Raw genomic sequence first — 57,671 nt, 5'->3', positions numbered from 1 at the left:
TGCAGCAGATGCCGTGCGGCCGATAGAGTACCGCCAGATCCGCCCCGAAATCACGACCATTAAAGAACAACTGAATGCCGCCATTTACGCCGAGAAACCGGATCTGCAAGCGGGCTTCCTCGATAAATTATTGTGCAAATCCAGCATCGCCAGCAGCGAACAGGAATGGCGTTGCTTCTACCACGCCCTGACGGAGCCCAGCAGTAAAAGCAACAACGATATGGATTGGTTTGATGATCGATCCTTTTTGAGTAAAGCGGTCAGTGCGATCTATCTCGGGGCCTATATGTCGGTGGAAGACAAAAAAGTGCTGCTGGATATGCAGAGGGAATATTATCCCAATGCCAAAATTCTTCAGGCGCAACCTGTGCACGGCAAATATGATGTTGAGTTCGTCAAGGTTGCGCGTTAGGCACTATTCCGGATAGAGCGGCAACTGCGCAGTATCGGCGCGTGCCTGTCGCTCCGGCAGGGCCGCGTGCACGCGGTCGAGGGCCATCTGAGCGGTTGGCCGATAGGTTGTTAATTTCCCGCCCATCAGCGATAACACACGCGGGCATTCCGCATTATCCACATCCAGCAATACTTCGCGCGGCCGAAAAAATGCGCTCTTTTCACTGCGCGGCAATACCCGCAATCCGGCAAAGCCCGTAACCGGTACACCGGAAAGATCCAGTGCTGGGAAATAGTGTTTCAGGGTATGCAGTAGATAGGCTTTTTCACTGTCAAGACAACGCGCCGCTTCGGGTGCGCCATGATGAATGGTTTCTGTGGTGCCGATCAGCAATTGTTGTTTCCAGGGCAATACAAAAATAGCGCGCTTATCCTGTGGTGCCTCCAGATAAAAATATTGATCCAGCAAGGGTGGCAGCAACAGGTGGCTGCCCTGCACCAGTTCCACCGCCGGCAAGTGGTGGGCGGGCGTAACACGGGCTAACACATCCAGGGCCCAGGGACCGCTGCAATTCATCAGCACATTCGCGGTTACTGTTTGCTGCTGCCCCTGAAATTCATAATCAATCTCGCAGTGCTTATCCTGCACCCGGGCAGCCACAAACCGGGCAGGAATAAGTACCTCGGCACCGAGCGATTGGGCAGAGCGCAATACCGCCGCCGTCAAGGCCGCATCATCTGTTTGTGCTTCGTAATAGCGAAATACCTCGCGCAAGCCGTCCTGTTTCAAGCCGGTCAAACTATCCCATTCCTGTTGCGGCAGGCTGCGAAAGTGAGCGGTGTTACTCAGGCCGGCGAGTACGGAATACAAACTTAAACCAGCACGGATGGTCAGCGGGGAGCGCTTGGAATCCTGGTAGATCGGAATGTGGAGGGGTTGTAACTTGACCAGATCAGGCGCGAGTTTTAATAACAATGCCCGCTCGCGCAGACTCTCGCGCACCAGGCCGAATTGAGCACTTTCCAGGTAGCGTAAACCACCGTGAATGAGTTTGGATGATTTGCTGGACGTGCCAGCGGCAATCGCCTGTTGCTCAAGCACCAGCACCGAATAACCCGCCGCCGTTGCCGCTTGCGCAACACCCGCGCCCTGAATCCCTGCGCCGATGACTACTACATCGTAATGCATAAAAAAATCCTGTTCATTTAGTGTAAATTGCCCAACCAGACCTGCACGGCATCTTGCCAATGGATAAATCGCTCGTGCAGTAAAGGGTTGTGCCGGGGAACAAAGGTGTCGTCATCATATTGGGGCCGCCATTGTTCAGGCATGCCTGCGGTGGTAAAAGCAACGCCTTGCAAGGTTGCATCGGTGTTATCGCTACGGTGCACCGTCACGCCGGTTAAATCTGCCAATCGTTGACACACCTCATCCGCCCGGCTCAAACCGCCGCTAATGTAAATACGTTTTGCTGGCCCCAAGGATTGCATCAACCGAAAATTTACCAGCAACTGGAACAACACACTCTCCAGCCAGGTTTGAATTTTTTCCACAGGTGTCAATGCATCGCTGAAGCGAGAAGTCAGGTCCGTTCGCCAGTAAGGTGCGCTCAAACCGCCAACGGCATTTAAAAAACAGGCATCGCTTTTGGTTAACGGCGTTGCCAGGGCTGAGTCGATAGTCGCCGGCGTGATAGCCATACCGATATCCTTTTGCAGCCAGTCGATAGCCGCTGCCGCACCGTTAACTGTCGCTTCCCAGGCATAAAGCCGCGCGGCGGATGTATGACCGGGATCAGGGAGCCAGAGTGGACTGACCAATAACCCGGCCGGTGCTTCACATTGCCCCGCCACGCGCTGAATAAACGCACCGGTACCGATATTGATATAACACGCATCTGCCTCTGGCATACCGCGCGCAAATAAGGATGCGCCCTGGTCGCGCTGGCAGGTGTTTAGCGGAACATCCTGACCATCCAATCGCAGTCGACCCACCACGCTGTTGTGCCAGACACAAGTGGGGAGGGTCGCTTTATCAATGTGAAAGATATCCAACAGCTCCTGATCCCAATCATTCGTGGAGAGATTCCACAACAAGGTGCGTTGCGCGTGACCGGGATCAATCGCAGTACGGTCCTTGTTATCGCGCAACAGATTGCGAAACAGGTAACTGGCGATGGGGCCAATCATTAATTGGCGGGAGGCCGTAGCGGATTTGACAGCATCAATGTGATCAAGGCACCAGCGCATCTTGCTCGCACCGTAATGCGGTGAAATACGAATACCCGTGCGCTGCTGCACTGCGTGTTGCGATAACGGAAAATCCTGCAACAGGCTTTCTGCACGCCGGTCCTGCCAACTTAATACCGGCGATAACGCCGCGCCGGTTGCAGATTGCCAACACAGCAAAGACGATCCCTGTCCGGCGAAACCGGCGGCGATCACCGATGCAGGGTTTTTCCTCAACACCTGCTCAATCTGTTCGAGGCATTCACGGATGCCCGCAAGAATCTCCCCGCCGTCCTGCTCCACATGGACCTGCCGGTGCTCATCGGTATAAGTGCGGGTCGCGCAGGGTGCGGAGAACATACATACCCGCTCGCCGGTATGCCGATAGAGTGCCACCCGGCTGCTTTGGCCGCCCTGGTCAATCGCCAGAACCAGTGAATTGCAAGGAACAACCATGTAAAATTCCGCCGACCAATACGCCGTGAGCATACTCTTTATCGAGGCGCAAAAAAAAGCGGCCCGTTCTGAAAAGACCGGGCCGCCCGCTAGCCAGTATGACAAAGAAAGACTTATTCCCCTGAGCCGGGGTTCGGTATAAAACCGCCGTAGGGAAACTGGGCAACCTTGTCACTGCCCTTGAACTCACTGATCTTGGCTGAGCCCTCTTTTTCCACTTCATCAATGCGCACGATGGCATGCATGGGGATATAAGAGCGCTTTACGCCCGCGAACTCATTCTTCAAACGCTCTTCCGCCGGATCAACCAGCAATTGGCTGCGCTCGCCAAAGACAAATTCCTCAACCTCGATAAAACCATACATCTCGCTCTGGTAAATCGCCCGGGCAAAGACTTCGTAGACCTGCCCCTGATTGAGGAAAATGACCTTGTAAGTGGGTTTAACTGCCATATAACTCTCTGACTCTTTGTTGCAGATAGCTGAAAATCAGCCACTCATATGAAGGGCGCGAAGGATAGCATATTCTGTCAATGGCTCACGCAGATTCTTGTGGACAAACCGTCCAACGCGCTTCTACTACTATAGGCTTTACCCCCCAAGGCCGCTATAATGCGCGCCCGAGTTTTCTGCGTAATTTTTGATCAGGTTTACTGCCATGACCACCACTGAAACCACAACCAAGAAGCTGTATATCAAAACCCACGGTTGTCAGATGAACGAGTATGACTCTTCGCGCATGCGCGATCTGCTGGGGGAGTCGCACAACATGGTGGCGACGGAAAACCCGGAAGATGCGGATGTGATCCTGATCAATACCTGCTCCATCCGCGAAAAAGCCCAGGAAAAATTGTTCCATGAGCTGGGCCGGTGGAAGCAGCTAAAAAAGAAGAATCCCAACCTGGTGATTGGCGTCGGCGGCTGTGTCGCCAGCCAGGAAGGCGCCGCTATTGCCGAACGGGCACCTTATGTTGACCTGATCTTCGGCCCGCAAACCCTGCACCGCCTGCCGGAAATGATGGAAACCAAGCGCGAAAACGGCGCCGTCGTGGTGGATATCAGCTTCCCCGAAATTGAAAAGTTCGACCGCCTGCCCCAACCCGATGCGGACGGCGTCAGCGCCTTTGTATCGATCATGGAGGGCTGCTCCAAGTACTGCACCTTCTGCGTGGTGCCTTACACCCGTGGCGAAGAAGTCAGTCGTCCGGTGGCGGACGTCATGGCCGAGATCGTCCATCTGGCGGGCCAGGGTGTGCGCGAAGTCAATTTACTCGGCCAGAACGTCAATGCCTATCGCGGTGCCGGCAAAGACGGCACGGTGGTCGATCTTGCGGAATTGATTACCTATGTAGCGGCGGTTGAGGGTATTGATCGTATCCGCTTCACCACATCCCACCCGGTGGAATTCAGTGATGCGCTGATTGATGTCTACAACGAGGTGCCGGAGCTAGTCAGCCACTTGCATCTTCCGGTTCAAAGCGGCTCTGACCGTATCCTTATGGCGATGAAGCGCGGCCATACGGCGCTGGAATATAAATCCAAGCTGCGCCGCCTGAAGAAAATTCGCCCTAACATCAGTTTCTCGTCCGACTTTATTATCGGTTTCCCCGGCGAGACGGATGCAGACTTCGAAGCAACCATGAAGCTTATCCACGATATGGACTTCGATACCTCCTTCAGTTTTATCTATAGCCCGCGTCCCGGTACCCCGGCAGCAGACTTGCCGGATGACACGCCGGAAGAGGTGAAAAAACAACGCCTGCAAATCCTGCAAGACCGACTGATTCAACAGGCTATGGGTATCAGCAGACGGATGGTCGGCAATACAGAGCGCATACTGGTAACCGGGTATTCGCGCAAAGACCCCGGCCAATTGTGCGGCCGCACGGAAAACAACCGCGTGGTGAACTTCCGTTGCGATAATCCGGCCTTGATCGGTAAGTTTGCGGATATCCTGATCGAGGAAGCGCTGCCCAATTCATTGCGCGGTACCTTGATCAGTTCGGAGCTTGACGCTGATTGGTGCTGAAGCGCTCACTGTCTATTGCTAGCATCGCCGATATACCGCTTCACACCAGACTCAACTATGCGCTCCGGTAAAAGTCCCGGCAGCGTTTGATTAGGTAAGGAACTGCATGATGAGGTTGAACAAGGACTACGTGTGGCCGATTATTGGACTGGCTGCGGTAGGATTTTCGGCTTGGTTGTTGTTCCATCAGCTGCGCGACATCTCTTTTGACGATATCGTCGACAGCCTCAATGCAATCCCTTTCAGTGGCTGGCTGTTGTCAGCCCTCGCCACGCTCCTCGCCTATGCCGCCCTCGCTGGCTATGACCGGCTCGCGTTGATGCACCTGCGCAAAAAAATCTCCTGGGGTTATATCGCGGCGGCTTCCTTCACAGCTTATGCGATTGGCCATAACATCGGCGCCTCGGTGTTTTCCGGGGCGGTCGTGCGCTATCGGGCTTACACGGCCAAGGGGCTCAGCGGTGCAGACGTTGGCGTGCTGGTAGCCTTTTGTTCGTTTACCTTTACCCTGGGCTCCATCCTATTGGGCGGCATCGTATTGCTGATCGAACCCCGGCTGCTTAACCGATTTTTTGAAGACCTGGCGCTGTGGGTGCCGATTGCCAGCGGTGTGGCAATGCTGGCTGCCACCGGACTCTATGTGGTCGGCAGCAGTCTGCGCCTCAAGTCCCTGCGTATCCGCAACTTTCGCTTGCAGTACCCGCGCTTACCCATAGTGGTACGCCAACTGATCATTGGTCCGCTGGAGCTGATTGGTGCGGCAGCCATTATTTACTTTGCGCTGCCTGCCGCCAGCAACCCCGGTTTCCTGCTGGTATTGGGCATCTTCCTGGCCTCCTTCTCCGCCGCGCTGGTTTCCCACGCGCCGGGTGGGCTTGGGGTGCTGGAAGTGGTCTTCCTGCTGGCGCTGCCGGATGTGAACCCCGCCGATGTGATAGCCGCGCTGCTGGTCTTCCGGTTGTTTTACCTGTTGATTCCCTTCGCTTTATCGCTGGTGATCGTGTTGTTGTTCGAGCACGACCAATGGCTCCAGCGATGGCGCCTGGCTCGCAAACCACCGGCAGACTAGGCCAGGTCTCTATAACCGAAGGTTAGTAAAAAAGTGTTGGAAAGAATCAATTGGCCGATAAAGAGGCTTTTACCCGCTCCGGGAATGGTTTAGTCTTTAGCCGTGTACAGTCAAAAGAGCCTCGACTCCCCATTGATGAATAGCCATGTAGTTACCAGCCCCGACGCTATCACCCGTCAGTTGACCTTGGAACCGGATGATAGCCGACGCCTCGCCAATCTCTGCGGTCAGTTCGGCCAACACCTGCGCCAGATCGAACAACGCCTGAATGTGGAAATCCGCAACCGCGGCAATGAGTTTGCCCTGGTTGGTGAAACACATCCCACCCAGGCCGCCGCTGAGTTATTACGCCACCTTTACCGAGAAACCGATAATGTCGAGCTGACGCCGGACGAGATTCATCTCGCCCTGCAAACCTCCGGCATAGAGGCCCTTATGGAACAATTGAATACCCCTTACGACGCTGATACCACCGACACTGCCACGGAACAGGATAACGAGGACACCAGCGCCGGTATTACCTTGATCCGTACCAAGAAGTGCACGATCAAACCGCGCGGCCTGAACCAGCAGCGCTATGTGCGCGCTGTGCAAAATAACGATATTAACTTTGGTATCGGCCCGGCCGGTACCGGCAAAACCTACCTTGCCGTCGCCTGTGCGGTTGAGGCCCTGTTAAAGGACGAAGTGGAGCGAATCTTACTGGTTCGTCCCGCAGTAGAAGCCGGAGAAAAGCTGGGCTTTCTGCCGGGTGACCTCGCGCAAAAGGTCGACCCTTACTTGCGCCCCCTCTACGATGCGCTGTTCGAGATGCTGGGCTTTGAGACGGTTGGCAAGTTGATGGAGCGCGGCGTCATTGAGGTCGCACCACTGGCCTTTATGCGGGGCCGCACGCTCAACAACTCCTTTGTTATCCTTGACGAGAGCCAGAACACCACGCGGGAACAAATGAAGATGTTCCTTACCCGTATCGGGTTCGGCACCACAGCGGTCATCACCGGTGACCCCACCCAGATCGACTTGCCGCGGGGCCAGCAATCCGGGTTACGTCATGCGATCGAAGTGCTTGAAAATGTGGCGGGTATCAGCTTTACCCACTTCAACTCCAAAGACGTGGTGCGCCATCCCCTGGTACAACGTATTGTCGAGGCTTACGATCAATTCGAGCAGAAACCGGGCATAACCAGCTGATTATCATGGCCACTCACGTTGATATTGATGTTGCCAGCAGCAGCACCCGGATTCCCGTCACCGAACACATTGAACATTGGATCAGCACTGCCCTGGCGGCAGTGCCTGATCTGGACCGTTCCACGTCCGAAGTTAGTGTTTACATTGTGGATGAGGCAGAAAGCCAGGAACTGAACCTGCGCTATCGCCAACAAGACAAACCCACCAATGTGCTCTCTTTCCCTGCCGACATTCCCCCCGAATTAAATCTTCCGTTATTGGGGGATCTCGTAATCTGTGCCCCGGTCGTAGAACGTGAGGCGGTCGAGCAGCGTAAAACCCTGGAGGCCCACTGGGCTCATATGGTGGTTCACGGGACCTTGCATTTGTTGGGGTATGACCATATAACCGACCCCGAGGCAGAGGAAATGGAAGGCCTGGAAACACACATCCTGACGGGCATGGGTTTTCCGGCACCTTACGAACTACACGAATAACAACCCTCACAGAATCATTTTTCTATCACAGGAAAGCATTACCATGTCGGACGATCCCACGAGTAGCAGCGTTCAGCGCCAAGCAGACCGCATTGAAAAGCAAGACCGGTCCTGGCTGGACAAACTGCTCCACGCCTTTAGCGCTGAACCTAAATCCCGCGAAGAATTACTGGACATCATTAAGGATGCCGCCAATAACCAGTTGTTGGATCAGGAAGCCTTGAGCATCATTGAAGGCGCCATGGATGTGTCCTCCCTGCAGGCCCGTGAAATCATGGTGCCGCGCTCGCAAATCGTCGCTGTGCGCATTGACGATACGCCTCAGGAATTTTTACCCAAGATTATCGAATCCGGTCACTCGCGCTTCCCGGTAATCGGTGAATCTGCCGATGACATTCGCGGCATTCTGTTGGCCAAAGATTTGTTGCGCCTGCTGCTGGATAACCAGCAGGATTTCAACCTGGAAAATATTCTGCGCCCAGCCAATATCATTCCCGAAAGCAAACGCGTGAATGTGCTGCTGCGTGAATTCCGCGAGAAGCGTTATCACATGGCGTTGGTGATTGATGAGTACGGCGGTATTTCCGGTCTGCTCACCATTGAAGATATTCTGGAAGAAATTGTCGGGGATATCGAAGATGAAACCGATGAAGAAGTCAGCGATGATTTCATCAAGCGCGTCGGCGAAACCGACTATATCGTTAAAGCGCTCACCCCCATCGAGGAATTCAACGAGTTTTTTGGTTCGGGCTTGAGCGAAGATGACTTCGACACTATTGGCGGTATCCTGATGCAGGAGTTCGGCCATCTGCCCAAGCGCAACGAGGTGGCGACGATCGATAACTTCCAGTTCCGGGTGCTCTATGCAGACAACCGACAAATACATCTGCTAAGGTTGACCGTCAACAAATAGCAACAATCCCGCCTCTCCCGGCGGGATTTTTTTAGCAGCCCTTTTAATCTCTGCGACGACTTTTCCTACATGACTGTCTCACCCTTCGTATCGCGCCTGCAAACCCTGCCCGGCTGGCTCGCCGGCATCCTGGCTGTGGTTGCCGGCACCCTGATTCCGCTCAGCCTCGCCCCTTTTCAACTCTGGCCACTGGGTATCGGCGGCATGGCGCTCCTGGCCTTACTGCTTGAACAAGGTTCACTGGCCCAGGTTTTCAAGCGCGCCTGGTTTTTTGGTGTTGGCTTGTATGGTGTGGGGGTGTCGTGGATTTATGTAAGCATCCACGATTTTGGCGGCGCCTCGCCGTTGCTGGCGGGCTTTTTGACGCTGCTGTTTGTTTGTTTTATGGCCTTGATGTTCAGCCTGCCCTTCTATCTTTACGGGCGTTGGTTCAGCCGCTGGCGCTGGAGTTTATTGCTGGCCTTTCCCGCGACTTGGCTTTTGGGTGAATGCTTTCGCTACTGGTTCCTGACTGGCTTTCCCTGGTTGTACAGTGGCTATGCGCATTTGCACACCCCGTTATCCGGTTGGGCGCCGGTGATCGGCGTGATCGGCCTGGGTTTTCTCTGCGCGTTAACAGCGGGCGTCATCGCTCAATTACTTTGGCAATGGCGTCAGCGCGCGGTGGCGCTGCTCGGAAGTGTGGTGGTTGTCCTCTGGCTGGCCGGATTTGCGCTGAAAGATGTGGCCTGGACTCATTTGGACGATAAGCCGATTAACGTCGCCATGGTTCAGCCAAACATCTCACAGGACATCAAATGGAGTGCTGCTTTTGTCGAGCCTACGCTGGATTTGCTGCGCACCATGACGGAAGACCTTTGGCAGAATGATTGGGTTATCTGGCCGGAAGCAGCCATTCCCCTCACTTACCACCAGGCCCTGCCTTTTTTAAACGAAATGAATGACCGCGCCACTGAAGAAGGCACAGGCTTAATGACCGGCATCATCTACGATAACCCGCGGGATGATAATTACTACAACTCGATTGCCGGGTTCGGTGATGCCATGGGGATCTACCATAAACGCCGCCTGGTGCCGTTTGGTGAATACGTGCCGCTCGAAGACTGGCTGCGCGGTTTGATCCACTTCTTTGATTTGCCGACCTCCATCATCGCGTTTGGCCCGATGGAGCAACGGGGAATCCAGATCGGCCAGGTCGCCGTTTCACCGTCGGTTTGTTATGAATTGGTGTACCCGGATTTAGTCGCTTTCAGCGCGCGGGATGCGCAGGTGTTGCTGACCATCAGTAACCTGGGCTGGTTCGGCGATTCCATCGGGCCCTTGCAGTTTATGGAGATGGCGCAGATGCGCGCCCTGGAAACCGGCCGTTACCTGGTGTACAGCACCAATAACGGCAGCAGTGCGTTTATCGATGAGAAGGGTCGCATCATCAACTTCAGCAAGGCCTTCTCCACCGAAACCCTGAGCGGACAGGTTTACGCCGCTGAGGGTATGACGCCTTTTATGCGGTGGGGCAGCTTGCCTCTTGCCATTCTGAGCCTGGTACTGTTGGTTGGCATTCGCGTTTTACGCGGGAAAACGCCTGCCGATCAGGCAGGCATTCTGGATGGGATTGATAACACGAAAGTTTAGGGCCTGTGTGAACAGGCCCTAATAACCTGCCGCCGGAGAAATCTCCTGCGGCTCGGTCGGCCTGGCCAGATTGCGTGTCTGGCCATAGGTGATGGGAACGACCGTTGCCTTGGCAATCCAGTCCTGCAACCGCTTGCCTTCATCCAGATTGTTCAGCATGACAAATTTATAATTCACCAACGCCATGTCATTCCACACGATATCAAAGCGACCAAACAGGCTGCCTTGCTGGGGATGATAAACGTGGCGATAAAATTGTGTGCTGGTGGGATGCAAATCCAGTCGCCGCGTCAACTGCGCGAGATAGGTGGCAGCGTTGCGTGAGATAGAACTGCTTGCGTTGTTTTGTCTATCCGCCATAAAAACCGCAACAGTCCCGGCCAGTGCAAGGACTTTTACATCTACACCCACCTCCACATTGTCCCGGTCGAGCAACAACATGGCAGTCATCTTCGGTAAGCAATTGGTTTTCATAGCGCTCAATTTTTGTTGTTTAGGTGGCCGCAGCCTTCAGTTGATCGTGGGGATCGAGCAAACGCATCAATTGTTGTCGTTGCACAGGTGAGGTCACTAACTCACCTCTTCCTGACAAGGGTGTGGTGCCCACCCACTCAAAACGCCAGCGCCACAGGCTTTGCTCATCGGCGGCGCTGCGCAATTCCACCAATTCAAAATGCTTCGTGTCAAGTTGAAAACGATGCAATAACTGAAACGCGAAATGGTCGGCATTTTTTCCCACAAAACTCGACGCCTGCTGGCTCAACGCGGTAACAAAAACGTAATCGCGCAGCTCTGTGGGTATATGGGTAACGCCCAGGAAAACCTTTTGACCGAGGCGGTTGTCGAGTTCCAGCCGGGTAAAACAGGCGTGATGCTGCATGGGGGAATGACCTTATTGTAAGAATGATTGCCGTGGGTAAAACATCTATGCCGATTACCACTTTGCGGATGATGATCCGACTAAAACAGGGGGCGGCAGTTTACGCACAAACGGCTCAGGCGCAAGCGAATTCATCATAGACTTGTATCGAGAGTGATTTATCCGCCAAAATAAACTTTTTGTCTGACCTTTATGGTGAAAGCCCGTTGCCAGCGTTCGTTGGACTGTCAACAATGCATTACCACTGCTCGGGGGGAAATGTATCTCCCGCTGTGACAGCAGGCTTGGTTGGATTACCACTTGAAACCATCGTTTTATCGCGCTTTATCGTAAGGAAGCACCATGATGAATTCAGTTCGTTTTATGTTTCTGGTATCGCTGCTGACACTGATGGTGTCCGGTTGCACGTCACACTCTCACGGTGTAATTGATACGCCTCGCAAGGCGTTGTTGTTACCCGAAGATACGTTTGGTGATCGGGCATCGCGTGTGATTTATCCCAACCAGAACTGGGACCCCGATGACAGTTTATGGTTCTACAACACGCCCCAGGGTTCCCATCTCTTACCCTATAACATCTTCCTGCATCTGGAGCAGGCTGAGCGCCCGGCGCTGTTTCGTCACAGCGACAATATGAATCGCCTGCGTTACCTCACCCAAAAGCCCTCGCCTGCTAATCCGGACGGCTTGCCACTGGGTTGGGTCAAAGAGACTTATCAGGGTAAAGACTATGTCGGTTTAACCTGCGCGGCCTGCCACACGGGCCAGGTTAACTATCAGGGCGTCGCGATTCGGATTGACGGTGGGCCGACCCTGTCAGATATGGACAAGCTGTTAATTGAGCTGGCCGATGCACTCGCTGCCACGGTTAATGATTCAGAAAAATTTATCCGCTTTGCCAACAGGGTTCTTGCTAACACCGACGCGGAGCACCAACAGGCCTTGCGCGATGAGCTGAAGTCTCTGGCGCAAAACCTGCGCCGCTATAACACCGCCAATGCCTCTTATGCAGACCAGCAACCGGTGCCGTACGGCTATGGACGCCTTGATGCGTTTGGGCGGATTTACAACCGGGTTTTCGCTCATCTCACACCCGGTACAGACAATGGTAATCCGGCTAATGCACCGGTCAGCTACCCGCCTTTGTGGGACACACCCCACCATGATTTTGTGCAGTGGAACGGCGTGGGCGACAACGAAGCGGACGGCACCTTATCGCGCAACGTCGGGCAAGCTATCGGTGTATTTGCCAGCATGGATTTGCAGCGTTTACCCGAGGATGCCGGCTACACCTCTTCCGTCAATATTCACAACCTGCGCCACCTGGAAACGCACCTGGAAAAGCTCTGGTCGCCCCGCTGGCAAGAACTGGCGGATCAAAAAATCCTGCCGCCGATCAACCATGAACTGGCAGGGAAAGGCCTGGCGGTTTATGTTGAATACCAATGCCACACATGTCATCAACTCATTGACCGTAACGATCCAGAGCGACGAATTATTGCCCGCTTCAGCAGTGTGCAGCAGGTCAACACCGATCCCGTCATGGCTAACAATGCGCTCTATTACACCGACAAGAGCGGGTACCTGGAAGGCCTGGTTTCCCTCAAACCGCCCAGCAAAACATTTGGCCCCCGAGTATCAGCCCTGGCCGCGGTGCGTGATGTGACCGAAGGGGTTATTCGCGCGGCGGCACCGCAGGAAAGCGCGAAAGGTATTGACCATACCCGGCGGCCAACCGTGTCCATCTCATCGACTCACAAGCTGCTGGATTTTGAGTACGTCGATAAAGCGAATCTGCAAACGCTCAAGGCCTACAAAGCAAGACCGCTGAATGGTATTTGGGCCACGGCGCCCTATTTGCACAATGGTTCCGTAGCTAACCTCTATGAATTGTTTCTGCCCAGTTGCAGCGATGACGAGATAGCGGCGGGAAAATTTTGCCGGGCCAATCAATTCACCCTCGGTTCGCGCGAACTTGATCCGGTCAAGGTAGGACTCGTTCAACGCGACCCGCGCGATTACCCGGCGGTGTTTGTGTTGGACACTCGGCTGCCGGGCAATTCAAACAAAGGCCATGAATATGCAGCAGGTGTTACGCCGGTTGCCGTTGTGGATGAGCGCGGTCAATTGGTCAGGGATGAAGCTGGCAAGCTGGTGATGCGTACACTGCCGCCCATTAGTGAAGAGAAACGCCTGGCCTTGGTTGAATTTTTGAAAACCCTGTAGCCCGGGCCGGCGTAATTGTCGTTTATATTTTTTCGGCCCAGCGCTCCTTAACCTCCAGTATCGCCGGCAACTGTTCAAGAAATAATTCAACCAGTTGCGGATCAAAATGCTTGCCGCATTGTTCGCGAATATACGCAATGGCTTCATTCAGCGGCCAGGCTTTTTTGTAGGGCCGCTGAGTGGTAAGGGCATCAAAGACATCCGCCACAGCCACAATACGTCCCACCATTGGAATGTCCTCGCCTTGCAAACCGCGCGGATACCCACTGCCGTCCCAGCGCTCGTGATGCGTCAAGGCGATGTCGTGGGCCATATGTAATAAACCGGCGGGATGCACACCGATAATGCGTGCACCAATCACCGGATGTTCACGCATGACCGCCCACTCGTCCGGCGTTAATTTGCCGGGCTTTTGCAAGATACTATCGGGAATGCCAATCTTGCCGATGTCGTGCATGGGGGCCGCGTGCAACAAATCTTCTGCCGTGGCTTCATCAAAGCCGGCAGCGCGGGCAATAATGTGGGAATAGTGGCTCATGCGAATAACGTGGAGCCCGGTTTCGTTATCTTTATATTCAGCGGCCAAACCAAGTCGCTGCACAATTTCCAGACGCGTTTTCTTTAATTCATCCACACGCACCAGGGACAAATGCGTCGCTACCCGTGCACGCACAATGGCACCACTTACCGGCTTGGTAATGTAATCCACTCCGCCGACTGCAAAGCCCTGTGCTTCTTCGGCGGCATCGCTTAACGCGCTTACAAAAATCACCGGGATATGTTGCGTGCGCACATTGTGTTTTAATTTTTCACATACCTGATAACCGTTCATCTCCGGCATCATCACATCGAGCAGGATCAAATCGGGCAGCTCGGCATCGGCCAGCTCCAATGCATCTTCCGGCGATTTCGCGAACAGCAAACGGTAGTGTTGTTTGAGGATTTGGCGCAACACATTCAGGTTGGTTGCCTCATCGTCCACCACCAGAATGGTGATGCTGAAGTCTGTGGTCATACGGTGATTCCCACCCTATTCGTTATTGATTATTGTTGATGTCAGGTATCGGCTAGCTGTTGTTGTAATGTGTCCAGGTGGCGCAAGGCCGCTGAAAATTCGAAATCCATCATCGCCTGCTGGATTCGGCCAATAATGATTTGATGGGCATCTGCACGAAAAGCCTGTTTGATCAGGCGCAGGGATGCTTCATCCAGCTCACCTCGGCCTAACGCTGTTTTTAATTGGGTAATCGCCAACGCACTGTGCGCGGGATCAATCAACAATTGCGGTGCAATCATTTCGCGTAATTGCGGCAGAGCATTGACAGCGGCAACCAGCTGATCAAATACGCTTTGCAATTCGTCACGCTGCTTGAGCCAGGTGTCACCATGGAGTTGTTCTAGCGGTATTTGCGCAATGTGCTTAAGCACGTCTGCCAGAGCCGGCAGTGCAAGATTCACTGCCGCACCGCGCGCCCGATGCAAGAGCTGGGCAACCGCCGACACATTTTGCAGCTTTAGTGCCGCTTCAAGATTTTCCACCAGAGCGCGATTTTCGGCGATAAATTGACGCAGCGCGTTGTAATAAAACGTTTCGCTTTGCCACAGGGCCAGGCCCGCACTGAGCGAAATGGGCACCGGTGCCGACACCGGGTTCGACGATGAACAAACTTGCGTTTGCACCGTCAGACCGAGCAAGCGCGCCATCTCCGATTGCAACTCAAACAGGTTGATCGGTTTAGTGGCAAAACCGTCCATTCCCGCCTCGCGTGCGGCCAGTTTGTCGGCGTCCAGCACGCTGGCGGTCAACGCGATAATCGGTGTGGGCTTTAATTGATTCGCCTGTTCGTGTTGACGCATCAAACGGCTGGACTCCAGGCCGTCCATCACCGGCATTTGCACGTCCATCAATACCACATCAAAGGTACGCTGCTGGAATACGGCCAGCGCCTCTGCGCCGTCCATCACAGCAGTGACCTGATGCCCGCCTTTGCGCAACAGAATGTCCAGTAACTGCACATTCGGCACGACATCATCGACAACCAGAATGCGCAACGGGGGTAGCGCCAACAATTGACGATCCGGCAGGCGCGTATGGATTTCTCCCTGTAACAACGGAATGCGAAAACTGAAGACCGATCCTTTACCCAATTCACTGGTAACGCTGATGGTGCCGCCCATCAATTCAATTAACTGCTTGCTGATGGTGGTGCCCAACCCCGAACCGCCAAAGCGGCGGGTCATGGAAGCATCCGCTTGCGTGAAGGGTTCAAAGATGTGTTGCAGCCGATCAGCCGCAATGCCAATGCCGCTATCGCGGATGGCAAAACCAATAAAGCCTACGTCTGCGGATACATTCACCACCACTTCCCCGCGCTCAGTAAATTTCACCGCATTACCGATCAGATTGACCAACACCTGACGCAGGCGCTGTTCATCGCCGCGAAAAAACTCACCCATGCCAGACGCGTATTCCAGGCGCAACGCCAGACCTTTTTGCTCCGCATTGACCTTAAAGGTGGCCAGCACCTGATACAGCAATTCAGTTAACGAAAAATTAACCTCTTCCAGCTCTACCACACCACGCTCCAGTTTGGCGGTATCCAGCACATCGTTAAGCAAATGCAGTAACGAGCCGGAAGCGTGATTGATGGTATCGAGATATTGTTTTTGTTCTTCACTCAGCGGAGTCTGTAAAAGAATGTCGATAAAGCCAATGATCGCATTCATCGGGGTGCGAATTTCGTGGCTCATATTGGCCAAAAATTCTGTTTTCACTGCCACCGCCTGCTCGGCTTTTATTTTTTCATGGCGCAAGACCTGCTCCATCTCGTAGCGTTGGGAAATATCCAGGATCACCCCGTCGAGCCACACAATTTCACCCACGTCGTTGGTGATCAGGCTGCCGTTTTCCCATACCCAAAGAATCCGGCCATCTTTGTGGATGATGCGATATTCCACTTCAAAAACTTTGTCGCTGTTAAGGATGTGCAAGCCGATCCGTTCCCGATCATCCGGATGCACAATATCACTAAACGTAATGCCTCCCGGTCGCATAAAGGCTTTCGCCGGATAACCGGTAAATCGCTCTACCGCATCACTGATATACAACATGGTCCAGTCTTTGTCGGGCAAGCAGCGATAAGAAATGCCGGGTAAATTGCCGACCAATGAACGAAATTTTTCCTCGCTTTCACGCAATGCCGTTTCAAATTGTTTACGTTCAGCGATATCACCCACAACCGCTACATAAAACGTGTTTTCAGGCATCTGCGCCTTACCAATGGTAAGGTGCACCGGCATGGAGCGTCCGTTTTTATGCAACCCAATGACATCTTTACCGCGCGTGTAGTCTTGTTCATGCAAGCTGGGTAACAGGTAAGTGATCGCTTTCCCTCGAATTTCTTTTATTCGCCAACCGAACAACCGCTCCGCCGCCGGATTGATATCGCGAATCACGCCGTCCCCATCAAACAGAATCAAACTCTCAATGGCAGTTTCAAAGATGGTTTTGTGCTGTAGCTGCTGATATCGCAGGCGACGAAACAATTCGCGATAGCGCAGCAAGCCATTCACCACCAACACCAGCAGCGTCAGCGCAATAGTGAGCGCACTGATGGTGAGCGCAATAAAGGTGGCGTCATTGGTGGGATTGTTTTCCGCCAGCTCGGCCACGCCCACAAAACGCGCTGCTGCCATGCCGGTGTAATGCATGGCATTGATCGCCAGGCCCAGAACGCAACCACCGAGCAATACCGAGGCAAGTTCGCTTTGCCAGCGCACGCGAAAGCGTATCCAGAAGCCGAGGATCGCCAGCACCACCGCCACCCCTAATGACACGACAAACATCAGGGGGTCAATGCGCAGTAACGGTGCCATCTCCATTGCGGCCATCCCGGTGTAATGCATCGCGCCGATACCACATCCCACCAGGGTGCCGCCAATGACCAACTGGCGCAGCCTGACCTGCGCATGACTCAGGAGATGTAGGGCAATACCTGATGCAAAGAATCCCGGAAGAAACGACACCAGCGTCAGGACGCGGTCGTATCGCACGTTGGCACACAGCGCAAATGACAGCATGCCGACAAAATGCATGGCCCAGACACCACCACCCAGGGCCAGGCTACCTGTCAACAAAATCAGGAAACGGGTCGGACGATGATGGCTGTGGCGCGCCTGGCCGGCCATCTGCAATGCCATGCTTGCCGCGAACACAGACAGCAAGACGGACAGCACGACAAGGTAAGGATCGTAGGTGCCAAAGAGCAACAAAGCGGAATCGCGCGGATAATCAAACCAAGTCAGGAAACGTGTCGCCACACCAGGACCTCTTGACGGGTGTCGTTATGTCCTGTGCGAATTACATGGGAGTCAGCGCAGACAGGATTTTCTCTCACATGGTTCAAGCATAGACCGCCGCACCGCCCCTCGCTAACTTACGCTGGCATCAAAAGCAGATTTTTCAGCGCGATTCCAGGGTATCCACCGACACCCCGGAAGCCAGGTCAACCGAGCCGCAAATACGGTTGCGCCCTTCCGCCTTGGCGCGGTAGAGAGCCTTGTCTGCCTGGGCAATCAAGTCGTCGGCAAGGCTGGCGCGCGTGCTGGCAATACCACCACTCAAGGTCAGGATGTGATAGGGGCTGTGGTCGTGGGTCAGGGCGAGTTGTTGGACAGCCAGGCGCGCACGTTCAGCGGCATGACTCGCATCGCGAATATCCGAGCCCGGCAATAACATCAACAGTTCTTCACCACCATAGCGGTAGAGGGTATCGCCCTGACGCATGGTGTTTTTTATCGCGGATACAACCGCTTGCAGGGCGTGATCGCCCTCGACATGACCATAGTGATCATTGAAGGGCTTGAAATAATCGAGATCCAGCAGGGCGATGGCGTAGGCCTGGCGGGTGCGTTGCGCTGTGGCTGAGACTTTCGCCATATCCGTTTGCATCGCACGACGATTGCCGATGCGCAGCAGCGGGTCTTCCCGGGACTGGGCACGCAACTCGGTATTGGCGTCCATTAATACTGATTGTTGCTCAAGGATGTCGACATAGAGATTAATCATGTCAGTGTGGGTGACCATACCCACAAGATAACCTTGGTGATCTATGACCGGTAGATGGCGCACATGATGTGCGCGGGCAAGCCGCAGGGCATCGAAGAGGCTGGCGTCCTGCCGTACGCAGACCGGGTCGGGCGTCATGATGGCGGACACTGTCCAACAGTCGATTACCCCGGTTTGCAGGGCGCGTGAATAAGCCGCTACCAGATCGCGCTCTGTCAGAATTCCCTTAACCAAGCCATCCGCTGTGATGACCGCACAGGAATGATTGTTGGCGCGCATGGTGGCGACAACATCTACCAGGAGGTCGTCTTCCCTGGCAGAGGAACCCACTGAGGTCATCAAGTCGCTAACGGTCGTCATAAATTTTCCTGAGAACCACCCCCGTAAACCCTCTCCTGCATCCTTCTTATGTTATGAGTTGCAGTGACAGGGAAAATGTGCGGCGGATGATAGCATGAATGGCGTTAAAATCTTCACCTATTGAGCAACATTTATACGAAGCGTTTGAGAAGTAATCGACACCATCACCACCTCCGTGAGCATTTCCGTTTAAAAGGGCCGGGGATTTGTAAAAAATTGTGCGACAACGCAGAGGGACACGCTGCGATCCTGCACCGAGCGCCGCGGTGTACCGCTGTATCACCGACATCGCCGGATCCCGTATCCGACGGCTCCCGTCCGAATTCCTGAACCAATTGTATGCTGAGGGAGTCCTAATTCGCACGCCAGACCGCACCACACCACCAACCTAACCTCTCCTGCAGATATCTATGCGTTTGGATTGACACCGCGCCCCATGACACACAGAATCGCCGGCTAGGTTTTTTTATCAGGAACAGGCTGCATGAATACAGATAGAATCCAGCGCTTGCTTAACCGTAGCGCCCTTGTTTTTTCCATATTGACCAGCGCATTGGTCATGACCGCCTGCGGTGGCAGCGATAAAAAAGACGATGTATTTCCCGACCCCAGCAGCAGCTCTTCCAGCCTGTCCAGTTCCAGCAGTTCGTCCAGCTCCAGCGCCAATGCCGTCTGGCCCGGCATCAATGTCACGGCTGATTCACCCAAGACCCTTTCGTTCAGCTGGACACCGGTAGACGGCGCCCTGTCCTATCGCCTCTACAAGAATGCGGACGGGTCCAGCGGGTTCGTCCAGGTCGGTGCTGACCTGACCACCACCAGTGCTACCGACACCATCAGCGTCCACCTGCATGATTGGGATAATGCGACTTATTATGTGGAGGCTTGCCTTTCCGAGGACTGTACGGACAAAACCGATTCCAACACCCTGACCACACCCGGCGCCATGCTGGGGGCTATCGGTTACTTTAAAGCGTCTAATACCGATACCAGTGACTGGTTTGGCTGGAGCCTGGATATGTCTGCTGATGGGCAGACGTTGGTAGTCGGTGCTCCTACGGAAGATAGTAATGCAACAGGAATCAACGGTGATCAGGCCAGCAACACCAGTCCGTCCGCTGGGGCAGTTTATGTGTTTGCTTTGGCTGACGGTGTTTGGACACAACAGGCTTATATCAAGGCATCTAATACTGAGCAGCCTAACGATGACAAAGATTTGGTTATCACCAATGATCGTTTTGGCTATCGGGTGGCTTTGTCAGACGATGGCAACACGCTGGCGGTAACGGCATTGTTAGAAGATAGCGCTGGCACAGGCATTAATTGTGACCAAGGTAATTATCTTGTAAAAAATACGGATGGGAAAATTGTGCCGGCAAATATCAATGTCGGTGCGGTTTATGTTTTTACCCGCGACGGTACCACCTGGAGCCAGGAGGCCTATCTGAAGCCGTTTAACCTTCAGCAAGAGTTTGGTTATAGTTTGGCGCTCTCGGCAGATGGAAATACCTTGGCAGTGGGCTCGATCACCGAATCGTCCTTAATTTCCGGCATCCCTACTTTCAGCAGCTCCAGCAGCAATCCTGATCGCTGCGAAAATGCCAATGCCACTCCTGGCAGCGCATCCAGTTCCAGTTCATCCAATAGCTCGTCGTCCAGCAGTTCATCGAGCAGTACCAGCAGCTCATCCAGCTCCAGCTCTATTCCTGGTGGAACCAGTTCGGGAGCGGTATATGTGTTTTCTCGTGCAGAGGGTATCTGGACTCAAGAAAGTTATATCAAAGCCTCCAACGCTGGACCAGGAGACATTTTCGGAGCGAGTGTTGCCTTGTCAGCAGATGGCAACATCCTGGCCGTCGGTGCTCCTGGAGAAGACTCGGTGTCAACTGGCGTAAATGGGAATGAGAATAACGATTTCGGGCTTTATTTGGTAAATGCTCAAGGCCAGCCTGTGTGGACTACGATAAATTCTGGAGCGGTTTATATTTTCCACCGACTGGACAATACCTGGGAACAGGAAACCTACCTGAAGCCCAACTACGTTTCCTGGCAATTGCAATTCGGCTCAAGCTTAAGTCTTTCGGCAAATGGAAATACCTTGGCAGTAGGTGCGATAGGTGATTGGAGTAGGGCTACCGGAATCAATGGTGCGCCAGATGATTTGGATCTACCACAACTCAACTCTTATTACCCGTCTGCGGGGGCTCGCCTATCAGGCGCTGCTTATATTTTCACGTCAGATGGACAAGGCTGGCAACAAACCACCTATATCAAAGCATCCAATGCCGAGGCTCAGGACCAGTTCGGTCATCGGGTGAAATTATCCGGTGATGGCAGCCGCCTGGCGGTAAGCACCATTATTGAGGCAGGCACATCCAAAGGCATCAACGGCGACGAGTCTGACAACACCACCCTCAATACGGGTGCCGTTTACGTGTTTGGCGTAGATGCCGGCACCTGGACGCAAACCAGCTATGTGAAGCCATCCAATACCCGTGGCGGTGATCGCTTCGGCGCCAGCCTGGGGCTCAGCACGGATGGTGGCACCATGGCCGTGGGCGGCTATCGCGATCCAAGTAAAGCGACCGGGGTGAATGGGGATCAGAACGATGATTCAGCACCCTCGGCTGGCGCGGTGTACGTCTATTAGAACTTGATAGACCTTACCAATAGGAATTTAGAAAACCCTTCTACTCCAGCGCACAATCCAAAGTCGGCGTTAGGGCATGTGTTTCAAAACCCTCAAGTCATGGACGACTTGAGGGAGCTACAGGGATGTATTTATGCGTTTTTGAAACACATGCCCTAATGACGAACGCACTACAAAGTACCTTGTCATGCCTCATCGAGCTTATTAAGCGGCGTTCAACTCACACCGTCAGATTAATCTCCTGCACAGTTCCAACCTCCCCCGCCTCCGTCAGATAAATACCACTATTAACTACCTCTCCCAGTGATCGGTTTTGCTGATCCCTTAATTGAAACGCGCTGGTGACATGGCCGAGGTAAATGGCCCCTACGCCTTTCTCGCCCAGCCCGACCAATTGACTGGAGCCGTCTTCGTTCATTAACCAGATGCGCAAGCGGGAATAGATGCTGTCGGCTTCATCGATGAACTGATTATTGTCTTCATCGTACTTAGCCAACTCGTCAAAGCCGCGCCCGGAGGTGGGGCCGAAGAGTTCGCTGCCGTCGTTGATGATGCCATCACCGTTGCGATCCAGTGCCAGAAAACCGCTGCCTGGGCTGAGAATGGCGATCTGGTCTTTGGTGCCGTCACCGTCCAGGTCAAAGGCAAATCGGGTTTGCGATAAGGCAGCCCCCTTGCCATCAAAATTAAGTACCAACGGGTCGATGCTGGCCACCTGCCCTTGGCGAATAACCAGACTGGATGCTTCGTAATACTCGCGTGACATACCCAGGCTAGTGCCAAAATGGATGCGGCGGCCGTCGGCGGTTTCTATAACCCCGGTTGCCTGGAACATCAGCCGTTCGGACTCCCGATAGACCTCGTGTCGCTCATAAACAAGGCTTGCACTTGTACTGCTCGCGGGTGGTGGCATCGTCGTACCCAGCGACATAGATACTGCCCGCCCCTCCTGCGTCAGCTCATCGGGCGCCATCAGGTTCAAGGGGCGCCCCATCACTTTTTCAAACATCATCTTCAGGATCAGGAGGTTGACGCGCGATTGGGCATCCATGGCGGTATTCAGGTCGAGCCGTTGCCGGTTCACCTGGGAGGCCAGGAGGTTAAGAGAAAAGCCATGGGGCGAAATATTCACTGCTGGGGGTGGATTCGGTGGGGCTGTAGCGGTATCGGTTGCGGCAGGTTGGATAACCAGACGCTCTTCAACCTCATGGTTTTCCTGGTACTGATGGTGACTGGCCATAGCAATGGCGGCATGGGTGACAATCATTCGCGCAGCTCCTCTACGGGTATTACCCGGATAGCGGCAAAGATTGTGCAAAGTTTAGACGGGTTGGCGTTTAAATTTAAATAAAGAGTGGTGTTCGGGTATCAAAGATTACTTGCCTGGTGAGAGGCTTTGGCGACATCGACCTCTGCCAGGGCGTCCTGGTAGCGCTTGTGCAGGATGCGCACGCGTTTAACGTAAGCTTCGGTTTCGGCGTAAGGCGGTATCCCGTCGTGACGCTTCACCGCTCCAGGGCCGGCATTGTAGGCCGCCGAGGCGAGGGTTACATTGCCGCCATAGAGTTTTAGCAGGTAGGCCAGATATTTCACTCCGCCATGGATATTCTGAGTGGGCGATAGCGAGTCCTTCACCCCCATATCCCGCGCTGTTGCCGGCATTAACTGCATCAAACCCACCGCGCCTTTACGCGAGATAACGCTTTCACGAAACGCCGACTCTGCATGGATGACTGCCCTGACCAGAGCCGGGTCCACTGCGTGTTTACGGGCCGCCGCGTCGATCGGATAAGTGTAGGCGTGGGTGTTCAGTTTGATGGAGTACCAATCCACCTTTGAAGCGGGGTTACAGGCGAAGCAGCTATAGGTGACGACCTCGTAGCGGGTGCTCATTGGTGCCCGGTCGGAGAACGAGACCACGCCATCCTTGTTGTATTTGTAGACCCTGAGGTTCGGCTTCGCTTTCTCTGCCTTACCGTCGCTGAAGCTATTGGGTTTGGGTGGAGAAGCCGCGTTATCAACCTGACCCACTTCGTGATGCGTTTGCGCATAGACCGTCTGGGCATCACTGACGGATGCCAAAAACAGGGCGACTGATCCAGCGAGCCACCCGGCGAGGCGGGCGGACAAAAGTGAGGTATTCACGGTGCAAATGTATTCCAGAGAAACGTCGTCTGATAGCTGCAGGTGCGCTGTCAACGCGGGTAACTGTTAGTGTAGCGCATGGCACCCAAGTCTCCAGTCCGGCAACCGCAGCCGAATCCAGGAGTGAGATCTGGTTCTCATACGTCCCTACCTGCCAGAAGCTGGCGTGAGTTTTTGTTAAGTAATGTCTAGGCTCAACGCGAGTGGCAGCCATTCACTTATACTTCTTCCGGCTTTAATCCATATAAATAAGATAACCACACAATAACTAACTCTCTTGTGAAGATGTCCATGAAAAAAACCAATTCCCTGATTCGTTCATCATCCACCTTGCTGTTACCCCTATTATTGATCTCTGCCTGTTCACCCGAAGCGCCAGACGCACCACCAGCGGGGAAAACAACCAGCAGCGCCAGCTCGAAAGTGGCGCTGGAAATTCGCCAGGTAACCGACGATGAGGCACAAAAAACCGCTGCCAGTATCAATCAACAGGTCAATCTGGTACCGGCAGAGGGCCTCGAAGCACAGCTCTGGGCCTCTGAAAAGCTCCTGGGCGACCCGGTCGCGATCAGCGTGGATAACCGGAATCGCATCTGGGTAGCGGTTACCAACCGCAGCAACAATTCCGAATTTGATATTCGCGGCTACCCACAGTGGGAATTTCCCGCAGTAGCCTTCCGCACCCTGGAGGATCGCCGCCAGTTCCTGCGCACTGAGCTGGCGCCGGAAAAGAGCCAGCAAAACACCTGGCTGCCGGACCGCAACAAAGACGGCTCTCACGACTGGCGCGACCTGGCAGTAGAGAAAGAAGAAGTCCTGATGGTAGAAGACACCACCGGCGATGGCCGCGCAGACCGCTCCCAGGTATTCTTGCGTGACTTCAGCGAAGAGGTCACCGACGTGCTGGGGGGTATTGAGTATCACAACCACCGCGATGAAGTGTTTCTTGCCGTGGGCCCTGGCGCCTGGCAAGCGAAAGATACTGATGGCGACGGCGCAGCAGACACAACGACATCCCTGGCTGATGGCTTTTCCATCCATATCGGTTTCAGCGGCCATGGCATGTCGGGTATGACAGTCGGCCCGGATGGACGCATCTATTACGGCATCGGCGATATCGGTATGAGCTCCACCGATGCATCCGGTAAGCGCTGGCACTACCCCGACCAGGGCGTCATTGTCCGTAGCGAGCCGGATGGCTCCAATTTTGAAGTCTTCGCCCACGGCTTGCGCAACACCCACGAATTCACCTTTGATAAATACGGCAACCTGATCACCGTGGACAACGATGGCGACCACGAAGGCGAGTACGAGCGCCTGGCTTATTTGATTGACGGCTCGGACAGTGGCTGGCGGATCAACTGGCAGTTAGGCAAATACAAAGATCCCAAAAACAACACCTACAAAGTGTGGATGGACGAGAGTTACTACAAACCCCATTTCAAAGGCCAGGCCGCGCATCTCCTGCCGCCCGTGGCACCCTATCATGCCGGGCCTGCCGGAATGGTCTACAACCCCGGGACAGCCTTGGGTGAAGAATGGCAGGATCATTTCTTTGTGGTGGAGTTTGTGGGCTCGGCGCCCCGCTCCGGCATCAATGCCTTCACCCTCGAACAGGACGGTGCATCATTCAAGCTTGCCAGCGATAAAAAGGTATTCCGTGGCGTCCAGGGCACCGGCCTCGATTTCGGTCCGGACGGCGCACTCTACATGAGCGACTGGATTGAGGGCTGGGGCCGCAATGGCAAGGGTCGTATCTGGAAGCTGGATAAACCCGCCGAGACCGGCAGTGAACAACGCCGGGATACCCAGGCTAAATTGGCCGAGGATTTCAGCCCGCTCACGCCCGAGCAGTTGGTGACACTGCTGCAACATCCTGATATGCGGGTGCGTCAGAAAGCCCAGTTTGAGTTGGCCGAACGCCAGGCGGTACCTGCCCTGCTGGCTGCGATTGAACAACGGGAACATCAACTGGCACGCATCCACGGCATGTGGGGACTGGGTCAACTGGCGCGCCAGGATCAGGCTCACGCCGAACCGCTGGTCGCGCTGCTGAGCGATAACGACCCGGAAATCCGCGCCCAGGCGGCGCGCCTGCTCGGCGATGTGGCCTATGCCAAAGCCACTGATCTGCTGATCAAGGCACTGTCTGATGATAATCCCCGTACCGTATTTTTTGCCGCCCAGGCTCTGGGCCGTATCGGCGCTGATAATGCCGTAGCACCGCTGGTGGCCATGCTGGCCGCCAACGATGATCGCGATATTTACCTGCGTCAGGCCGGTGCTATTGCCTTGGGCCGTATTGGCGATGAGGCCGCCCTGGCGGCACTGGCCAGTCATCCCTCAGAAGCCGTGCGGATTGCAGCGGTGGTGGCTTTGCGCCGTTTACAAAGCCCGGCACTGGAACAATTCCTGAGTGACAAGAGTGAGTTTGTCGTCACCAACGCGGCGCGTGCCATCAATGATGACGAGTTTGTAAAGCCCGCCTTGCCAGCCCTGGCGCGCATGCTTGAGCAAACCCGCATTACCAACGAGCCCTTGGTGCGCCGCGCCATCAACGCCAACCTCTATGTCGGTACGCCCGACGCCGCCAAGCGCCTGGTGAACTTCGCCCAATCCAAAAGCGCGGGCGACCTGCGCGCCGAAGCAGTAAAAGCAGTGGGTGTGTGGGCTGAAACCTCCACCTTTGATCGCGTAACCGGCCAATATCGCGGTGCCATCAAAAACAACGCTGACGACGCACGCACCGCCCTGCGAGCGGCCTACCCCGCCCTGTTGGCGGATAACGCCCCGGCCGTACGGGAAGCCACTGTCTTTGCCCTGGGCGACCTGAGTTTTACCGAAGCCCTGATACAACTGAATCAGGTAATGCGTCAGGACACGAGCCCACGCGTGCGCATCGCAGCATTGAACAACCTGCAAAAACTCCAGTATGAAGCCATGGGCGATGCCGTCTTTGCCGCCATGAACGACAAAGACCAGGACGTGCGCATGGCCGCCCTAAGCCTATTGCCCACCCTGGACCTGCCGGTTAAAGACGTCGTCGAAATGCACCGCATCCTGCTGGACACGGGTAGCGTCGGAGAACAACAGGCAGCCTTCATCTCCCTCGCCAATGTCGACGCGCCGGAAGCACACCAGGTGCTGGCAGAAAAAGTACAAGCGCTGATTAACGGCAAGATTGAGCCAGCAGTGCAACTGGAAGTCATTACTGCCGCCGAAAAAGCCGGTACCGCCGAGCTGAAAACATTGCTGGCAGATTACGAAAGCCGCAAAGACCCCAATAATCCTCTGGAAAAATACCGTGAAGCCCTACTCGGCGGCAACGTGCAAGCCGGCCAGGATCTGTTCCGCTACAACAGCGCCGCCCAGTGTGTACGCTGCCATATGGTCGGACATCGCGGCACTATGGTCGGACCAGTGTTAACCAAGATCGGCAACACCTTGACCCGCGAGCAACTGTTAGAAGCCATGGTAGCGCCAGGCGCCCGCATCGCCCCCGGTTTTGGCCGTATCACTGCGGTTATGCCCAACGGCGACCGCATCGAAGGCTTCTTTGAAGCAGAAACCGCAACGAAGATCACCCTGGTCGCGGCAGACAAAACCCATCAACTGGCAAAAGCCGATATCAGCAAGATCGAACCGGGCGTATCAGGCATGCCACCCATGGGCTACTTACTGGACCGCGCGCAACTGCGTGACCTGGTAGCGTATCTGGTGACCTTGACGGGAGAAGAGGAAGAAGCGGAGAAGCATTAACCTGTTAATTAAACACCCTAAATCCACGATGAATTCAGGGTGTTAACTGCCTATATCTATTCGCCTGAATCAATGTGAGTTTTGGAAGGGGAGAGAGCGTTTCGAAACCCTCACGTCAGGGACGACGTGAGGGAGCTACAGGGACGTATTCACCGCGTTTTCGAAACGCTCTCTCCCCTTCCAAAACGTATTGTGGCACCAATAACCCGCCACCTTAATAACGACAAGCCTTAGGATCGTGTTTCACCAGATAAGACTTGTAGTTACTCGCCTTCTCATCCATACACCCCTCCAGATTCAACATACGCACCGACCGGATATCCGTGGGGTGAGTTTCCGCCTGAAACGCGATATAACCACTGTCGCGCGGCGTGCCGTCGTCCAGTTGCATACCGCTGTATTCCATGACCACTTCACCATCAATGATGTGCTGGGCCAGTTTATTGCCCTCCACATGCAGCTCCACCGTCACCCATTGGTCACCGTGGTAAGTCTTACTGGTCGAGACGATGCAATGATCGGTGCGCAGCTCACCGTCGATAACCACATGGGTTCCAGGCGTACAAAGGTTGGCCGTGGTGCGCGGCTTCTCGCCGTCGCCGCCGAGCAGCTGGTACTCAATACACGACGGAAAATCCTGGTTAACACCCATCTCCAGCGGCGATTGAGCGTGGTACATGATGCCGTTATTGCGCCAGGCCCAGGCCGGACCGCCTTTAACCTGTTCTCCGACAAAGCGATATTCCACTTGCAGGATGTAATGGGAGTAAGGGCCGCCGTTGTAGAAGATATGGCCAAAATGATTACCGAATTCACTGTATTCGTCGTAACGGGCCTGCATGATGCCGTCTTGCACGCGGAAGGTGTTAAAGGCATTTTCGCCCGCCGGATAACCGTTGATCTTGACGGTCCAGTCGTTGAGGTCGCGGCCATTAAACAGGTCAACCCAGACTTTTTCGTCCGGATTTTCACGCGGGGTTTGGGCGACGGGATCGGTGGCACTGCACGCGGTGGTAAAGGTGACGGCGGCCAGGACAGCCAGATGGTGTAAGCGCATGTTTTACTCTCTTATGGGTTGTTATCTTATGGTCAAACTTACCCGAAAAGAGCAGCTTCTGGCAGGGGATTAACAAAAATATACGATAAATATGAGCAATGCGATTGATGATCTGTGGCTTGGAGAACAGCACTCAACTCTCCAGCCACACATCGTGAATCCAATGCCACACCGACGGCCAGGTTTCATCCGTCAGGTCGCCGTCACGCCACAACACCACCTCACCTTCCGGCTCGACGCAATAGTAGCTGCCGTTGTCCTCGCACAAGGGCACCAGATAACGGGGCACACCCAGTGACCAGGCCACCGCAGCCACTTCCGGCAGATAGGTGTGGGAATACGGATCAGCCGCCGTGACCGGTTCGAGTGAGCCATAAATCACATCACTGGCTTCGAGTAGATAAGTCCGCATATCGCGAGGAATCGGCAACAGGATTTGCTCTTCTACTTCCACCAGCACATCCTCGTCCGGTAAATCCAGGGGCACGGGTACAGGCTGATTGCTGTCGCGCAGCATGTCGATAATCTCTTCCGCTTCCATATCCGTTCTCACAGTCAGTCAATAATGTGGGGTAAATAATGTCGGGATGCTAAACGCCTCGCCAGTGATACACAAGCGGCGGCGCGATCACTTGAATAACGTCAGTTGGCTGTCCACCAGCTCCGCCAGGGACTGCTCGACAAAATGCAAAATCGTATCCGCCACCGGCGTTAATTGCTTGTCGACGTAATGCTGGTAATCCAGAGGGCTTTGTTGCGCTGTCACCGGCTCGGCACCATTGGTGGTGATGACATATTCGATCCAGTCGCCGCGCCGCAGCCGCTCGCCGGTCCACTGCTGTAATTTACGCGCGGCTTGCACATGGGGCGGTACATTTTTTTGGTATTCGTGCAGCTGGCGACGCAGGCGCTTGCGATAAATTAATTCTGCATCCCGCTCACCCGCCAGCACGGCTTGCGTCGTTGCACGAACAAAATCCCGATAATCTTCTCCAGCAAAAATCCTGGCGTAGAGTGCCATCTGAAATTCGCGTGCTAATTGAGTCCAGTCAGTGCGAACATTTTCCAGCCCCTTGAACACCAGTTCCCGTTTACCGTTTTTGTCCACCACACCGGCGTAGCGTTTTTTGGTTCCGAGGTCAGAGCCGCGCATGGTGGGCATAAGAAAACGCAGGTAATGGGTTTCGAATTGGATCTCCAGGGCGCAGGGCAAATGAAATTCATCCGCGATGGTTCTTTGCCACCAGGTATTTAACTCCCGCGCCAGCCGTGCACCGATTTGTTGGCATTCACCGGATGATTTCGGTGTTGCGTCCGCGCTGTGATTTTCGAGCCACACAAACAACGAATCGGTATCGCCATAGATCACCGTGTAGCCCTGGTGTTCAATCCAGTCACGGCTGCGCTGAATAATATCGTGTCCGCGTAATGTGATGGAGCTGCTGATACGCGGATCAAAAAAACGGCAACCGGTTGAACCCAGCACACCGTAAAAAGAATTCATAATAATCTTGATGGCGTGGGACAGCGGCGCGTTTTTTTCGGCCTTGGCTTTATCGCGCGCCGTCGACAAATGCTCAATAACCTGGGGCAGAATATGCCCTTCCCGCGCAAAGCAGGCGCCATTAAAACCCGGTACGACCTGGTCGGCTGACAGCGATTGATGTTGCGCCAACCAGAAAGCACAAGGGTCAATTAAAAACGTGCGCATGATGCTGGGATACAGGCTTTTAAAATCCAGCACCAACACATTGTCGTAGATACCCGGCTGTGAATTCATCACGTAGCCGCCAGGGCTGACGATGTCCGATTCGAGCTCACCAAGATTGGGCGCGATGTAGCCGCGCCGATGCAAACGCGGCAAATAAGAGTACTCAAATGCGGCTACGGAACCACCGCTACGGTCCAGTAACAGCCCCGTCAGCTGGCTGCGCTCCACCGCAAAGTGCAACAGCTTTTGATCGGCAAAGATCAGCCAGACTAATTCACAATCGCGCAGGTTATAGGCGGCCAGCGCGGGCTTATCGGTCAGAAACAGCTCTGTAATTTCCTCGCCGCGCCCCGGCCCTTGCAATAACTTTCCTTCACCTAACAAAGTCTCACCGACGTTCTGTAGGGAATAACTGTCGAAGCGATAATTGGCCGCCTTTAATAATTCGATACCGTCGAGGGCAACACGCCCTGGCATGGTGATGTAGCGCCGACCGCCTTCGCCCTCTTCCTGTCGCCAATGGATAGACTGCCCACCGCGTCCCAGTGCTAACGCAATGCCCTCCCGTTGACACAAGGTCTCCAGTACCCAGAGATCGAACTGCACCAGATTCCAGCCAATCAAGATATCCGGATCATGGTCCGCAAGCCATTGGAAAAACGTTTGCAGACACTGTTTAGCGTCGCTGCAATAAATCAAATTCTCCATTGGCGGACCTTCGCCCACCATAAAAATGCGCTGCTCTGTCTCAGCCCAGACAGCGATGGAATAAAGTTGCCGGGCATCCATAGAGGTTTCGATATCCAAAGACACCATGCGCAACGCGGGGCGATAATCGGAGGGCATAATACGTGGATTGCGTTGCGGTTTGTCGGCAGGAACTGATGGCTCGGAAAAAGTCAGTTGCGCAGCAGCCGTGACAAAACGTTCCATCAGATAGCGTTCCGGCGGACGGATGTCGGCTTCCCAATAATGAATGCCCGCGCGATCCAATAATTGTTGGGCATCGCGCGCCGTACGATGGCTGCGAAAATACAAGGCGTTGACCGGTTGATCACGAAATGTTTTGAGGTCTACATCAGCACTGCGCCACTGGCGTAAATTGCGCAACACCTGTTCGGCCCGGGATGCATCGGCACGCGCGATAAAAAATACCACCTCCTGCCCCAGCGTTTGGGTCCAACACGGCCCTTGTTCCGTCGCCCACCAAAAATCGAGCAGCACCCCTTCGCGGGTGTCGCGCCATTGACGGGTTAGCAGGAAGGCTTCGGGCATAGGCAGGGACCTCAGAAAAGCTGGCTATTTATACAGCCATAACTGAAGTTTGGCAAATCAACGCTGGAAAAACGCCACCTGAAAATAAAAAAGGCCGGATGACAACGCCATCCGGCCTTTTTTTACTTACGTGTGTTTAGCGTCCGGGCACACACTCCAGATTGATGTTGGTCTGGAACATGAAGTTGGACTCAACGGTATGACGCTCGGCGAAGAACAGGTCAAACGAGTAGGTTTTACCTTTCTCAATGCCCAGTTCGGCAGCACGCTCGTCGAGATCGATACGACGCTCAATCACGCCGTGGACACCACCGATATCAATCGCCAACTTGCCGTTGATGAACACAAACAGGTCATCGTCACCGCGGAAGGTAAAGTGCTCGCCACCTTCATAATCAAACTCCAGGTGCGCTTCCAGGGTGAAGTGATAGTTATGGTCCGGTGCCGGCTTCGGCATGTTGCCATAACCCAGGCCATCAATCGGGAAGAAGGTATCGTCCGAATAACTCCAGACAGTGCTTCCTTCACGACGGGTCATCTGCAACTCGTAAGGGATGCGGATATTCACACCGCTTACATCGCGATACCACTGGTTAAAGTTGGCTGCGCCGGTCGTGGTGCGGGTACCGCCGGAACTGCGGGCATAAACCGGTTTGCCATCAGCGCCCAGCGTCTTCTTCACGATGCCGTAATCTTCACCAATCGTGTATTCAAAATCAGGATGTGACGGTTTGAAATCGCGAATGATCACCGGAATCGTGCGACGGGTTTCACTGGAGATATCACAAACCGGTTGCTGCGCCTTGATGGTGACAGTATCCGGCAGGCTGTCCAGTTGACCGTCGCTCACAATCAGTTGCGCTATATAGGTTCCATCAACATCCGCGATGAAATGCGGCGCTGCACTGTCCGCCGCTTGCAGGCTCACGGTGCTACCTTGTGGCTTACCGGTCAGGCTCCAGCGATAGCTGAGTGAGTCGCCATCCGGATCGTGGCTGGCGGAACCATCCAGTTCAATGCGGTCACCCACGGTGACGTTCTGGTTAGCGCCCGCTTCAGCAATCGGACGAACGTTGGTCGTCGTCAGGATCACCGTGTCCGGCTCGCTGTTTTCATAACCATCGTTAACAATCAGCTGCAATACATAGCTACCCGGTACATCGATGTCCAACTCGGTGATTTCTTCGGTCGGATTGATGAGTTGGGAACTGCTGCCCTGCGGCCGGCTCAACACGCTCCAGGAATAAGTCAAGGGATCACCATCCGCATCCGAGCTGGCTTCACCACTGGCTAACGCAAGCTTGCCGACAAACACGGATTGATCCGGGCCGGCATTGGCTACCGGGCGGGTGTTGCGGGTATCAATGGTCATGCTGTCCGGATCACTGGCCGAACGCCCGTCGTTCACCACCAGTTCAATGGTGTAAAGACCGTGCAGATCCGGTGTGATAGAGGGTGTGACACTGGTACTGTTCACCAGGCCGGCAATGCTGCCTGCCGGAGCATTGGCAACGCGCCATTGGTAAGTCAGTTCATCACCATCGGCGTCGGTACTGGCGGAACCATTCAATTGCAGCTCATTACCCAGGATGCCGGTGCGGTCCGGGCCAGCGTTGGCGACAGGTTTCATATTGCCAACCACCAGTTGAACAGTGTCCGGTGCGCTGTGGTCCTCGCCATCATTAACAATCAGCTGGATAACATAAACGCCGTGCTCTTCAATGGTGATCGTCGGCATGACTGCGGTCGGATTGAAGATAGTGGCCACACTGTTTTCCGGGCTGATGATAGTCCATTGGTAAATCAGGCTATCGCCATCGGCATCGCTACTGCCCGAACCATCCAGGGTCAGGGTGTTGCCGATATAAGCTTGCTGATCCGGGCCGGCATTCGCTACCGGTGGTGTGTTTTCAGGATCAACCGGGTCCACTGGATCGACTGGATCAACTGGATCAACCGGGTCTACTGGATCAACTGGGTCTACCGGATCAACCGGGTCTACTGGATCAACTGGGTCTACCGGATCAACCGGGTCTACTGGGTCAACTGGATCAACTGGATCAACTGGGTCTACCGGATCGACCGGATCAACCGGGTCTACTGGATCAACTGGATCAACTGGATCAACTGGATCGACCGGATCAACTGGATCAACTGGATCAACACCCGGGTCATTACAAATCAATCGGCTGGTATCCAGGTCATCAACAAAATTGGCATTGTACGCGTGGTAGGGCAAATCCAGGCCGCGATGGGGTTGAGCCACGGCGATATCGCTGTACACCATATCTTTGCGCGCGCGAACAATCGGCAAGCGGGTATCCTTTTTATTGTCGATAACCCAGATGCCGTATTGGCTGTTGACTTGTCCTTGCGTGCCTTCTTCCTTACAGAAAGAATTGACGCCGCCGTTCACCGCCGAACATTGCGACCAGCTCACCAACATCCGTTCGGTACCATCACGATACGGCCATACAGCGCTGTACCAACCATTCAGCGAGTACTGGTTGGGGTAAAGGTCGACACTGCCATTGACTAACGGGCGCGGTGCAATATTGCCAAAGACTTTGTTGGGCTCAGGGCTGTCCGGAGATTGCAATTCCAGAATATTGCCACCCATGAACGCGTTATATTTGTGATGAATCACTGCCACCAAATGGCCATTTTCCGCCTGCACAATTTGATCAAGCTCGATAAAACTTTCATCAGAACCTTTCAGGGTGACTGTCTTGTACAACTGCTGCAATTCTTCGCCGTCTGCGGTAATGCGCAGGATGGTGTAATGGTTGCTGGCGACGACTTTGCCCAGCGGAGTGGGTTGCGCCAAGGCACACAGTGCTTCGTGAGACCATTCCGGCGGCATATCCAGACCTTTGGGATATTGCGCATCAAAGATGTTTTCAAATTCTGTTGAAGCCGCACTGTTATCCAGCGGACACCCCTGAATTAAGTCGTAGCTGCGCGACCAACGGATAAACGCAATACGTCCATCTTTCAAGGTTGTTGGCTTGGTATCGTGGTTTCTACCATAGGTCAGCTGCAGGATATTTTCGCCCTGGCTAGTCATGGAATGCAGCAGGGAAGGTTTTTCGCTGGGGCCAACCTTGTAGCAATTCTCGACCTGGTCTTCATCGACAATATTATCGATCGGACTGTTCGGGTTGCCGGCAGACCGATCCGAAGAAAAGACGATGGTTCCATCCAACGCATACGTCGGATTGGTGTCCTGACCTGCGTTAGCCAGAGAGTGCGTTTTGATGATGCGGCGAACCGTTTTGCTTGCAAAACTGTATTCGTAAATGTTCCAGGTGTAATCGGTAGGATGGTTTGCCGGACCGTGGGCCGCGAACACCAGCCGCTTGCCATCTGCCGAAACGTTCAGGTCTTTAACATCATAGGCAGTTGAACCGAAATACTCGGCCAGCACTTCTGTGTCGATAGCGTCGACATCCAGGCTGGAACGACTCATCAATTTGGCACCGGGACGGAATTGGTAGGGGGATTCGAGATCCAGCGGTGCTCTCTCCTTCCCGCTCAGCGAGAGCTTGAAGCGCTCTTTGCTGGCCTGGCTATCTTTAGCGAGGTTGCGTTCAACGTAGACAAAAGGCGTGTCTTGCGACAGGCCGAGGCTTTCTGATGAGGCCCCACCGCCACTACCGCCACCACCTCCACAAGCTACCAAAATCAAAGGCGTGACAAAAAACACAAGTGATTTTCGACATGATTTGATTAGCCAAGACATTTTCAGCACCATGATAATTTGTTGTTGCATTGGATTACGGGAAAACCGCAAAGCAGGGATGGTAGTGCTGTCAGCAGTACCCCAAGTCAAGCAATGAATATCCTTTAAAAAGGATTTAGTATTTCCCGGGAACAGGTTATTGACCAACAGGTACAACAACTTTTGTCCGCGGGATTTTTTTGGACACTGACATGTTGCCAGTAGCGGATGAAGGAAAAAGGTACAGGATCACAATTGCCATAAAATCCATTTATCAGGTTATTCCGGTTTAATTTTTTGTGAACTTAAACACTGGTGGGTATCGGACTTCCTTACAGTTTTTCCGTGATGTGACGCAAGGGAAGAATCCGGCCATTTGTTTATTGCAGAATTTTTTTAACGGTTTGTCCTGCCTTGGCAAGGGTCTGCTCACCGATAAATGAATCATGCGTCGGCATCAAGAACTAATCGAAATGCTTGAATCGTGAACTTATAAAAATTTCGGCTTTTGCGTATATAGCCAACTGGATTTACTGGTAGCGCAAACGACAACGCCCTCATCAAGCGCATTGATTGAGGGCGTTGTTGTAGTGCGATTAAATCCGTCAGCTCGGCAAGAAAACGAACTTATACTCAATCACCGTCGGCGATACATCCTTCGCACCGAAATTCACTTGCTTGATGCGTGCAAGGATACTGTTCTCCAACTCCGTAATACCCAGCTCACTAACCACCAGTTTTAAATTGGAGATGGTGCCATTCGGTTCGATCACAATTGAAAATGTGAACTTGCCCGCAAGTTCCGGGTGATCCAGTAACGCTCGTTGGTACAACGTGTAAACACTGCTTTTTGTTTGCTCCAGTGTACGACGAATACTTTCCATATCGCGCTGGCCCGACTGACCGGACAGGTGGCTGTACTGGCTGCCGATATTGGAATCGCCGCCGACAACACCTTCCACTTCAGTGGATTGATGCTCCGCCAGGGCAACCAACTCGCCCTTCATGACTTCTTCGTTAACCACTATGCCTTCGCTTTTCCTGACAATGTTATCCGCACCCAGGACCGAGCGATCACTCGCGGCGACGGTACCACCAGTATTGGTAGACACGTTTTTATTTTGCATCTTCGCCACGTCAACAGAACCACGCAGAGATTTTAATTGGCTGGACAACTCCGCCAATCCTTGTGATTTTGCAATCGATGTTTTGGTGTCTACCGTCGGTGCTTTTGCAACCGCCTTGGGGCGATCATCTACCTTGGGTGTAGGCGCCGGTTTCGGTTCAGCTACTTTGGGCGGCTCCACGGGTACCGGCTTGGGTTTTTCCTGCACAACCGGCGGCGGCGGTGGCGGCGGCACGGGTTTGGGGGGATCAAGCAGGATGACCGTCTCCACCCGCGTCTCATCGGGTATGTATTCCTGCTCAATCTGACTCAGCCAGGGAACCAGTAAAAACAGGATCAATAAAGGAATAAGAACTTTCTTCAGAATATTCTTAAACGCCTTTTCACGCTCTTCGTCCGCATGCCAGGGCAGCTGAAGCTCAAGCGCGAACGGCTGAACAGCAAGAGACTGAGCAGTGAACGGCTGAATACTGGCAGACATGTTAACCTCCGACCTTAGAAGAAGTATTAACAGTGGCGCGGGTTGCAACGCCCGCGGCATCAGGCGTTGTCACAACCTGATTGACAGCCAGGGAAATTTCGCGGAAATCACTGCCCTGGCACGTCGCCATCACACTCTTCAACAGAGTGTAAGAAACGGTTTTATCCCCCAGGATCGTGACCGGTAAACCATTGTGCTTTTCATAGCCCGTCAACTCACCCAGGGATTCCTTGTGCGCCGCCAACACCCGGGTTAAACCCTCAATGGGTTTATCCGGTGCTTTCATTACCTCGGCAACATCTGCCACGGCCTGCTCACCGATCCAGATTTTATCTTCATCAATCATGATGAATAATTCGTTGTGCGGCGTGGTACCCGAAATGGAATCCGGCAGGTCGATAAACTTGGCGTTCTCAATCTTCTGGCTTTCGCCGGAATTGAGCAGCAGGAAGAACACCAGAATCGTGAAGATGTCCATCAGTGCCACAAGATTTAACTTGGGCACAATGGAGGCCTTGGGTTTGGTGTAAAAAATAGTTGATCCAATCATTTTGTCATCAACTCACATCATTTTTTTTTGGAATCCCCCAGAGAAATCTCCGGGAAGAGTTCAATCTCCACCACACTGGTTGCCACAACAGTCTTGTATGACTTGACAGCATCCATGGTGAACACCAGATTTTGGTAATCAATGTTCGGCTCAGACAATACCAACACATCGCGTTTTTCCGGCAGTTGACGCTTGACCTCCTGTATCACCTGCGAGAGCTGTACATAGTCGTATGCAACGCCCTCTTCAGTTTCTGCCAGCGGAATTTCCTTGACCAATACATTTTCAGGGTAAAACACCTTGAAACCGTCATCGGCAATGCGAATTTCCAATTGCGATTGTTCTGTCTGGCTCACCGCCGGGCCGCCAGTCAATTCCGGCAGTTTGACATCCAGCACGGTGATTTGGGTAAACGTCATACTGAGCAACAATACGGGCACCAACACGATCATCAAACTCATAAACGAGGTGATTTCGAGCTCGGCGTCGTCAGCGCTCTTGTACTGGAATTTATGGTTCATGGCATCAGGCCTGACTTAATACCGCACCGGCGGGCAACACATCAGCAGCGGGAGCCGGAGCTTGTTGTGCCGGAACAATCAGGGTTTCCTGTGGACGCGGAGTACCGGCTTCAATCAAGCGGTGCAGCGTCATAATATTGAGGAATTTCACCGCGGACATTTGAATACTGGTAACAATCGCGGCAATTTTGTTTTGCAACACCGCATGCAACACCAATAACGGAATTGCAGCAATCAAGCCGAAGGCGGTGGTGTTCATCGCTACCGAGATTGACATGGACAACAATTGTGATTTTTCAGCCGGGTTTGCATTGGCAACGGCGGTAAAAGCGCTGATCAAACCGATAATGGTGCCCAGAAGACCCAACAACGTGGCGATATTCGCCAATACAGCCAGGTAGCCTACACGTTTTTCCAGGCGCGGCATGGTTTCCAGCATGCCTTCGTTCATGGCATTTTCAATATCCGCGCGCTGCTTGGATACTTTCATCATGTCCAGGCCGCAGGCAATGATGCGGGTAACCGGCGCAGTGTTCTCGCGCGAGTACATCTGCATCTTTTCCATGTCCGTAGTACGCAGCAACGGCAGGAAACTGTCAAAGGCTTTGACATTGCGAATACGCTCGCGAGTCAGATAAACCCACCGCTCCAGACTAATTGCCAATCCAAGCGCTAATACCAGAGCGATTGGATACATAAAAAATCCACCGTCCTGAAGGAAGCTGGTTACCATATTGTATAAATCGTTCATGATAATTTCTCTCTGTTAACAATTAATCTGCTGAACCGGTTGTGCCTTCCAGATTCATTTCGTTGTAAATATTCATCGAATTAAGCAAAACATCCCGGTCGACAATCTGCAGCGTCTGGTCGTGCTTACTTTCCATATTCCACTGCAATTTATCCGGCGTGGTATTTCCTTTCCACGGAATAAAATAACTGATCGCCGGTTGTTCCTTGTCACCGATAAAGGTGGATTCCAACAGGATCGTTGGGTCAGCGCTTTTCGGAGCTTCTTCAGCCCAGACTTGGGGCGCAAGAAGCACGGCGATGATCAATAACTTTTTCATAAGTAAGTTTCTTTACAGCGTTTCAGGATAATGGTTTGGATTCAGCTTTTTGCTTTTCCACGACCAGACTGATAGGAACACCCGTGCGCTGCTGGATCTCCGCTAACCACCTGGCGACATCCTTGTTTTCACCATTGGTGAGAAACTGGTATGCCTCCATATGTTTTTGGGCGCGCAATGGATGGTTCAAATAGATGTCATAGAGCACAGCGAGGTTCAGGTGTGCTTCCGGGAAATCGGGCCACAGAGCGAGGGACTTGGCATAGGTGTTTTGCGCATGCAGAAAGTTACCCTGCAAGCGTTGCGCCTTGGCCAGACGCATATAGGCATTTACATTTTTGCTGTTGAGTTCTATAGCCTTTGCGTAATGTGTTACCGCTTGATCATATTGTTTTTGCTCAAGCGCGACATCGCCCAATCCGATCCATGGCCCGGATAAGTTTTTATCCTCTTCGGACAGGGTTTTGAACAGTTGCTCGGCGTGGCGATAATTTTTCTGCTTCAGTGCTCGCTTGGCATCGATATATTTAACAATCGATTCCTGTTTTATCTTGCCCCGTTGCGCAAGATAAGGATTCTCGCTCGGCTCATAGGGCAGATATGCGCCAGCGTCATCGGTCTTGGGTACCGGCAGGTATTCCAGAGTAGACACCAGAGTCGCTTCCTGGTTTTTATCCACCACGAGCCCAATTTTTGAGCCAGAGGTTGTCGCGCAACCAGCCCCGATCAGAATACTGCCTGCCAGCAGCGTGTATGCAATTACATTAACGTATTTCATCGCCGTAACTCACCATAATTTCCGTCTTGTTATATCTTGCCGGATTCAGCTTCATCATCTCGGCAAAACTCCGGTCGATCCACTCGTTAAATTTACCTTCCCAAGCGCGGTCAATATTGGCCTGGTGCAACTCAATGGCTAGACCATCGAAAGGCACTGCCTGCTCTTCAATAATTTCCGCGTAAATAGTTTGCTCGTCCGGCGATAACCCGGCCGGTTTGGGTGACGCCCGTAACTCCGTAGCAAACTGCTGGTACAGGTTCGCAATCTTGAAGCTGGACATGGTGACAAATTCCAGAATGCCGTAATCAGCTGATGACTGATATTGTTTGATGGCACTTTCCAGAGATTTGTTTTTAGCGGGTAAGCTTTTCACCAAAGGTAGATAAAGCTTGTGCGATGAAAATTCAGCCGCGTAGTAATCCCCGTATTTAATGTTTGCCCACGCCCCAAGCCATCGGCTGCGATCCGTGCGTTGAGGGCCCGCTTTCTGGTCGCCCTCGATTAAACGCTTTAGCCAAAATAATTGCTTTTCTGTATCGCCTAACTTCTCGTACTGGGTCGCCAGGTGGTAGCGCGCTTCCATCCGGGAAGTAAAGGGTTTTTCGTAGGTAGCATCGTAGCGCTTAAAGTGTTCGATTGATGTGGCGTAGTTCTTGTTTTTCTCAAACATTGTGGCAGCCAGGAACAAGGCCTCCCGACGAACTTCTGCATCGGGATCTTTTTCACTCAGCCCCAGATAACTTTCAGCGGCCAGGGCCCAGTTTTCATTTTTCTCGTAGGCAAACGACAGTTTGCGCGGGAATTCCACTGCCAACTCATGCTCCGGATACAGTGCGGCCAGCTCTTTCAATTCGGTAATCGCGCGGTCCCATTGCTCAAGCTCCAGCAACATGCTGGCCGCATCGAATTGCGCGGTAACCCGCACGGTAGAGTTTGGAGTCAGGGTCTTGATCTTCAGCAACTGTGTAATAGCCGCTTCTTTTTCTCCGCTGTCGACAATACCTTCCGATTTCTTGTAGATAGCAGCGGCCAGACGCTCGGAAATCTGGGTGTATTCTTCACTGGTCCGGTCTACCAGTTCGCGCTGGCTCAGGTAATTATTTTCCGCGCTCTGGTAATCACCCAACTTGAAATGCGAGTGGGCAATGATGCCGTATGCGGTTTTCTTCAGGGTTTTATCCAGTTGCGGATTGTTAGCAATCAGGTTCCCAGACACTTCCAGGGCGCGCTGATACTGATTCAGGCTAAACAGATACTCCGCCGCGTTGGTCAACACCATCGGTGACCGGCTATCGGTGTGGAAGGTTTTGGCAAACTGCAAACTGCTTTCCACCGCCTGGGCTTGCCACTTTTTCACGTCCTGGCTATCCACCCGCAGTGTATCAATGTGTTTTTGATAGGAAATGATCGCAGCATAACCGGCATTGGCCGCGTGTTTCTCGGCACTCTTGCCTTTGGGCCGGTAGGCTACGCGTTCATAATCAGCCACAGCCTCTGCATAACGCTTGGCCAGAAATAAGGCTTCCGCTTTCAGGAAGTAAATTTCGTCGATGCGCTCATCATTGGGAAAGGTTGCGACGTACTGTTGGTAAAAGTCGGCAGCGCGATCAAATGACGCAATAGAAAGGACGGACTTTTCAGCAATCTCTTTGTCATCGCGGTTTTTCTTGTCCGAAAGCTCCGCCACCAACTTCTGGTAATCCTGACCTTCGTTGTAATAATGACGCGCCAACTCATCAAGATAAACTTTAATCGACCGGCTCACATTCTCCGGCATACCACCACGGTTGCCCTGGTAATCCGAATGCAAACCGTAGGCATTAACGTAGGCCTCTTTTTCATCCAGCGCCTTACGTGGGAAACCACCCTTGATATAGGTGTTGATCAGCTTCTCATGCAGCATAGGCGCCTGCGCGGCGTGACGATGATTGCTGACAAATAATCTGAAGGCGTTGGCCGAGTCTTCATAAAGCTCTTTTTCCAGATAATGCTCACCAATGTCTTCATAGATCATCCAGACATAGCTTTTCGTTGCAATGGATTGCAAGGAGGCGATAGATTCTGCACCGCCAATCCGGTCGAGCGCCAAGGTCATGGAGTGCAATGTGTCCTTCACCAATGGCTTCTCAGCCTTGCCCAGGTTTTCAATCGACGACTGGTTAACCAGCAATTGATCGAGCACATAGGTAAACGCATCAACACTCTTGTTGTATTCGGTTTGCTTGTAATAAGCCCAACCCAGCATGTAGTGCGCATTAATCGCTAATTTGCTTTTATCCAGTTTGGTGACAGCAAGGTAGGATTGTTCTGCGTGCCGATAATCCTGATTATTGAAGTGGATATCACCTTTGCGGAAATAGGCTTCTGCAATGTTGGGATAGGTTGGATGGCGTGCGGTCAACTGGGTCAGCATCTTCAGGGCTTCGTCCTGGTCGCCTTCCATATCATAGGCTTTCGCCAATTGATAAAGCACTTCAGCGTTGTCAGGCGAATCCGGGTACTTATCCAGAATGTTGCGATAGGCTTTGATCGCATCAACGTAATAGCTCTGGCGCTGTGCCTGCTGATTCTGATCGTAGACCCCTTCCATCATATAGACGTCTGCAATGCGTCGCTCGATCTGCTCTTTCAGCTGTTTGTCTTCAAACAGATCCAACAGCTCCTTGTACTCTGCCCTCACCTCCTGGTGATTGAGCTTCTGGAATTTAATCTCTTCTTCTTTTTCCTGTGGGGTGTATTTCAGTGCGCCCAAGGTATTGCTCTTATTGGAAGCGCAACCGAGCGACAGCACCAGAATGCCGATCAAGGGTACCCAGGTTTTTACCGTTTTCATTATTCATCCCCCTGTGCGTCCGCACCTACATCGTCTTGTACTGTGGATTTTGCTTTTTCAAGCGATAGCAGTGTCATATCGTACAAACGGGCCTTGGCCAGTTTGGATTGCGCTGCGTAGTAGCGCATACGTTCTTCGTGTTTATCCAGCTCCACCTTGACCAGGCCGCGCATGATGGTTTCAAAGCTCTGGACAAACTTTTCAGTCTCTGCCAATTGCCGCTCAATCTCGCGGTGTTTTTCGGCAACCATCTTTTTGTAGTACGCAGGCTGTTCATAGGGCCGTTTGTAATCTTTCAACTTGGCGACCTTGCCATCCAATAATTTCAATTCCCGCTCAGTGGTTTCAATCAATGCCTTAAGGCGATCCTGATCTTGTTCATTGAGCGCCAGGGAATGTAAACGCAGCTCCGTATTCTGGTCGGCAAATTGCTCATTTAATTCGGCACTGGTCTTAACCAGCTCCAGAACAGATGCATCAAAATTTTTCTTTTTATTGGCGTTTTCAAGAATCAACAGATGCTCATTGGCTTGAATGGACCAGTACTTGAGGTTCGCCTCAATTGCATAGAGGTCGGCCAGCTCGCGCAGGGTTTCATGGAAAGGATGGCTCGCCATCAAGTCAATCAGAAAAGGGGTCAATTTTTGGTAATCCACCGAGGGGCGTGTGCTATACCAATCACTGTCGTCCATCATGGCATCCAGGTTCTTGATAAATTCGCGCGGAACATCCTGCTTTTCAATAACCCGACGCGCTTCCGCGATCATCTCAACACCCTCATGGAATTCTTTTTCAGCAATGAGGTTGCGTTTAAGGGCTTTGCGCGGCGCACCTTCCTGTTCATAGACGTGCGCCAGCAATACCTTGGCTTCCTGCACTTCCGGTATGGCAATGGAGCGTTCGTTTAATAGCTCAAGGGCGGGGATCGCCTGCCGGTATTGTTTCAGGTTGATTGCGGCCCAGGCGTAAGACAACAATGCACGATTGGAATATAAACCGGTGGTACGGATATCTTTCAGATAAAGCCAGGCTTGCATCAAATTACCGTGCTGCAACGCCAGTTCCGCCAAGCCGTGCCGGGCACGATCTGACAAGAGGGAGAGCTCCTCGCTTACGCCAGAATACTTCGTCACCGCCTCTAGATTGCCTACCGCCGCTTCCAACTTGTTATCTTTCAGTTGCAAGATGGCCATGTTGAATAACAAGTAGGGGAAATAGGGATTTTCCTTCGAAACTGCTTTGAATTTATTCTCGCTATCACCCAGGTGATTGCCTGTGTGGTTCAGCAGGGTAGCCAGATAGTGGTAGTCCGTATGCAGGTCATCGGGCATCTTGCCGCGAATTTGCGCCAGGGATTCCCGCGCGTTCATTACATCTGACTTGCTGTAGAAAAGTTTAGCCAGGTAAAACCAAGCCCGGTTTTTAACTTCTTCAGGCGCCGCAGAATCCAGCAAGGTATCAAACATGCGCTTGGCTTCGTCAGCCATGCCGTAAGACAGCATCATGCCGCCCTTGAGCACCTGACCGCGAGGACTTTTAGCGGTAGTATTATTGATCGCCTGAGCATACTCCTGCTCAATCAACGCCGAAAAATAATCCTGCTGAAAATAATCCAACAGAATCACGCCATACTCAAGGTCTGTCGTGGATTTATTGACGGAGATGGCTGCAAATGCAGGCAGACTTACAACCGGCAACACCACACATAACACCAACCTGGCCACAGCAATTAGCTGTTGCCCTTGCTTATAAAAACGAGTGACTACAACCTTACGCAACATGGGATTACCACTGTTTGATTCCAAAGACTGGTTCTTGTGTAACACTGTCATCGCTGATGGCGACTTCCAGATACTCCCCAGCCGGACCCTTTTCAAAATCAATGGTCGAGGCACGTTTATATGCGCGGCCGTTAGGGCCTACACCGGTAAAAAATATCGTTGCCGTATGTTGGCCTTCATTCAAATTCGTAATATAAAATTTGTGTATGCCGCCACGTATCAATGCCTGGCGCTGTTTCTCGGAATAGATGTGCGTAGCCACCAACTTGCCATCCAGCTTTAACTTGATGCTCTCAAGCGAAAAGAACTGTCCGGAGCTCATGGAAACAAAAACGGAATATTTGGTGCTGGACGGGAAGAGTAATTTTTCCTCCATCAAGCGCAAATCTTTATTGAGATCAATAACCTGCTGCTTCAGTTGTTGAATATTCTTCGAGACTCTATTGACCTCGATACTCGCATCCTGAGTAGCCGCCGAGTCGTTCTCACTGGTGGTGTCGGTCTTTTTTCCTGCAACCGTCTCAGTCCACTTGGGTTCTATCGGCTGTTCTGCAGCCAGTGTCGGCAGCGATATATATATCAGCACCGCCACAAGACAACCCGTTGATATTCTTCTTACCAGAGATGTGTTGGCCATAAGTCGTTTACCCATTTCATCCACTATACAAACCAGGGTTTGGCACCAAATATCCAATATACGAGATAAAACAGATCAGGCCTGATGATTTTTTAAAAACTCAAACGCCAGTCACACTTGGTATTTGGATTTTATGAACTAATCACCAAAACCATGGTCGCCTGCCGAGCAGGGATGATGAAAAAACACTCGCGGGGAGATGTGAATTACTCACGAAGGCAAAAGACGAAAACAGAAGCTGTGTCGCAGACTGATATTTAACTTGATCAAAAAAATATTGTGACGCAATACCAAAAAAGCGCCTTCATGAAGCACTTGAAAAAACCGACAACAAAGCGTTGCTACACCAATTTATTCAGCAACCGCTTATTGGTCGAAGACCATCGCACCGCCGCCGCCCATCCTGAGCAACCCCGAGCAAACCCTGCACCACAGCGCGATAATCTGCTAATTATGCGATCCAACTAACACCATCAGATTGTTCATTCAGGTGCAAATTCAGGTATAGTTAGCGGCAACATTGGATATGCGCTCCGTCCGATTCACGGCCACCGATAAGCATTCGCGACATATCCTCTCTTCGTTCCATCTTACCCGCGAGAAAAAGAAGATGTCACGCTCCGTCAAGATTTTGGCTTGCCTTTTAAGCTTGGGGACTACCGCCTACACCTACGGCAATGACAAACCCGTAACGGTCATTGAACCCGACAAGAGCATGCCAACCATCCAGGTCGCCGCCATTGATACTGAAAAATTCGAGCTGGGCGCTTATGTAGGTTTGCTATCCGTAGAAGACTTCAACACCAACCCGGTGACCGGCGTTTCCTTTACCTATCATATCAATCGTAAATTTATTGCCCAAGCCAACTACGGTATATCGACCGTCGGAAAAGCCGCCTTTGAAGAAGTCGCCGGTGGTAACTTCCTGGCAGACGATGAATATGATTTCGAATACATAAACCTGCTCGCCGGCTACAACCTGCTGGACGGCCGATCTTTTTTAGGCAAACGCCACAAATTTAACTCTGCTATTTATTTGCTCGCCGGCGTCGCCGACGTGAGCTTTGCCGGCAACGACAAAACCGGCATGGTCATTGGAGCAAGCTACCGCGCCGTTGTGACCGACTGGATGACGATCAACCTGGACCTGCGCGACACCATCGTTGATCGGGAATTTTTGGGTGATAGCAAGAAGACGAATAACACCGAGATGCTGATTGGTGTAAATGCTTTGTTTTAATTATTACTTAATTACCGATTGCTGCACTAAAAGAGCTTGGCGTTAGGACTTTTGTTTCGAAACCCTCAAGTCAAGGACGACTTGAGGGAGCTACATGGATGTATTTATGCGATTTCGAAACAAAAGTCCTAATGACAAGCGGGCTACGAAGCACCACCAAAAGACCTAAAGCAAAAATCCTATCAAAATAAAAATTTCACACCAGAAGATATCTGCGCAGCACCCACAGTACGCTTCTCATCCGACACCAGCGTTGAACGGTAAATATAATCCCTGAAATCAAAATGCAACCCGATCCGACGGGTTAACGCCACCTGATAACCAATCCCCAAGGTATACGTCAGACTCGATTCCCCACCAAACTCCGTATCACCCACACCTGCCACCACATACAGCGTCGACAGATTCGCCTTGGGAGGCGAAGGAAAAAACTCCCCCTGAAACAGGTTATAACCAATCAGCAAATCGTAATGGGTGAAGGTGCGATCATCACCATCAAACAGCTTGCCCTGATTTTTTTCGTAGGACGAAGGCGACACCTCAGCTTGCAGATAGTTGTATTGAATAAAAAAATCTTCCGACGCGCGAAACGTTGCACTGATACCCGGCACAAACTCACTGCCAAAATCTTCAATGTTGATGATGCCGGCAAAAATACCCAACTCAAACACTTCGTTATTGATATCCGAAATATCGGTCTTTGCAGACTCATCCGCAAACACTGCCGGCACAAAACACAAAGCAGCTGCCAGGGTTGCAGCCTTTGCCTTTAAAAGAACGAATTGAAACCGATTGTCCATGCTTCTAGACTCACATTGTTATCGTCAGTGGAAACGGAGTAAGAGCGATACTCGCCCTTGAACAGGAAATTTCTGCCCAGGTAGTAATTAAATCCCAGTCCATAATGATTGAAATCTGAATCATCGATCTGCAACGGCACCAGCTTGGGTTGGGAATCAATCTTCATCACGCCGCGCCCGATCAGTACTGTGGGGGAAATACGCCAGTCCGAAAAAGGTTCCAGCACCAGATTAGCGCCGTAAAGGTCGCCCTTGATATCCGTGCCGAAGATTTTTCCTGCCTCCAGTTCCACCCCCAGCCACCCCAAGGGGCGATACCCGACAGTTGCGCTGAACAACTCGCTGCCTTGCAATTCACCATTGGAAAATTGTCCAGTATTAAAGCCGGCACGCCAGCTGTTTTTCAGGTAATCACCATAGCTTACTGTCGGCAGGTCAGCCGGTTCACCGGTGGTTTGAATGGTGCGGGAGATTTGCGCCGTCGTCGCCCACCCGGTTTTGCCGTCCTGGGTACGCACTTCGTACCAACCCGGGCGACGCGTGATTACATCGACGCGCTCCCCTTGCTCAATGACATAGAACACGGGGTAACCGCGCCCCGGACCACTGTGCATCTCAACATAAGGATCGATAACTTCAAGCCATAGCGGTTCCTTTGCAGAACCCGCCAATGCCTGAGTTGCGCCTAATATCCCCAAGGAAAGGCCCACTAACATCATTAACAATCGCATTCGAACTCCCTACTCTTATCTTTCATCAAGGGTGCTGAACCAGAAACCGGAAGGCTTTCGTTTAGCACGACATTCTACGCCATTATGGACAGCGATTAATTTGCGGCAGGTAGCATTAATAAAAGTTGTGATGAATCACTACCCATAATTGCGAACCTTACATCATCCGCCGGGCAGCACTCACTGAGGGAAAATAAGCCAGAGGGAAGCCGGCGATGCAATTCCGCCTCACCGGCAAAGACTTAACCCTGGGCCAACAAACGCCGCAAGTCGATAATGGCCGCGTTGGCACGGGAGATATAAGAAGCCATTACCAGCGAATGATTGGCGAGCATACCGAAACCACTACCGTTCAACACCATCGGGCTGAACAGGGTTTGCTGGGTTGCTTCCAGTTCGCGAATGATTTGCTGCACACTGACCTCGGCGTTTTTATTTTTCAGCACATCAGCAAAATCCACCTCCACCGCCTTCAGCAAATGGATCAATGCCCAGGCCGAGCCACGCGCTTCAAAAAAAACATCATCCAGCTCATTCCAGGGCGTCTTCACCACACCGTCATCACCCTGGTGCGGAACAAAACCCGGTTCTCCTGCCCCATCAATGTTTAAGCGCTGCTGCCCCACACTGGCACTGAGTCGCTGGGACAAATTGCCCAAGCGGGTTTCAACGGTAGATAACCAATAATTCAGGTTGTCGGCGCGCGCGAAAAACTGCGCATCTTGCGGATTGTCATCCGCCAGGCGATGCAAATAACGGCGCAGGTAATCTGCACCTTCCTGATACTGCGATTCCGAGGCGGGAAATATCCAACTGGCATTGTCAAAATTGAAACGCGGTTCAGCCAGGATAAGATCTTTATCTTCGCGGGACTGCGACTGCGAACGGCTGAAGGCTTCGCGCATTGCCTTGCTCATATCGCGCACCTGAATCAAAACGCCGTATTCCCAATTGGGCATATCATCCAGCCACAAACCTGGTGGCATGATGTCATTGGAAAGGTAACCGCCGGGCTTATCCCACAAGGTTTCGGCCACGCGGATCAGGGTTGCCGTGGTCACGGTGCCCACTGCCGGCGTGTGCTGTTCGCGGGCCAATGCCTGACGGGCGTGGTCGCGCACATCGAATAATCCCGGCGATAAACTCCAGTAGATACCCACTGCAACCGCTATCAGTAAGTAAATCGCCAATACAATCAGCACGACACGAAACCACAGACTGCTACCCGCAATATCTTCCTGGGTATCGGAATATCCATCGCGCGCCTTGCGTACACCACGCACCCATAAATTCCTGAATTTCGGTAACGCCATGTCTGCTATTCCTTTCCGTTATCCAGCCGCACTCAATGATGATGGTGCGTCTTATCAAAAATACTTTTCACCTGTGCAGTTGCCACCAATTGCTTGCCATCTGCAAAGGTTAATAACAATTGTAGCTCTTCGCCGCTCTGGATGCTGCGCTGCAAATCGAACAACATGACATGGTATGAGCCAGACTCAAATGCCACGCTGGAGCGGGGAGGAATCAGCACCGTTTCTTCACGGCGCATTTGCATCATGCCGTCTTTGGTGGTGTGGCTGTGCAGCTCAGTCCGTTGCGCCACATCCACTGCCACAGAAACCAGGCTGACAGGTTTGTCCGAGAGGTTGCGCAACGTGAAATATGCCGCCGTATGCCTGGTGCCGGGAACCGGAACATTGATATAGGCTCCGGAGACACTGGCCTGCGTAGCTACTTTGATCGATTCCTTGGCCGGTTCAGCCTTCGGCACGGTATCAGCCGGCGCCGCCGAATCAGGTTGATCTGCATGGGCCGACATGACTGAAAAAAGCAGAACTATAAACACACATTGCATGATCTTGGGCATAGGGAGAAACTCCGGCAGTAGGATTATTGCAGCCGCGGCACAAACTGGATGCGTGGCTGCTGGGCAATTCGGATATCACCACGTAACAGGAAACCGGGTACAGCCTCGCGCATCCGCTGGTAGATCCACCGCCCTTCTGCGTCATTGCGCGCGTGAATCATAACCAGATCACCACTCTCCCTGGCCAACTGAGCCAAATCATTCAATTGCGCGATGAGTCCCGGATTTTTAGCTGATAGCGCCTTGGCATCCAGCATATGTTCATTAGGTCCCGGCTTATAGGGCGTTGGGGGTTTCTGATTCGCAATCTCTTTGCGCAGGACCACCGCAAATTCTTCCACGAGCGGATTATTCGGGTCCATATCACGCGCATTTTTCAGATGCGCCTGAGCTTCGGCGTAACGACTGCGCGCCGCCGCACTGCGAGCCAACTCCAGGTAACGCAGGGTAATTGCCTGCAAACCGGTTTTGGCCTCACTGTTACCCGGATCGAGTAATAACACGGCGTGATAGCGGTCATGGGCATTGTCATTTAGCGGCATCAACAATTGGTCCTGGCTCAACGCATAATCCGCATCCGCCAGTAGACGCTTGATGTTTTGTTCACGGGTATTCAATGGCTTGGGCGCAGGACGAGACTGGGGGCTGGCCACCTGGGGAGCAGGTTTTTTCGGGGCAGGTTGCGGCGCTGTCTGGCATGCAACCAATGACCACACTGACAAACTGACAACGCACAACTGAGACATCACTTTACGCATAAAACCGGGTTCTCTGATAAAAGAAGTTCAATTAAAGCCACGCTATATGATACGAATCTATCGAAATTGCCTGAACAGAATGACAGACGGAGTAAAAAGTTGTGTGAACCAACACACCAAAGTCTGTCTAATCCGCTAGAATTTTCCGGGTGTCTTCCGCAACGGATATCTTTTTCGGGAATCAGACCGGGGCCTATACTACTAGGCAGCAGGACTCATGACATCCCCCGGCGATTCTTAGCCCGAATACATACGCAACCCACAACAAGAAATCGCTGACTATGCCCGCTCTCGTGACCTTGCCTTATCACTACCCCTCCCGATTCCTGGCTTATCTCGCCCTGATGCTCAGCTGCTTGCTGCTTTCATCGGCAAGCCAGGCCCAGGATATCTTTGATACTCCCAAACAAAGTGGCCTGGACACCAGCATTCTTGCACCAGACGATGAATTCCTGCTGGTAACGGAAGCTTTCCAGTTGGAAGCACGCCTGGAAGGTAACCAGTTGATATTGGAGTGGCGTATTGCACCGGCTTACTATTTATATGAAGAACGCTTTAAATTAAATGCCAGCAATGGTCTGACGCTAACACCGCAGTTTAATGAAGGGATAACCAAGTACGACGAGTTCTTCGCCAAGGATATGACCGTATTTTACGACAAGGCCGTATTGACTGTTGACCTGCCTGCCGACACCGTACCATTTAACCTGCAAGTAGAATCCCAGGGGTGCGCCGACGCAGGCTTATGCTACCCGCCCTACATCGATTACCTGCAAGTAGATCCGGACCAGGTCGTTATCCTGCCGCCACCGGCAGACCCGCTGACAGAGGCACCACCGGCCACAACACCCGTTGCAGAGGCACCCAGCTCGCTGGCGAAGATCGTGCTCTTCGCCATCCTTGGCGGCATCATCCTGAACCTTATGCCCTGCGTTTTTCCGGTGCTGTCCATTAAAGTTATGAGCCTGGCCCAGGCCGACCGCGAGCGTTTACCCATTCACGGCTGGGTGTACACTGCCGGTATTGTGCTGTGCTTTGTTGGCTTCGCTGGTGCCCTTTTGCTGGCCAGGGCCGGCGGTGAAGCCATCGGTTGGGGCTTCCAACTGCAGTCACCCCTGCTGATCGCCGCCTTGACCTATCTGTTTTTCGTGATGGGCTTAAGCATGTCGGGGATGATCAATATTGGCACCCGCTGGATGGGGGCAGGCCAATCCCTGACCCAGAAATCCGGACTGAGCGGTTCATTCTTCACCGGCGTATTGGCCGCTGTCGTGGCCAGCCCGTGTACCGCACCTTTTATGGGCGCCGCACTGGGCTTCGCCCTCACCCAGCCCGCCATTGTGTGCCTCGCCATCTTTGCCGCACTGGGCCTGGGTATGGCATTGCCGTTGTTACTTTTGTGTTATTTACCTGCTCTCGCCAATCGTTTGCCCAAACCCGGCGTGTGGATGGAAAACCTCAAAGAGTTTCTCGCGTTTCCCCTTTATCTCACTGCCGTCTGGTTACTCTGGGTGCTGGGCCGCCAGGCAGGCATTGATGCCAGTATGATCGTCGCGGCTGGCGCTGTGGCTATCGCCTTTGGTTGCTGGCTACTCAATCGCTCTGCCAGTGGGGCCTGGCAATGGGTACGCCGGAGCCTGATCGCCGCCGCCTGGGTTGGCGCTCTTGTCCTTCCCTGGCAGATGATTGGCCAGGCCGCCGAATCCTCGCGCTGGCAGGCGTACTCCCCGGAGCGCTTGCAACAACTGCGGGCTTCAGGCGCACCGGTCTTCATCAACCTGACAGCTGACTGGTGCCTGACCTGCCTTGCCAATGAGCGCTTGACCCTGCATACCGAAGACGTAGAACAGGCATTTGATGATTATCAGGTAGTGACACTGAAAGGCGACTGGACCAACCGCGACCCGCAAATCACCGCATTATTAGCCGAGTATGGCCGCAGCGGCGTGCCGCTCTACCTTTGGTTTCCTGCCAACGGCGAAGGCAAAGCTGAAATTTTGCCCCAATTATTGACCCCCGGCCGGCTGATTGAGTCAATTAGTGGCCAAAAGACTACTTTTAACAACTAATTTGCCGACATTGGCGGATTTTTCGCAGAGCTTCTGCAAAAGTCCGTCAAATAGCCCGGATCAGGACCACAACGTGCTGGCTTCGTGATGGAAAGCGAATAAAAGCGAGCCGCTCAAGATGGGATTAATAGGCGAACTTCCTTAATCGTGCCGCCATTTTGCAGCAATTATGCAAAATCCATGTTGAGCCGTGGACAGCAGGTTTTTTTTACGGCAAACTCGCCACACTTTCGCAGATAAATGGGATTGGTTTAACCATTTCCGGTTGGATTTGCTCATAAACCGAACTAGTCTTAGCCGATAAGCTCAAATTCGACGAAGTTTGATATAACACCCGGCGTGACGGCGACGCCCATTGGCCAGACAAACATCAAGAACAGGATCAACTGAATCCATGGCTACCATTCTGGTACTTCACGGCCCTAACCTGAACCTGCTCGGACTGCGCGAGCCGGGGATTTATGGCGCAGCAACGCTGGATTCCATCAACCAGCAACTGTCTCAACTGTGCCACGACGCCGGCCACCATTTCCTGACATTGCAAAGCAACGCGGAATACGAGTTGATCGACCGCATTCATGACGCACGCAAGGAAGGGGTAGACTTCATCCTGATCAATCCCGCCGCATTCACGCACACCAGCGTGGCGCTTCGCGATGCGCTCCTGGCGGTGGATATCCCATTTATTGAAGTGCATTTATCGAATGTCCATAAACGCGAGGCATTCCGGCACCATTCCTATTTTTCCGATGTCGCCCAAGGCGTCATCTGCGGCTTTGGCGCAACCAGTTATGAACTGGCTCTGCGCGCCGCCTTTCAATCCTTGAAGCATTAAACCTATTTCACATACAACCCTTGTTCTAGAGAGGACTCTATGGATATTCGCAAAATTAAAAAATTGATCGAACTGCTGGAAGAATCCGATATCGGTGAGCTGGAGATCAAAGAAGGCGAAGAATCAGTGCGCATCAGCCGCAACTATTCAGGCCAGCCGCAATTTATTGCTGCCCCGATGCAGGCATCCTACGCCCCTGCCCCGGCTGCTCCCGCCGCCGCGCCGGCCGCATCTGCCCCGGCCGCCAGCAGCGAAGCACCAGCCAAAGCTTCTTATGACGGTCACGTGGTGAAGTCTCCCATGGTAGGCACCTTCTATCGTTCACCAAGCCCGGGCTCACCGGCGTTTGCTGAAGTCGGCAAGCACGTCAAGGTAGGCGATGTGATTTGTATTATCGAAGCCATGAAGATGATGAACCAGATCGAAGCCGACAAAGCCGGCGTTATCGAAGCCATTCTGGTCGGCGATGGTGAACCGGTCGAATTCGACCAACCGCTCGTGACCATCGTTTAAGTTATCCAAGCCAACAAACACGCTACGGCGCTGTTTATACGAACGAGCTTAAGGAACTGGTTTATGTTTGAAAAAGTTCTTATCGCCAACCGCGGCGAAATTGCGTTGCGTGTGTTGCGCGCCTGTAAAGAGATGGGCATCAAAACGGTGGCTGTCCACTCACAGGTTGACCGCAATTTAAAACACGTCCGCCTGGCCGATGAATCTGTCTGCATCGGCCCCAACCCTTCACCGAAAAGTTATCTCAACATTCCGGCCATCATCAGCGCCATGGAGATCACTGACGCGGTGGCAGTGCACCCCGGTTACGGGTTCCTGGCTGAAAATGCTGACTTTGCCGAACAAGTGCAAAAGAGCGGCTTTGTCTTTATCGGTCCCGATCCTGACGTTATCCGTATGATGGGTGACAAGGTCGAGGCAATTAAAGCGATGAAGAAAGCCGGCGTACCCACCGTGCCCGGTTCTGATGGCCCTTTGCCGGCGGACAATGCAGAAAAATGCCTGGAGATCGGCCGCCGCATCGGCTATCCGGTCATCATCAAGGCAGCAGCCGGTGGTGGCGGGCGCGGCATGCGCGTCGTACATACGGAAGCCGCCCTGATGAACTCTATCCATGTTACCCAAGGTGAAGCCAAAGCGGCTTTTGGCGATGGCACTGTGTACATGGAAAAATTCCTGCAAAATCCACGGCACGTTGAAGTCCAGATTCTGTCCGATGGCCAAGGCAATGCTATTCACCTGGGTGATCGTGACTGCTCTTTGCAACGTCGTCATCAGAAAGTCCTTGAAGAAGCGCCAGCCCCCGGCATCCCCGAAGATGTTCGCCAGGCGACTTACGCGGCGTGCGTGAAGGCGTGCGTGGATATCGGCTATCGCGGTGCCGGTACCTTCGAGTTCCTGTATGAAGACGGACGCTTCTACTTTATCGAAATGAATACCCGTATCCAGGTAGAGCACCCGGTATCCGAGATGGTGACTGGCGTTGACCTGATCAAAGAACAGATTCGTGTCTGTGCGGGCGAAAAATTATCCATCAAGCAGTCTGACATCGTGATTCGCGGCCATTCTTTTGAATGCCGTATCAACGCGGAAGATCCCAAAACCTTTATGCCCTGCCCCGGTCTGGTTAAAAACTACCATGCGCCCGGCGGCCTGGGTGTGCGGGTCGACTCTCACCTTTACAGCGGCTATACCGTTCCGCCCAACTACGACTCCATGATCGCCAAGGTCATCACCTACGGTGAAACCCGCGAGATCGCGCTGAATCGTATGCGTAATGCCCTGGACGAGACCATCGTCGACGGTATTCGCACCAATATCCCCCTGCAACAAATGCTGGTGCGCGATACGGAGTTCCGTAAAGGTGGTGTCAATATCCATTACCTTGAGAAGAAACTCGCCAATTAACATCCGGCCGGTCACCCCTCATGGGTGACCGGCTTCTCCCCGATTCGAGATTCCCATGCCCTGGTTACAGCTCAAGGTCAAAGCAACCCGCCCCCAAACTGAAAAACTTGAAGATGCGCTACTGGCCAGCGGCGCTGTGTCGGTCACCCTGCAAGATGCCGCCGATCAACCCATCTTCGAACCCGCATTAGGCGAAACACCCCTGTGGGACGACATTCGCGTAACCGGGTTGTATTCAGCGGATATTGATATCGCCAAAGCCAGCCTGCAGGCGCAAAAGGTCTTTGGTGGTGAATTGCCCGAGCACAAATGGGAATTGTTGGAAGACAAGGACTGGGAACGGGAGTGGATGAAAAATTACCACGCGATCCGCTGTGGGGAGCGACTGTGGATTTGCCCGAGCTGGCAGCAGCCACCCGAACCGGACAAGATCAACCTGATGCTCGACCCCGGCCTGGCCTTCGGCACCGGCACCCACCCCACTACCTTTATGTGCCTGCAATGGATCGACCAACAGGATCTTACCGACACGCAGATTGTTGATTACGGTTGTGGCTCCGGCATCCTCGGTATTGCCGCTTTATTGATGGGCGCCACACAAGTCATCGGTGTTGATATCGATCCTCAAGCGTTGTTGGCCACCACTGAAAATGCTAAACGCAATAACCTGCCGGCTGATGCCATGCCCGTATATCTGCCGCCGCGCTGTCCGAAGGTGCAGGCCGATGTGGTATTGGCCAATATCCTTGCGGGCCCCCTGGCAGATCTGGCCACACAACTCAATGCATTGACCAAACCCGGCGGCAGGATTTGCCTGTCTGGCATCCTCGGTGTGCAGGCAGAGAGTGTAATAGCGGCTTATGCACCCTGGTTCGATTTTGACCCGGTGGTCAGCCAGGACGAATGGGTGCGATTGACAGCGACCAAAACCCGCTCATAATTCGCGACCACTGTTGGCGCATGCGGTAATGCGTGATACTTAACAGTCCTGCGCGGAAAAATTTACCGCGCTGGCGCCAGGAGCTACACTGATTCCACGCTGTACCTTGTCGATAACCCCAGGACAAACACCAACCTATGAGCAACATGGTTACCCGCTGCCCCAAATGCGCCACCTCGTTTCGTATCACCAGCGCGCAATTGCAATCCGCCAAGGGCGCGGTGCGGTGCGGTTCCTGTCTGCATATTTTCAAGGCGCAGGACCATCTGATCAGCGGAGCACCAACGCAAAGTCCAGCCAAAGCGGCGCCATCACCGACCGCTGCCGCCGCTAAAACGACCCCATCGACAAAACCGGCCGCCACTGCCAAACCTGCTGCCAGTACACAACCTGGCAAGGAAATACCAAAACCCGCTGCCAGGGAACCCGGTTCACATCAAACCGCCGTCAAACCAACTAGCCAGGCGGCTGCGCGCTTGGCATCTCAAACAGCCGCGACAACATCCGCGCCGCCACCAGCAAAGCCTGCGGAACAGAAACTGGCCTTCAGCCAGGAGGATATTAATCGCGAGCTGGCGCTGAGCGGTGACGACGACTTTTTGATCAGCGATGATATGGATGAACCGGATGAGACTAAGCGCTCCGACTACGAGTTCGATGGTTTTCTGGATCTCGAAAAACTACCCAAGCAAAGTGCCTCTTTGTTTGATCGGGAAATCCGTCAGAAAGAGCCTGAAAAAGATGATATTGACCCGGACGAGTCCTGGGCCATGGAATTACTTGACGAAGCTGACGAAGACACACGGCTGTCGTCCATTCAGAAAAAAAACCATGAATCAGAGGATGAAGGGTTCAGGGCTGATGAACGATTAAGCGATACCCGCACCGAAGATGATTCTGACAACTCCCCCGAACCGCAGCACAGCAGCCGCCCGTCAGCCGTTCCGTTTAAAGGTCCGGTTTTTAATATTGTGGCCGAAAAAGATGAAGCGCCGGAGGAAGCCGAAGAGATTCACGCCCAGCCTTACAATGAAAACCAGCTTTACCAGCAGGCATTGGCAGACAATCACAAAGATGATTCTCGCCTGCGTGCGTTTGACACGTCCCGCGCTGCACTGCTGATGAATATCATGCCGGAACCCGTGGAGATGACCACGCGCTATGACCGGCAGCGTTCAGCCAAACGTTTATGGGGTGGACTATCGGCGCTGCTGGTGCTGGTACTTTTTATCCAGATCGCCTGGCTGCAGTTTGACAACCTGAACCGCACCGAACCTTACCGCAGCTTTTATGCAAGCGTGTGCTCAATGCTGGGCTGTCAGCTGCCCGCCCTGGTCGACCGCAGTAAAATCCGCGCCTACAACCTGGTGGTACGCAATCATCCCAAGCTGGAAAACGCGTTGATTGTAGATGCCATCCTGTTGAACAACGCCAGCTTTCAACAACCCTTCCCCGACCTGATCCTGGCGTTCAGCACGATTGATGACAT

45 protein-coding genes (2 of these 45 only partly in view) are annotated in these 57,671 nt (G+C 53.0%); 17 read left to right on the top strand and 28 right to left on the bottom strand.

The window, feature by feature from the left end; genetic code table 11:
* Positions 1 to 412 carry the 3' end of a DUF2971 domain-containing protein gene (locus ACSV5M_RS11420; protein WP_439176321.1) on the top strand. 509 nt of this gene lie to the left of the window's left edge, so only the last 412 of its 921 coding nucleotides appear in the window; the start codon falls outside the window, past its left edge; the stop codon is at positions 410 to 412.
* A gap of 3 nt (positions 413 to 415) precedes the next feature.
* Here ACSV5M_RS11420 and ACSV5M_RS11415 read toward each other — a convergent pair whose 3' ends face one another.
* From ACSV5M_RS11415 to ACSV5M_RS11405, 3 genes are all read right to left on the bottom strand, one after another.
* Complete coding sequence (locus ACSV5M_RS11415; RefSeq protein WP_439176320.1) at positions 416 to 1,582, bottom strand: glycerol-3-phosphate dehydrogenase/oxidase; 1,167 nt, start codon at positions 1,580 to 1,582, stop codon at positions 416 to 418.
* A 17-nt stretch (positions 1,583 to 1,599) separates the two neighbouring features.
* On the bottom strand, positions 1,600 to 3,078 hold the full coding sequence (locus tag ACSV5M_RS11410; protein WP_439176319.1) for an FGGY family carbohydrate kinase: 1,479 nt from the start codon (positions 3,076 to 3,078) through the stop codon (positions 1,600 to 1,602).
* Between the two features lie 113 nt (positions 3,079 to 3,191).
* The gene (locus tag ACSV5M_RS11405; RefSeq protein ID WP_087468651.1) at positions 3,192 to 3,530 is read right to left on the bottom strand and encodes a DUF1820 family protein; all 339 of its coding nucleotides are present in this window, start codon (positions 3,528 to 3,530) and stop codon (positions 3,192 to 3,194) included.
* Positions 3,531 to 3,735: 205 nt separating this feature from the next.
* Here ACSV5M_RS11405 and miaB point away from each other — a divergent pair, with 205 nt between their 5' ends.
* From miaB to lnt, 6 genes are all read left to right on the top strand, one after another.
* Positions 3,736 to 5,106: a tRNA (N6-isopentenyl adenosine(37)-C2)-methylthiotransferase MiaB gene (gene miaB, locus ACSV5M_RS11400; RefSeq protein ID WP_439176318.1), complete on the top strand. Its 1,371-nt coding sequence runs from the start codon at positions 3,736 to 3,738 to the stop codon at positions 5,104 to 5,106.
* A gap of 106 nt (positions 5,107 to 5,212) precedes the next feature.
* Positions 5,213 to 6,175 carry a lysylphosphatidylglycerol synthase domain-containing protein gene (locus ACSV5M_RS11395; RefSeq protein ID WP_439176317.1) on the top strand — a complete coding sequence of 321 codons (963 nt, stop codon included), beginning with the start codon at positions 5,213 to 5,215 and terminating at the stop codon, positions 6,173 to 6,175.
* A 135-nt stretch (positions 6,176 to 6,310) separates the two neighbouring features.
* Entirely contained in the window at positions 6,311 to 7,366 is a 1,056-nt protein-coding gene (locus tag ACSV5M_RS11390) for a PhoH family protein (protein WP_439176316.1), read from the top strand.
* 5 nt (positions 7,367 to 7,371) lie between these two features.
* Positions 7,372 to 7,842 (top strand): rRNA maturation RNase YbeY, encoded by a 471-nt coding sequence (ybeY, locus tag ACSV5M_RS11385; protein ID WP_439176315.1) that lies wholly within the window; start codon positions 7,372 to 7,374, stop codon positions 7,840 to 7,842.
* A gap of 43 nt (positions 7,843 to 7,885) precedes the next feature.
* The gene (locus ACSV5M_RS11380) at positions 7,886 to 8,755 is read left to right on the top strand and encodes an HlyC/CorC family transporter (protein ID WP_439176314.1); all 870 of its coding nucleotides are present in this window, start codon (positions 7,886 to 7,888) and stop codon (positions 8,753 to 8,755) included.
* Positions 8,756 to 8,824: 69 nt separating this feature from the next.
* Complete coding sequence (lnt, locus tag ACSV5M_RS11375) at positions 8,825 to 10,387, top strand: apolipoprotein N-acyltransferase (protein WP_439176313.1); 1,563 nt, start codon at positions 8,825 to 8,827, stop codon at positions 10,385 to 10,387.
* An 18-nt stretch (positions 10,388 to 10,405) separates the two neighbouring features.
* Here lnt and ACSV5M_RS11370 read toward each other — a convergent pair whose 3' ends face one another.
* Positions 10,406 to 10,861, bottom strand: coding sequence for a hypothetical protein (locus tag ACSV5M_RS11370; protein WP_439176312.1), 456 nt, complete (start codon positions 10,859 to 10,861; stop codon positions 10,406 to 10,408).
* Between the two features lie 19 nt (positions 10,862 to 10,880).
* A complete protein-coding gene (locus tag ACSV5M_RS11365; protein ID WP_439176311.1) occupies positions 10,881 to 11,267 on the bottom strand; it encodes a hypothetical protein in 387 nt (128 codons plus the stop codon).
* A 342-nt stretch (positions 11,268 to 11,609) separates the two neighbouring features.
* Between ACSV5M_RS11365 and ACSV5M_RS11360 the strand changes: the two genes are divergently transcribed.
* The gene (locus tag ACSV5M_RS11360; protein ID WP_439176310.1) at positions 11,610 to 13,493 is read left to right on the top strand and encodes a di-heme-cytochrome C peroxidase; all 1,884 of its coding nucleotides are present in this window, start codon (positions 11,610 to 11,612) and stop codon (positions 13,491 to 13,493) included.
* Between the two features lie 22 nt (positions 13,494 to 13,515).
* On the opposite strand, the gene ACSV5M_RS11355 is transcribed toward ACSV5M_RS11360, so the two are convergent.
* The 3 genes from ACSV5M_RS11355 to ACSV5M_RS11345 all read right to left on the bottom strand — a co-directional run bounded on the left by ACSV5M_RS11355 (position 13,516) and on the right by ACSV5M_RS11345 (position 18,921).
* Positions 13,516 to 14,508, bottom strand: coding sequence for an HD domain-containing phosphohydrolase (locus ACSV5M_RS11355; protein ID WP_439176309.1), 993 nt, complete (start codon positions 14,506 to 14,508; stop codon positions 13,516 to 13,518).
* A 41-nt stretch (positions 14,509 to 14,549) separates the two neighbouring features.
* Entirely contained in the window at positions 14,550 to 17,813 is a 3,264-nt protein-coding gene (locus ACSV5M_RS11350) for an MHYT domain-containing protein (protein WP_439176308.1), read from the bottom strand.
* Positions 17,814 to 17,955: 142 nt separating this feature from the next.
* Positions 17,956 to 18,921 (bottom strand): diguanylate cyclase domain-containing protein, encoded by a 966-nt coding sequence (locus tag ACSV5M_RS11345; RefSeq protein ID WP_439176307.1) that lies wholly within the window; start codon positions 18,919 to 18,921, stop codon positions 17,956 to 17,958.
* A gap of 484 nt (positions 18,922 to 19,405) precedes the next feature.
* Between ACSV5M_RS11345 and ACSV5M_RS11340 the strand changes: the two genes are divergently transcribed.
* Positions 19,406 to 21,571, top strand: coding sequence for an FG-GAP repeat protein (locus tag ACSV5M_RS11340; RefSeq protein ID WP_439176306.1), 2,166 nt, complete (start codon positions 19,406 to 19,408; stop codon positions 21,569 to 21,571).
* A 220-nt stretch (positions 21,572 to 21,791) separates the two neighbouring features.
* On the opposite strand, the gene ACSV5M_RS11335 is transcribed toward ACSV5M_RS11340, so the two are convergent.
* A complete protein-coding gene (locus tag ACSV5M_RS11335; protein WP_439176305.1) occupies positions 21,792 to 22,838 on the bottom strand; it encodes a hypothetical protein in 1,047 nt (348 codons plus the stop codon).
* A gap of 101 nt (positions 22,839 to 22,939) precedes the next feature.
* A complete protein-coding gene (locus ACSV5M_RS11330; RefSeq protein ID WP_439176304.1) occupies positions 22,940 to 23,716 on the bottom strand; it encodes a lytic transglycosylase domain-containing protein in 777 nt (258 codons plus the stop codon).
* A gap of 291 nt (positions 23,717 to 24,007) precedes the next feature.
* On the opposite strand from ACSV5M_RS11330, the gene ACSV5M_RS11325 reads away from it, so the two are divergent.
* Positions 24,008 to 27,475: a HEAT repeat domain-containing protein gene (locus ACSV5M_RS11325; protein ID WP_439176303.1), complete on the top strand. Its 3,468-nt coding sequence runs from the start codon at positions 24,008 to 24,010 to the stop codon at positions 27,473 to 27,475.
* A 214-nt stretch (positions 27,476 to 27,689) separates the two neighbouring features.
* Here ACSV5M_RS11325 and ACSV5M_RS11320 read toward each other — a convergent pair whose 3' ends face one another.
* From ACSV5M_RS11320 to ACSV5M_RS11260, 13 genes are all read right to left on the bottom strand, one after another.
* Positions 27,690 to 28,532 (bottom strand): 3-keto-disaccharide hydrolase, encoded by an 843-nt coding sequence (locus tag ACSV5M_RS11320; RefSeq protein WP_439176302.1) that lies wholly within the window; start codon positions 28,530 to 28,532, stop codon positions 27,690 to 27,692.
* 133 nt (positions 28,533 to 28,665) lie between these two features.
* Entirely contained in the window at positions 28,666 to 29,085 is a 420-nt protein-coding gene (locus ACSV5M_RS11315) for an SMI1/KNR4 family protein (protein ID WP_439176301.1), read from the bottom strand.
* Between the two features lie 75 nt (positions 29,086 to 29,160).
* Positions 29,161 to 31,518, bottom strand: coding sequence for a DNA polymerase II (locus ACSV5M_RS11310; RefSeq protein ID WP_439176300.1), 2,358 nt, complete (start codon positions 31,516 to 31,518; stop codon positions 29,161 to 29,163).
* Positions 31,519 to 31,654: 136 nt separating this feature from the next.
* Complete coding sequence (locus ACSV5M_RS11305) at positions 31,655 to 35,224, bottom strand: PKD domain-containing protein (RefSeq protein WP_439176299.1); 3,570 nt, start codon at positions 35,222 to 35,224, stop codon at positions 31,655 to 31,657.
* Between the two features lie 620 nt (positions 35,225 to 35,844).
* Positions 35,845 to 36,846 carry an AgmX/PglI C-terminal domain-containing protein gene (locus ACSV5M_RS11300; protein ID WP_439176298.1) on the bottom strand — a complete coding sequence of 334 codons (1,002 nt, stop codon included), beginning with the start codon at positions 36,844 to 36,846 and terminating at the stop codon, positions 35,845 to 35,847.
* 1 nt (position 36,847) lies between these two features.
* On the bottom strand, positions 36,848 to 37,396 hold the full coding sequence (locus tag ACSV5M_RS11295; RefSeq protein WP_439176297.1) for an ExbD/TolR family protein: 549 nt from the start codon (positions 37,394 to 37,396) through the stop codon (positions 36,848 to 36,850).
* Positions 37,397 to 37,413: 17 nt separating this feature from the next.
* Positions 37,414 to 37,917, bottom strand: a complete 504-nt coding sequence (locus ACSV5M_RS11290) for an ExbD/TolR family protein (protein ID WP_439176296.1) — start codon at positions 37,915 to 37,917, stop codon at positions 37,414 to 37,416.
* A gap of 4 nt (positions 37,918 to 37,921) precedes the next feature.
* Positions 37,922 to 38,668, bottom strand: coding sequence for a MotA/TolQ/ExbB proton channel family protein (locus ACSV5M_RS11285; protein ID WP_439176295.1), 747 nt, complete (start codon positions 38,666 to 38,668; stop codon positions 37,922 to 37,924).
* A gap of 22 nt (positions 38,669 to 38,690) precedes the next feature.
* Positions 38,691 to 38,987, bottom strand: coding sequence for a hypothetical protein (locus ACSV5M_RS11280; protein ID WP_439176294.1), 297 nt, complete (start codon positions 38,985 to 38,987; stop codon positions 38,691 to 38,693).
* Positions 38,988 to 39,009: 22 nt separating this feature from the next.
* Positions 39,010 to 39,765, bottom strand: coding sequence for a tetratricopeptide repeat protein (locus ACSV5M_RS11275; RefSeq protein ID WP_439176293.1), 756 nt, complete (start codon positions 39,763 to 39,765; stop codon positions 39,010 to 39,012).
* A complete protein-coding gene (locus tag ACSV5M_RS11270; protein WP_439176292.1) occupies positions 39,752 to 42,601 on the bottom strand; it encodes a tetratricopeptide repeat protein in 2,850 nt (949 codons plus the stop codon). Before ACSV5M_RS11270 ends, ACSV5M_RS11275 begins: the two co-directional genes overlap by 14 nt.
* Entirely contained in the window at positions 42,601 to 44,382 is a 1,782-nt protein-coding gene (locus tag ACSV5M_RS11265) for a hypothetical protein (RefSeq protein ID WP_439176291.1), read from the bottom strand. The genes ACSV5M_RS11270 and ACSV5M_RS11265 overlap by 1 nt, the downstream gene beginning before the upstream one ends.
* A gap of 4 nt (positions 44,383 to 44,386) precedes the next feature.
* Entirely contained in the window at positions 44,387 to 45,019 is a 633-nt protein-coding gene (locus ACSV5M_RS11260; RefSeq protein ID WP_439176290.1) for an AraC family transcriptional regulator, read from the bottom strand.
* 610 nt (positions 45,020 to 45,629) lie between these two features.
* Here ACSV5M_RS11260 and ACSV5M_RS11255 point away from each other — a divergent pair.
* Complete coding sequence (locus ACSV5M_RS11255; RefSeq protein ID WP_439176289.1) at positions 45,630 to 46,259, top strand: outer membrane beta-barrel domain-containing protein; 630 nt, start codon at positions 45,630 to 45,632, stop codon at positions 46,257 to 46,259.
* Positions 46,260 to 46,441: 182 nt separating this feature from the next.
* Here the strand turns inward: ACSV5M_RS11255 and ACSV5M_RS11250 are convergent, their stop codons facing one another.
* The 5 genes from ACSV5M_RS11250 to ACSV5M_RS11230 all read right to left on the bottom strand — a co-directional run bounded on the left by ACSV5M_RS11250 (position 46,442) and on the right by ACSV5M_RS11230 (position 50,418).
* On the bottom strand, positions 46,442 to 47,059 hold the full coding sequence (locus tag ACSV5M_RS11250) for an outer membrane beta-barrel domain-containing protein (RefSeq protein ID WP_439176288.1): 618 nt from the start codon (positions 47,057 to 47,059) through the stop codon (positions 46,442 to 46,444).
* The gene (locus ACSV5M_RS11245) at positions 47,029 to 47,790 is read right to left on the bottom strand and encodes an SH3 domain-containing protein (protein ID WP_439176287.1); all 762 of its coding nucleotides are present in this window, start codon (positions 47,788 to 47,790) and stop codon (positions 47,029 to 47,031) included. Before ACSV5M_RS11245 ends, ACSV5M_RS11250 begins: the two co-directional genes overlap by 31 nt.
* Positions 47,791 to 48,032: 242 nt before the next feature.
* Positions 48,033 to 49,103: a DUF2333 family protein gene (locus ACSV5M_RS11240; protein WP_439176286.1), complete on the bottom strand. Its 1,071-nt coding sequence runs from the start codon at positions 49,101 to 49,103 to the stop codon at positions 48,033 to 48,035.
* Positions 49,104 to 49,135: 32 nt separating this feature from the next.
* Positions 49,136 to 49,660 (bottom strand): copper chaperone PCu(A)C, encoded by a 525-nt coding sequence (locus ACSV5M_RS11235; RefSeq protein WP_439176285.1) that lies wholly within the window; start codon positions 49,658 to 49,660, stop codon positions 49,136 to 49,138.
* Between the two features lie 23 nt (positions 49,661 to 49,683).
* Entirely contained in the window at positions 49,684 to 50,418 is a 735-nt protein-coding gene (locus ACSV5M_RS11230) for a hypothetical protein (RefSeq protein WP_439176284.1), read from the bottom strand.
* Between the two features lie 281 nt (positions 50,419 to 50,699).
* Here ACSV5M_RS11230 and ACSV5M_RS11225 point away from each other — a divergent pair, with 281 nt between their 5' ends.
* The 6 genes from ACSV5M_RS11225 to ACSV5M_RS11200 form a co-directional block, all read left to right on the top strand.
* Positions 50,700 to 52,487, top strand: coding sequence for a protein-disulfide reductase DsbD family protein (locus ACSV5M_RS11225; RefSeq protein ID WP_439176283.1), 1,788 nt, complete (start codon positions 50,700 to 50,702; stop codon positions 52,485 to 52,487).
* 394 nt (positions 52,488 to 52,881) lie between these two features.
* The gene (aroQ, locus tag ACSV5M_RS11220) at positions 52,882 to 53,322 is read left to right on the top strand and encodes a type II 3-dehydroquinate dehydratase (protein WP_439176282.1); all 441 of its coding nucleotides are present in this window, start codon (positions 52,882 to 52,884) and stop codon (positions 53,320 to 53,322) included.
* Positions 53,323 to 53,361: 39 nt separating this feature from the next.
* Positions 53,362 to 53,835, top strand: coding sequence for an acetyl-CoA carboxylase biotin carboxyl carrier protein (gene accB / locus ACSV5M_RS11215; RefSeq protein ID WP_439176281.1), 474 nt, complete (start codon positions 53,362 to 53,364; stop codon positions 53,833 to 53,835).
* 63 nt (positions 53,836 to 53,898) lie between these two features.
* A complete protein-coding gene (gene accC / locus ACSV5M_RS11210) occupies positions 53,899 to 55,242 on the top strand; it encodes an acetyl-CoA carboxylase biotin carboxylase subunit (RefSeq protein ID WP_439176280.1) in 1,344 nt (447 codons plus the stop codon).
* A gap of 55 nt (positions 55,243 to 55,297) precedes the next feature.
* A complete protein-coding gene (gene prmA / locus ACSV5M_RS11205; RefSeq protein ID WP_439176279.1) occupies positions 55,298 to 56,182 on the top strand; it encodes a 50S ribosomal protein L11 methyltransferase in 885 nt (294 codons plus the stop codon).
* A 137-nt stretch (positions 56,183 to 56,319) separates the two neighbouring features.
* On the top strand, positions 56,320 to 57,671 hold the 5' portion of the coding sequence (locus ACSV5M_RS11200; RefSeq protein WP_439176278.1) for a DUF3426 domain-containing protein. The gene runs 157 nt beyond the window's last position; the window shows 1,352 of its 1,509 coding nt (coding positions 1-1,352); its start codon is at positions 56,320 to 56,322; its stop codon lies beyond the right edge, outside the window.

Origin of the sequence: Cellvibrio sp. ARAG 10.3 (genome assembly GCF_051846955.1) — a bacterium.
Classification (GTDB): domain Bacteria; phylum Pseudomonadota; class Gammaproteobacteria; order Pseudomonadales; family Cellvibrionaceae; genus Cellvibrio.
Note: the sequence above shows the minus strand (reverse complement) of the source record. Positions and strands in the feature narration are given on the sequence as shown.

Bases quoted from the DNA above. Each gene is read 5' to 3' on its own strand.
- ACSV5M_RS11415 (WP_439176320.1), bottom strand. From the start codon at position 1,582: ATGCATTACGATGTAGTAGTCATCGGCGCAGGGATTCAGGGCGCGGGT.
- ACSV5M_RS11410 (WP_439176319.1), bottom strand. From the start codon at position 3,078: ATGGTTGTTCCTTGCAATTCACTGGTTCTGGCGATTGACCAGGGCGGC.
- ACSV5M_RS11405 (WP_087468651.1), bottom strand. From the start codon at position 3,530: ATGGCAGTTAAACCCACTTACAAGGTCATTTTCCTCAATCAGGGGCAG.
- miaB (WP_439176318.1), top strand. From the start codon at position 3,736: ATGACCACCACTGAAACCACAACCAAGAAGCTGTATATCAAAACCCAC.
- ACSV5M_RS11395 (WP_439176317.1), top strand. From the start codon at position 5,213: ATGATGAGGTTGAACAAGGACTACGTGTGGCCGATTATTGGACTGGCT.
- ACSV5M_RS11390 (WP_439176316.1), top strand. From the start codon at position 6,311: ATGAATAGCCATGTAGTTACCAGCCCCGACGCTATCACCCGTCAGTTG.
- ybeY (WP_439176315.1), top strand. From the start codon at position 7,372: ATGGCCACTCACGTTGATATTGATGTTGCCAGCAGCAGCACCCGGATT.
- ACSV5M_RS11380 (WP_439176314.1), top strand. From the start codon at position 7,886: ATGTCGGACGATCCCACGAGTAGCAGCGTTCAGCGCCAAGCAGACCGC.
- lnt (WP_439176313.1), top strand. From the start codon at position 8,825: ATGACTGTCTCACCCTTCGTATCGCGCCTGCAAACCCTGCCCGGCTGG.
- ACSV5M_RS11370 (WP_439176312.1), bottom strand. From the start codon at position 10,861: ATGAAAACCAATTGCTTACCGAAGATGACTGCCATGTTGTTGCTCGAC.
- ACSV5M_RS11365 (WP_439176311.1), bottom strand. From the start codon at position 11,267: ATGCAGCATCACGCCTGTTTTACCCGGCTGGAACTCGACAACCGCCTC.
- ACSV5M_RS11360 (WP_439176310.1), top strand. From the start codon at position 11,610: ATGATGAATTCAGTTCGTTTTATGTTTCTGGTATCGCTGCTGACACTG.
- ACSV5M_RS11355 (WP_439176309.1), bottom strand. From the start codon at position 14,508: ATGACCACAGACTTCAGCATCACCATTCTGGTGGTGGACGATGAGGCA.
- ACSV5M_RS11345 (WP_439176307.1), bottom strand. From the start codon at position 18,921: ATGACGACCGTTAGCGACTTGATGACCTCAGTGGGTTCCTCTGCCAGG.
- ACSV5M_RS11340 (WP_439176306.1), top strand. From the start codon at position 19,406: ATGAATACAGATAGAATCCAGCGCTTGCTTAACCGTAGCGCCCTTGTT.
- ACSV5M_RS11335 (WP_439176305.1), bottom strand. From the start codon at position 22,838: ATGATTGTCACCCATGCCGCCATTGCTATGGCCAGTCACCATCAGTAC.
- ACSV5M_RS11325 (WP_439176303.1), top strand. From the start codon at position 24,008: ATGAAAAAAACCAATTCCCTGATTCGTTCATCATCCACCTTGCTGTTA.
- ACSV5M_RS11320 (WP_439176302.1), bottom strand. From the start codon at position 28,532: ATGCGCTTACACCATCTGGCTGTCCTGGCCGCCGTCACCTTTACCACC.
- ACSV5M_RS11310 (WP_439176300.1), bottom strand. From the start codon at position 31,518: ATGCCCGAAGCCTTCCTGCTAACCCGTCAATGGCGCGACACCCGCGAA.
- ACSV5M_RS11300 (WP_439176298.1), bottom strand. From the start codon at position 36,846: ATGTCTGCCAGTATTCAGCCGTTCACTGCTCAGTCTCTTGCTGTTCAG.
- ACSV5M_RS11295 (WP_439176297.1), bottom strand. From the start codon at position 37,396: ATGATTGGATCAACTATTTTTTACACCAAACCCAAGGCCTCCATTGTG.
- ACSV5M_RS11290 (WP_439176296.1), bottom strand. From the start codon at position 37,917: ATGAACCATAAATTCCAGTACAAGAGCGCTGACGACGCCGAGCTCGAA.
- ACSV5M_RS11285 (WP_439176295.1), bottom strand. From the start codon at position 38,668: ATGAACGATTTATACAATATGGTAACCAGCTTCCTTCAGGACGGTGGA.
- ACSV5M_RS11280 (WP_439176294.1), bottom strand. From the start codon at position 38,987: ATGAAAAAGTTATTGATCATCGCCGTGCTTCTTGCGCCCCAAGTCTGG.
- ACSV5M_RS11275 (WP_439176293.1), bottom strand. From the start codon at position 39,765: ATGAAATACGTTAATGTAATTGCATACACGCTGCTGGCAGGCAGTATT.
- ACSV5M_RS11270 (WP_439176292.1), bottom strand. From the start codon at position 42,601: ATGAAAACGGTAAAAACCTGGGTACCCTTGATCGGCATTCTGGTGCTG.
- ACSV5M_RS11265 (WP_439176291.1), bottom strand. From the start codon at position 44,382: ATGTTGCGTAAGGTTGTAGTCACTCGTTTTTATAAGCAAGGGCAACAG.
- ACSV5M_RS11260 (WP_439176290.1), bottom strand. From the start codon at position 45,019: ATGGCCAACACATCTCTGGTAAGAAGAATATCAACGGGTTGTCTTGTG.
- ACSV5M_RS11255 (WP_439176289.1), top strand. From the start codon at position 45,630: ATGTCACGCTCCGTCAAGATTTTGGCTTGCCTTTTAAGCTTGGGGACT.
- ACSV5M_RS11250 (WP_439176288.1), bottom strand. From the start codon at position 47,059: ATGGACAATCGGTTTCAATTCGTTCTTTTAAAGGCAAAGGCTGCAACC.
- ACSV5M_RS11245 (WP_439176287.1), bottom strand. From the start codon at position 47,790: ATGCGATTGTTAATGATGTTAGTGGGCCTTTCCTTGGGGATATTAGGC.
- ACSV5M_RS11240 (WP_439176286.1), bottom strand. From the start codon at position 49,103: ATGGCGTTACCGAAATTCAGGAATTTATGGGTGCGTGGTGTACGCAAG.
- ACSV5M_RS11235 (WP_439176285.1), bottom strand. From the start codon at position 49,660: ATGCCCAAGATCATGCAATGTGTGTTTATAGTTCTGCTTTTTTCAGTC.
- ACSV5M_RS11230 (WP_439176284.1), bottom strand. From the start codon at position 50,418: ATGCGTAAAGTGATGTCTCAGTTGTGCGTTGTCAGTTTGTCAGTGTGG.
- ACSV5M_RS11225 (WP_439176283.1), top strand. From the start codon at position 50,700: ATGCCCGCTCTCGTGACCTTGCCTTATCACTACCCCTCCCGATTCCTG.
- aroQ (WP_439176282.1), top strand. From the start codon at position 52,882: ATGGCTACCATTCTGGTACTTCACGGCCCTAACCTGAACCTGCTCGGA.
- accB (WP_439176281.1), top strand. From the start codon at position 53,362: ATGGATATTCGCAAAATTAAAAAATTGATCGAACTGCTGGAAGAATCC.
- accC (WP_439176280.1), top strand. From the start codon at position 53,899: ATGTTTGAAAAAGTTCTTATCGCCAACCGCGGCGAAATTGCGTTGCGT.
- prmA (WP_439176279.1), top strand. From the start codon at position 55,298: ATGCCCTGGTTACAGCTCAAGGTCAAAGCAACCCGCCCCCAAACTGAA.